Below are 57671 nucleotides of genomic sequence, written 5' to 3' on the forward strand. Positions count from 1 at the left end.
TTCATCGACATCTTCACGTTCGCGATGTCGACGCCACTGCCGTCGCTCTTCACGCGAACCTTTACGTTGTAATCCACTACCCGTTTGACCGGTACCAGGATCTTCATGAACTCGCTCCAAAGTTACGTTAACGTCAATCCGCTGACATTATAACCACACGGCAAATGACGCATTCATTGCATATTTGCGGCATTTTGTGGCGAATATTGATGACGTCCTGTCGACTTGCCACGGATGCGCGATCTCCGCCGCGATAGCGGCGCCGGAACCCGGCACGCACATGCCTATGCGCTTCTGCCCCGCCTCGAACGATCGTGCTATTTTTATGCAAATCATGACGCACAGCCAGTATCCTTATGGTGCATTTCCTCTAGAGAAATCACCCTGTCGCACGGGCGACTATGATCGAATGGCGCACCCGACAATCGCAGTGCCGTCGCACGCATGACGGCCACCCGGCCAACGCGCCAGGAGGAGACATGATCACCTATTTGGAATCGTATCTGCAAGCCAGCGACGGCCTTTCGCTCTACGTGCATCGCTGGCAGCCGGACACCGGCGGCGAACCGTTGCGGGCGGTCGTCGCCATCGTTCACGGGATGGGAGAACACGGCGGACGTTACGCGCGGCTGGCCGAACATTTTGCCGCCTATGGCATCGCCACCGTCGCTTACGATCTGCGCGGGCACGGACGCTCCGGTGGCCCGCGGGTCTTCGTCAAACGTTTCGACGAGTACCTCGACGATACGGAGATCTTCCTCACACACGTTCGCACCACATTCGGCCCAACGCCGCTTTTTCTGCTCGGTCACAGCATGGGGGGCGCTATCGCGGCGTTGTTCACCATCACGCGGGCTCCGGCAAATGTGCGCGCACTGATGCTGAGCAGCCCGGCGCTTGCGCCTGGCGAACCCGTTGCACCGTGGATGGTGACGGCCGGACGCTGGGTGTCTCGCTGGCTGCCGAAGGTCCCCGTCTTCAAGATCGATCCCACGCTGATCGCGCGCGACGAAGCGGTTGTGGCGGCGGCGAAAAAAGATCCGCTCAACGCCTATCGCGGCACACCGGCTCGCACCGCCGCAGAACTGCTCGACGCCATGGCGCGGATTCACGCCAATGCCCATGCACTGCACCTGCCGCTCTACATCTTTCATGGCACCGCCGACAGACTCACCGCGCCGTGGGCGAGCGAGCAATTTCATGGCAACGCCGGTTCGCAAGACAAGACACTCCGCCTCTATCAGGGACACTTTCATGAAACGCTCAATGACCTCGGTCGCCAGAAGGTCATCGACGAACTGACGCAGTGGCTGCTGCAACACCTGCCCGGCACGCCAGTGGCGCCGTCGGTACAATCGCCCCAACCTGCACTGGGTGCCCACGACAACGTCTGAACGACCGAGCGCCCACGCCGTCGAGGAAACGAGCACGCGGAACCCTGCACGCGAACAGGGTCTCATCACGCAATTCCCTGCTGCGCGTTACACTGAACTCGTGTGAATTGCGAGGAGCTTCCGGTATGCAAGCGCAGATGAAATACTCGCCCCAAACGGTCACCGGCGTGCATTTCTGGACGCCGACGATCTTCAGCGTCAAGACCACGCGGCCCGCCGGCCTGCAATTCACGGCAGGGCAGTTCGTGCGGGTGGGGCTTCCCGGCGACGACGGAGCGATCATCTGGCGGGCCTTTTCCCTAGTCAGCTCTCCCGCCGAAGATACATTGGAGTTCTATGCAATCACGATTCCCGAAGGGAAATTGACGCCGCGCTTGTCGCAACTCGAGGCCGGCGACGAGCTGTTCGTGGATCACACCGCCTACGGTTTCCTGACGCTCGACCGATTCACGGGCGGCGAAGACCTCTGGCTGCTCGCCACCGGCACCGGCCTCGCACCGTTCGTGTCAATCCTGCGCGACCCGGCCGTCTGGAAGCGCTTCAAGCGCATCTTCGTCGTGCATAGCGTGCGATGGGCGCGCGACCTCGCCTACTACGAAGAGTTACGGCACTTCTCGCACCCCGACGTCGATCCGTCGCTTGTCGAAAAGCTTCACTTCGCCGTGTGCGTGACGCGGGAGCAAACGCCGGATGCGCTTTACGGGCGCATCACGTCGCTGCTCGCGTCGGGAGAACTGGAGAAAGCGATGGGCGCAACGCTCGACCCGGCCACATCGCGCATCATGGTGTGCGGCAACCCGGACATGGTCAAGGAGTTGCGCACCTGGTTTACCGACAAGGGCTACGCGGTGAGCCGTACTGCCACACCGGGGCCGCTCGTGCTTGAAAAGCAGTGGTAGCGCAGGGAAAGTCCGAAACCAACGCGCAGACGTTGCCCGTCTTCAGACGGACGGCTTCGCCCAGTCGGGCACGCGCTTCTCGATGAACGCCTGCACGCCTTCAAGCGCACACTCGTCCATCATGTTGCAGGCCATCGTCTGCCCGGCCATCTGATAGGCCGCTTCGATGCCCGTCTCGGCCTGCCGGTAGAACAACCCCTTGCCGGCGGCCACCGCTGCCACAGGCTTGGCCAGAATCGAACGGCACAGCGCCGCCACTTCCGCGTCCAATCGCTCTATCGCGACGACACGGTTGACGAGACCGCGCTCGCGGGCCGTCTGCGCGTCGATGAATTCGCCCGTGAGCAACATCTCCATCGCCTGCTTGCGTGTGAGATTGCGCGAGAGCGCGACGCCCGGCGTCGCGCAAAACAGGCCGACGTTGATGCCGGAGACAGCGAAGCGCGCCGTCGACGCGGCCACGGCCAGATCGCACATGGCAACCAGTTGACACCCTGCGGCCGTTGCGATGCCGTGCACCCGCGCAATCACCGGTTGCGGCATGCGCTGCATCGTCAGCATCACGCGTGTGCATTGATTGAACAACGTGCGGTAATAGTCGAGCGACGGCTCGGCGCGCATCTCCTTGAGATCGTGCCCCGCACAAAACGCCGGGCCGGCAGCGGCGAGCACCACCACGCGCGCGGTAGCGTCGCGAGCCGTGTCGTCGAGCGCGCGTTGCAGCGCGTCGAGCATCGCTTCCGAGAGCGCATTGAAATGACGTGGTCGATTCAGCGTGAGTGTGACCACACCGGCAAGCTCGCCCTCGCCGCGCGTGACCAGGACCCAGGGTTCAGCCGCTGCGGCCGCGGATTCGGATGCCGTCATCTTCGCCTCCTGCGCCGCGTCTGAGCGCGCGGCATCGTATGTTGGTCAAGTGCGGAACGTCAAACGTCGGCGAGCACCCGCAGGTGCGCCACGACGCTGCGGCCAAGCGCCGAGAGGTTGTAGCCGCCTTCGAGGCAGCTCACGATGCGCCCCTTCGAATGTCGATCCGCCACCGCTTTGACGCGCTCGGTGATCCACATGAAGTCCGCTTCGGTCAGTCCGAGATTGCCGAGATCGTCTTCGCGGTGCGCGTCGAAGCCTGCCGAGAAGAAGATCATTTCCGGACGGAACGCTTCGAGCTGGCCCAACCATCCGTAATCGATGGCCTCGCGCGCCTGCATACCGGACGTACGGGCGGAGAGCGGGATGTTCAGCATGTTCGGGGCCGGATCGACCGCCCCGGAAAACGGATAGAACGGGTGCTGGAAAATGCCGCACATCAGCACGCGGTCGTCATTGGCAAATGCGGCTTCGGTGCCATTGCCGTGGTGCACGTCGAAGTCGACGATCGCCACGCGCGAAAGCCCGTGCACTTCCAGCGCGTGAGCGGCGGCAATCGCGACGTTGTTGAACAGACAGAAGCCCATCGCACGCGTGGGCGTCGCATGGTGGCCCGGCGGACGCACGCTGCAAAAGGCGTTCTCGAGTTCGCCACGAATGACGGCGTCGGTCGCAGCAATCGCCGCCCCCGCTGCACGGGTGGCCGCACGCCACGAATACGGATTGAGCAACGTGTCCGGGTCGATCGGAAAATAGCCCGACTCGGGAATGTTGTCTCGAATGAAGTCGATGTGAGCCCGCGTGTGCACGAGCCGCAGACTGGCCTCGTCAGCGGCGGGCGCTTCGCGGCGCTCCAGCAGACCGTCGATGCGTCCGGCGATCAGTTGGTCCTCGATGGCGCGCAGCCGCTCGGGACATTCCGGATGCCACTCTCCCATCTCGTGACGGATGCAATCGGGGTGTGTATAAAACCCGGTAGCCATTCGTTGTGTCGCCTATCGCTTCGAATCGTTATATTAGGACGGGCGGGGGATGCCCGCCGCGCCGTGGTCTCCACGTCCGGTAGCGGCCGGGCGTGGCGCCTGGCTCACGGTGCCGCACTGCACTGGCACACACGTGCCGATGGCCGGCATCCCCCTGAACACTGTCACGGACAGTGCACAGGCCTTAAGGTATCACAGGTGCACTCGGTTATACTGCCAAGCAGTCTCCCAGCAGACCCGTGTCAGCCGGTAAGCGCCGTTCTCCTGAAATTCGGGACGGCAGGAACTGGCATGAATGGTTGACGCTCTAGTCTGAACCGCGTGTCGAATCGCTTCGAATCGTTTCGATACCCGCCGGCAAGCGCATCAACGCGACTAACGCGACGACGGCCCCTACGGCCGCCTCGCATTCGGACTTCATACAGGCCTGACAGACAGCATGACATCACCGGTACGGATGTACGACTCGCTCCCGCTGGCGCTCTCGCGCCTCACTCATCGACCGGACACTGGCCGTTATTTCCCGGCGCCCCTCCGCAAGCCCTCTGACACAACGCGCGGTTGGCGACTGTCTCGCCCGGTTCGCGCGCTCGGCGTTGCGCTATGCATCGGCGCCTTTGCGCTGACGGCGACCGGCACGCACGCGCAAACGCGAGCGAAGCAGGCCGCGCAAACGGAGTTCGAAGAAGAGGTCGTGCCGCAACGCTACGCGGCAAACCCCGAGGTCGATGCATTCATCAACGACATCGTGGCACGCGACGGTTTCGATCGCGCCGAGTTGCAGCGGGTGTTCTCACGCGTGGTGTTCTCGCAGACGGCCGCACGTCTGGCCGCACCGCCCGCCACCCCCGGCCAGAAGAACTGGGTAAAGTACGAGAGGAATTTTCTCGACAACACGCGCATCAATGGCGGTGTACGCTTCTGGAACCAGAACGCCGCCACGCTCTCGCGCGCGGCAAAACAATATGGTGTGCCCGAGGAGATCATCGTCGCCATCATCGGCGTGGAGACGATCTACGGGCGCAACATGGGCAACTTCCGCACCATCGACGCGCTCACCACGCTCGCGTTCGACTATCCGCCCGCACGCAACCGTTCGGAGCGTATGGTGCTGTTTCGCAATGAGCTGGAAAATCTGCTGCTCTATGCACGCGAGCGCGGCGTCGATCCATTCAGCATCTACGGCTCGTACGCGGGCGCCATCGGTATTCCGCAGTTCATGCCGTCCTCGATTCGCAACTACGCAGTCGATTACACCGGCGACGGCAAGATCAATCTGACGACGGATGTAGCGGACGCCATCGGCAGCGTCGCCAATTTCCTCAGACAGCACGGTTGGCAGCCAGGACAGCCGATCGTCTGGAACATCGCCGCCGATCGCGGCAGTCAAGGGCTCGCGGAGGCCGGTGCCGACGGGCAGCCCGAGCCGCACTGGAAGCTCGGCGACTTCATCAAGGCCGGCATGCTGATGAACGAGCCGCGGCTCGACGTAGGGGCCTCGCGCGACACGCCGGTGCTTATCGTCGATCTGCCTACGCCGGGACAGGCCACGCAGTACCGTATGGGATTGAACAACTTCTACGTGCTCACGCGCTACAACCGCAGCTTCTTCTACGCGACGTCGGTGTACGACCTAGCCGACGCGATCAAGGCGGCGCGCGCGCCATAATACCGAGGCCGCGTGGTCGTTCGCCATGAAAAACGGGACCCTCGGGTCCCGTTTTCGTTGTGTCTCCCGCGCCGGGGAGGCGGTGCCGGGCACCGCCGCACATCACGCCGGGAACACGCCCGTCGACAGGTAGCGATCGCCGCGATCGCACACGACGAACACGATGGTCGCGTTCTCGACTTCACGCGCCAGATTCAGCGCGATGTGGCACGCACCGGCTGCCGAAATACCGCAGAAAATGCCCTCTTCCGCAGCCATCCGGCGCGCCATGATTTCCGAGTCCGCCTGCGTCACCGAGATCGTGCGGTCCACACGCGTGCGGTCGAAAATCTTGGGAAGATAGGCTTCCGGCCATTTGCGAATTCCGGGAATGCGTGAGCCTTCGGCCGGCTCGGCACCGATGATCTGCACGGCGTCGTTTTGCTCTTTCAGATACTGCGACACCCCCATGATCGTGCCTGTCGTCCCCATCGCGGAGACGAAATGCGTGATGCGTCCTTCGGTATCGCGCCAGATCTCCGGGCCGGTCGTCTCGTAGTGCGCGCGCGGATTGTCCGGGTTGGCGAACTGGTCCAAGATGGTACCGCGGCCATCTCGCTGCATCTGTTCGGCGAGATCGCGCGCGTACTCCATGCCGCCCTTGACCGGCGTCAGGATGATTTCGGCACCATACGCCCCCATGCTCTGACGACGCTCGATAGAGAGGTCTTCCGGCATGATGAGGACCATCTTGTAGCCGCGAACCGCCGCTGCCATCGCCAGCGCGATGCCGGTATTGCCAGAGGTCGCTTCGATGAGTGTGTCGCCCGGTTTGATGCGGCCGCGCAATTCCGCGTGCTTGATCATCGACAGCGCCGGACGGTCTTTCACCGACCCCGCCGGGTTGTTGCCCTCGAGCTTGCCGAGAATCACGTTGTTGCGGCGGCGGATGTCGTCGTCGGGCAAACGCACCAATTGCACCAGCGGCGTATTGCCGATGGTGTCTTCGATAGTCATATAGGCCATTACACTGAGCTTTTTCGATCGGGAATCAGATCATTCTAATCCACCGGCCATGCCCACGCTCGTGGTAAGGCTTCGGCCGGACATCATATTGCACGACGTCCGACCGCCCGGCGCACGTCAGAGCTTCGGCGCGCTGGCCGGCGACGAGGCCTTGGCCTTCTTCGATTTGGACGATTTGGCAGAAGCCGAGTCGGCGCCCGCTGCCGCCGACGGTGCCGCATCCGCCTTGGCCTCCTTGGCCTCCTTGGCCTCCTTCGACTTCTTCGACTTCTTCGGCTTGGCTGCCTTCGCCTCGGGTGCACCCGCAGCCGATGCTACCGCCGGAACCGGTGTGCCCGGCTTGGCCTGCATAGCCGTCGCACCGGGCGAGGCCGGCTTCATGGCCGAACCCGCGGCCGGCGTAGGCGTCGGGGTCCTTTGCGTGGCCGTGGGCGGCACGGGGGCCGCCGGAGCAGTGGCCGGCGCAGATTTTGCCGACGCGGCCGGCGCCGCCGGGGCCGCAGCACCGCCCTGCCCGTTGATCGTCAGGCCTTCGGATTGGAGCGTGGAGACGGACTTGGCGCCCAACCCCTTGACGCGCTTTGCTATGTCAGCCGCGTCCTTGTAGGGCCCGTGGGCGTTGCGTTCTTCGATGATGGCCTTGGATTTGACCGGTCCGATGCCCTTGAGCGTTTCAAGCTGCGTCTGGTCGGCGGTATTGATGTCGACAGCGGCCATCGCCAGGCCGCACAGGGTGAAAAAGGCAACAACCGCCAGCAAGAGTTTGCGAAGCATGGTGCGTTCCTTATGAGGTGTCTCGGGCCGATATTGTGGATACCCCCGATACCTCATTAACGCCCAAGCGCGTCTGCGGATGACATCGGCAGCAATATAAAACGAAACGGGGAGCCGTCTGGCTCCCCGTTCTGTCCGGCAATGCGTCTCTGCGCTTACTGCGCGAGCAGCCAGCGCACGTAACGCGACACCCCTTCGCCCACCGTGTAGAACGGCTGCTGATACCCGCCCGCCTGACGCAGATGGTCGATATTCGCCTGCGTGAAGCACTGGTACTTGCCGCGCAAGGCGTCCGGGAACGGGATGTACTCTACCAACCCCTGCTTGACCAGTTCGTCGAGCGTCAACGGCGCCTCGCCCGCTTCCTCGCGAAGCGTATTGATCACCGCAACGGCAATGTCGTTGAACGGCTGCGCACGGCCCGTACCAAGGTTGAAGATACCGCTGCGCTCCGGGTGATCGAAGAAGTGCAGATTCACCTTGACCACATCTTCGACCGACACGAAGTCGCGGCTTTGCGTACCGGCTGCGTAGCCGTTGTATTCGCCGAAAAGCTTCACACGGCCGTTGGTGCGGAATTCATTGAAGTTGTGGAACGCGACCGACGCCATGCGTCCCTTGTGCGCCTCACGCGCGCCATACACGTTGAAGTAACGGAAACCGGCCACCTGACTCGGCAACTTGCCACCCGCGTCGCGCATGGCACGACGCACGATCTGGTCGAACAGGAACTTCGAATAGCCGTAGACGTTCAGCGGCTTCTCGTACTCACGCGACTCCACAAACGTTTCCGACGCACCGTACGTTGCCGCCGACGACGCATAGAGAAACGGCACCGTCTGCGCCTGACAGGCTTCGAACAGCGCACGCGTGTAGCGGAAGTTGTTCTCCATCATGTAGCGGCCGTCCGTCTCCATCGTGTCGGAGCAGGCGCCTTCGTGGAAAATCGCACGAACCCGGCCGAACTCCCGGCGCTGAAAGCGCGCAACGAAATCTGCCTTGTCGAGGTAATCGCTGATCTCGCAATCGACCAGATTACGGAATTTGTCGGCGCGCGTGAGATTGTCGACCGCCACGACGTCGGTCTCGCCGCGCTCGTTGAGGGCTTTGACAATGTTCGCGCCGATGAAGCCCGCAGCGCCAGTCACGATGATGGTCATGTCAGTTCGGAAAAGAGTTCGTTGTAGTCCACCGTCGCCGTGCCCAGCTTGCCCACGACGATACTGCCCGCACGGTTGGCGAGCACCACGGCCTGCGGCAGTGGCACGCCGGCGGCGAGCGATGCCGCGAGCGTCGCGATCACGGTGTCGCCCGCGCCCGAAACGTCGTACACCTCACGCGCCTGCGCCGGTACATGCAGCGCGCCGCCTTCGGTGAAGAGCGTCATGCCTTCTTCCGAGCGTGTGAGCAGCAGCGCCTCGAGGTTCAACGACTCGCGCAGGTTCTGCGCGCGCGCCGTGAGGTCGTCTTCCGAACGCCACTCGCCCACGACCTGCTGCAATTCCGACCGGTTCGGGGTCAGAATCGTGGCACCGCGATAGCGCTCATAGTCGCTGCCCTTCGGGTCGACAAGTACCGCCTTGCCGGCCGCCCGCGCGGCTTCGATCATCGGTTGCACGTGCGTCAGACCGCCCTTCGCGTAATCCGAGAGCAACACGACGTCATAGCTGGCGAGCAGGTGACGATACTGGTCGAGCACCGCCAGCAACACTTCACGCGCTGGCTGGTTTTCGAAGTCGATGCGCAGTAGTTGCTGCTGACGCGACACGATGCGCAACTTGATCGTCGTCGCCAGATCCGCATCGCGTGTCACGAAGGCGGTCACACCGCTTGCGTCGAGCATGTCGACCACGCGCTCAGCCGGTTCATCTTCCCCAAGCACGCACAGCAGCCCTGCCTGCGCGCCTAGCGACGCAGCATTGAGCGCCACGTTCGCCGCACCGCCCAAACGCTCTTCGTTGCGCTTGACGTGCACGACCGGCACCGGTGCTTCCGGAGAAATGCGATTGACGTCGCCAAACCAGTAGCGATCGAGCATCACGTCGCCAACGATGAGCACGCGCGCGCGGCTGAAGGCCTCGCGAGGCACGGTGGGCACGCCAGGCGCCTGTACGGTGCGCGTGAGCGAAGTTGCCGTCGAAGTCATTCGTCGCTCCTGGATGCTCAGACCGGCTTACGCAGATCGCGGCCAATAGCGTGGTACTCGATGCCGAGTTCCTGCATGGCTTCCGGATCGTACAAATTACGGCCGTCGAAAATCAGCGGCAACGACAACGCCGTTTTCACCTTCGCGAAGTCGGGGCTACGGAAGGCCTTCCACTCCGTGACGATGACGAGCGCATCGGCCCCCGTCAACGTGTCGTTCTGCGTCACACAGAATTCGATTCGGGCATGCGCCGCGAGATCGTCCGCGAAGTCCAGCGCAATCACGCGACGGGCTTCTTCGAGTGCCACCGGATCGTAGGCGCGCACACGCGCGCCACGGCGCACCAGCTCCTCGATGACACGACGGCTGGGCGCTTCGCGCATGTCGTCGGTATTCGGCTTGAACGCCAGCCCCCACAGCGCGAATGTCTTGTCCGAGAGATCGTCGCCAAGGCGATTGATGATCTTCTCGATCAGCACAGCTTTCTGCGTTTCATTGACGGCTTCCACCGCGTTCAGAATCCGCAGAGGCACGCCGTAGTCCTCAGCGGTGCGCACGAGCGCCTGCACGTCTTTCGGGAAGCACGAGCCGCCGTAGCCGCAACCGGCGTAGAGGAAGTGATAGCCGATACGCGGGTCCGAGCCGATGCCCTGGCGCACGTCTTCGATATCCACACCGACGCGATCGGCCAGATTCGCCAACTCGTTCATGAACGAGATACGGGTGGCCAGCATGGCGTTCGCCGCGTACTTGGTGAACTCTGCCGAGCGCACGTCCATATACAGCGTGCGTTCGTGATTGCGGTTGAACGGGGAGTACAGGCGCTTCATCATCGCGCGCGCCTGTTGGCCGTCGGCGTCGTCGCCCACCCCGATCACGATACGGTCCGGACGCATGAAATCGTCCACGGCCGCGCCTTCCTTCAGGAATTCGGGGTTCGAGACGACGGAGAACGGCACGTCCTCACCTCGTTTGGCGAGTTCTTCGGCCACGGCGGCACGCACCTTGTCGGCCGTGCCCACCGGCACCGTCGATTTGTCGACGATCACCTTGAAGCCCTTGGCGTACCGGCCAATATTGCGCGCAGCCGCCACGACGTATTGCAAATCGGCGGAGCCGTCTTCATCCGGGGGCGTGCCCACGGCGATGAACTGCACGTCGCCGTGCGCGACCGAAGCTTCGACATCCGTCGAGAAGTGAAGCCGGCCGGCTTCGCGATTTCGCGCGATGATCTCCTTCAGGCCGGGTTCGTGAATCGGCACACCGCCGTTGTTCAGAATGTCGATCTTGCGCGGATCGACATCGAGACAGAACACGTCGTTGCCGACGTCTGCCAGACAAGCGCCCGTAACGAGGCCGACGTATCCGGAGCCGATGATGGTGACTTTCATGATTGCGCGAACGTAAAGAAATTAGGAGGCCGCGGGCACGTCGGCACGACGCGGCGTATAGGTCTCCCAGCCATTACAGCCGGGGCATTGCCAATAGAACAGCCGCGCGCGGAAGCCGCACTGATCGCAGACGTAGCGCGGCAACGACTTGGTGCGTTGCGTGACGAGCTTGCCCATGAGTTGCAGATCGGACTGCGTATCTGGGGGCGCCGTCGCGGCGTGCGCTTCGAGCAGGCGCGTCATGCCGAGTGCGCTTGGTGCGCGGTGCATCTGCTCTCGCATGAGCTTGAGCGCCGCTTCCGGCCCCTCGAGGGCCATCGTCTTCTCGTAGACGATCTCGAGCAGATCGTCCGACGGATTCTTGCCCAGGGCATCGCGCAGCACCACGAGTCCTTCCGGCGCACGGCCCAAGGCCTCGTACGCGCGCATCAAACGCTTGGCCGCCAGGCCGAGATACACCGGATTCTGTTGCTCGATCGTGCTGAGCACGGTCAATGCCCCCTGCGCATCGCCGGCGGCAAGCAGCATATCACCGCGCAGCAACGGCGCGCGCACGTTCGCGGGATTGACGTCGAGCGCGGCATCCAGCTCTTGCGTCACCGAAGCGATGTCCTTGCGTTGCAGCGCTTCCTGCGCCAGTTCGCAGTGGAACTGCGCAATCTCCTTGCGGTACGACACGGCGGGATCGAGATCACCGAGCATCTCGGCCTCGGTCAGCGCCTTACGCCACTCTTTCTCGATCTGATAAATCGTGAGCTTCGCATGTTGTGCGGCTTTGGCGTACGCGCCCGTATGCAAACGGCCGAACGCCTCTTCTGCACGGTCAAGCAGACCCGCCTTGAGGAAGTCGTGGCCCAACTCGTAGAGTGCATGCTCCTGATCGGCTTGCGGCAGATCGTCACGAGAAAGCAGGTTTTGATGCACGCGAATAGCACGCTCCGTCTCGCCACGACGGCGAAACAGGCTGCCAAGCGCAAAGTGCAGTTCGGTGGTCTCGGGGTCGAGCTTCGCGACTTCAATGAAGGCATCGATCGCCTTGTCGGGCTGCTCGTTGAGCAGGAAGTTCAGACCGCGAAAATAGGATGCCGGCAGATTGCGGCTCTCAGAGAGCAGGCTGCGCAAATCCAGGCGGGCGGCCACCCAGCCACAGCCGAAAATCACGGGGATGGCTAATAGCCACCAGACCTCGAATTCCATGAATGCGTGTTGTCGTTGAAACAGTCGATGAGGATGGCGAGAATCTTACGCCGCGCCGCGTCGCCTTAGACCGGCGGCAGCATCGGTGGTTGATCGCTTGCTTCGGTATCACGCTGCGCACGCGCAAGATCGCGTCGCGTGCGGCGCAGTTCAAGGCGTTGACGCATCAGGCTCGGTAACGTGGCGAGCACGCCGATGACGCCACCGACCACGAAAAACGCGAGCCCGATCATGATGAGCGGCGCTGTCCACGTATGTCCCAGGAACAGGTTCAACGTGACCGCGCCCGTGTTGGCAAGCGCGAGACACAGCAACACCACAAACACGATGAGACGAACGATCCAAACAATCAGCTTCATGCCGAAAGGCTCCTGCGGCAGGCTTGCCGTATGTTTTGCGACTTGAGCGACCTCGCGCGCACGGTATCGACACCGTCCGCGCACCGGGCCGACACGTGGGCGTATTGTACCGGATGTGCTCCATGAGGCGTCGTTACTGCAGCGCGCTTCACATTTGCGTCACTTGTGCGCACTCGCGTCCGCAAGACGCAAAAAAAGCGCCCGAAGGCGCTTTTTTTTGCGTAGTAGATCCCAAAGGGCCTTATTGGTCCGACGCCTTGTGATCAACCCGCTCTCGCAATTCCTTGCCCGGCTTGAAGTGCGGCACGAATTTCTCCGGCACCAACACCTTCTCGCCCGACTTCGGGTTGCGGCCGACGCGCGGTGGCCGACGGTTGAGCCCAAAACTACCGAAACCGCGGATCTCGATTCGATGACCGCGCGCAAGCGCATCAGCCATCGCGTCGAGAATTGTCTTCACCGCGAAATCGGCATCCTTGAGCACCAACTGGGGAAACCGCGCCGCCAACTGGTTGACCAATTCAGACTTGGTCATAGGCCTTGGACCTTACTGATTCTGGCTGTCCAGCTTGGCTTTGAGCAGGGCACCCAGGTTCGTGGTGCCGCTCGCTGCCGAGCTATCCGACGACAGCTTGCTCATCGCCTCTTGCTGTTCAGCCGAATCCTTGGCCTTGATCGACAGGTTGATGTTGCGCGACTTGCGATCGATGTTGACGATCATTGCATTGACGGCTTCACCTTCCTTGAGCACGTTGCGGGCATCTTCCACACGGTCGTGCGAGATTTCCGATGCGCGCAGGTAGCCTTCGACGTCATCACCCAGCGACACAACAGCACCCTTCGGATCGACAGCCTTGATGGTGCCGTCAACGATCGAGCCCTTGTCGTGGATTGCCACGAAGGTGTTGAACGGATCGCCTTCGAGCTGCTTGATACCCAGCGAGATGCGTTCCTTCTCGACATCGATGCCCAGAACCACGGCTTCGACTTCGTCGCCCTTCTTGTACTTGCGCACGGCTTCTTCGCCAGCTTCGCTCCACGACAGGTCCGACAGGTGGACCAGGCCGTCGATGCCGCCCGGCAGACCAATGAACACGCCGAAGTCGGTGATCGACTTGATTGCGCCCTTGATCTTGTCGCCCTTCTTGAAGTTGCGCGAGAAGTCATCCCACGGGTTCGGCTTGCACTGCTTCATGCCGAGGCTGATACGACGACGGTCTTCGTCGATCTCGAGCACCATGACTTCGACTTCGTCGCCCAGTTGGACAACCTTGGTCGGGGCCACGTTCTTGTTGGTCCAGTCCATTTCCGATACGTGAACCAGGCCTTCGATGCCCGATTCCACTTCGACGAACGCGCCGTAGTCGGTGATGTTGGTGACCTTGCCAAACAGGCGGGTGCCTTGCGGGTAACGGCGAGCGATGCCTTCCCACGGATCTTCGCCGAGTTGCTTAACGCCCAGCGAGACACGGCCCTTCTCTTGATCGAACTTGAGGATCTTGGCGGTGACTTCCTGGCCAACCGACAGCACTTCGCTCGGGTGACGCACACGACGCCATGCGATGTCGGTGATGTGCAGCAGGCCGTCAATACCGCCCAGGTCGACGAACGCACCGTAATCGGTGATGTTCTTGACCACGCCATTGACGATCGCGCCTTCCTTGAGCGTCTCGAGCAGCTTGGCGCGCTCTTCACCCTGGGTGGCTTCGATCACGGCACGGCGCGACAGCACAACGTTGTTGCGCTTGCGGTCGAGCTTGATAACCTTGAATTCGAGGGTCTTGCCTTCGTACGGGGTCGTGTCCTTGACCGGACGCGTATCAACCAGCGAACCCGGCAGGAATGCACGGATGCCGTTGACCATCACGGTCAAGCCGCCCTTGACCTTGCCGGTGATCGTACCGGTCACGAGGTCGCCCGACTCGAGGGCCTTCTCCAGTTGCAGCCACGAGGCCAGACGCTTGGCCTTGTCGCGCGACAGCACGGTGTCGCCGTAGCCGTTTTCCAGGGCGTCGATCGCCACGGAAACAAAGTCGCCGGCCTGAACTTCGACCTCGCCCTGATCATTCAGGAATTCTTCGATGGGGATGTACGCTTCGGACTTGAGCCCGGCGTTGACGACCACGAAGTTGTGGTCAACCCGCACGACTTCAGCGCTGATGACTTCACCAGCACGCATGTCTTGGCGGGAGAGCGACTCTTCGAAAAGCGCCGCGAAAGATTCGTTGGTCGAGGTTTGCAGGTCGGACATAAATGTGGATTACGCCGCTGACGTCCGTCTCCCGAGGGGGCTGACGATGACGAACAACGGTTGGGTTAAAGGTTACACAAAACCATGCCGGATGACTGCATGAAACATCCGGTCAGGCGCCTTGCGGGTACTGCACCTGCGCGAACCATTCGAGCACCTGAGCCACCGCCTGATCGACGTTGAGCCCCGATGTGTCGAGCACCCGCGCACCCTCTGCCGGCCTAAGCGGCGCCTCGGCGCGGGTACGATCCCGCGCATCGCGCACCTCAAGATCCAGCAAGAGACTGTCTATATTAGCAGAAAAACCTTTTTCTATCAATTGCTTATACCGCCTCTCGGCACGAGCCTGTGGCGAAGCGGTCAAAAAGACCTTCAATTCGGCTTCCGGGAAGATCACGGTCCCCATGTCACGGCCGTCCGCGACGAGGCCTGGCGGGGTCTTGAACCCCCGCTGGAGTGCCACCAACGCCTGCCGCACCGCCTTATGCACGGCGATGCTCGATGCCCGGTTACCAATGGCTTCGGCACGGATCGCGTCGGTAACGTCTTCGCCGGCCAACCAGATGCGCTGGTCCTTGAACCGCACGTCGAGCGTTTCGGCGAGCACCGACAGCGCCCCAGCGTCGTCGGGATCGATCCCGTGACGGGCGCTCGCCAGTGCCGTGAGTCGATAGAGTGCCCCACTGTCCAGATAGTGAAAGCCCAGTGCATCGGCGACACGGTGTGCCACCGTGCCTTTGCCGGACGCCGTCGGGCCATCCACCGTAATGACCGGAATCGAGTCGTCTATTACCGTTAAATCAGGCATCCCTTCGTCTCTGTCTATCCAACACATTAGAAAATAAAATCCCTCATCCAAACAATAATGATTATCATTTAGAATAAAGCGCTACCGGAAGATATGACTGCCATGCAAAGCCGCGATTATCCCTTAGCCGGTCCAGAATGGGTGCCGCCACCCGCCCCGCAAGATAATGCACCACGCCGTGCGCAGGGGTGGATGGGATTCGCCGGCGCGGGCACCCTCATCGCCGTCGGGTATATGGATCCGGGCAACTGGGCCACGGCGATCGCCGGGGGCGCCCGTTACGGATACACGCTGCTGAGCGTTGTGCTGCTCTCGAGCGTGATGGCGTTGTTGCTGCAATGGCTCGCGGCACGCGTCGGTCTGGTAACCGGCCGCGATCTCGCGCAACTCTCACGTAGCCAGTATAGCCGCCGCACTTCGTTGGCGTTATGGGGGCTTTGCGAGATTGCCATCATCGCCTGCGATCTTGCCGAGATCATCGGCAGTGCGGTGGCGCTGCAATTGCTGTTCGGCCTCTCGCTGCCCGTGGGCGTGGTGCTCGCGGGCACGCTCGCTTTTGCCATGCTCGGACTGCAAAGTTTCGGACAACGCCGGCTTGAAGGCGCTGTCGCCGCATTGATTCTGCTCACGGCGGGTTGCTTCGCAGCACAACTGGCGCTGGCGAACCCAGACTGGGGCGCCGCCGCAGCAGGCCTACGCCCACACAGCGAAGTCGTCGCTCAGGCGGGCATGCTCTGGCTGGCGACTGGTATTCTCGGCGCGACGGTCATGCCCCACAACCTGTACCTGCACTCGGCGCTGTTGCGCGTACGCGGCGAGGCGATGCCCGAGCGCACCCCAGCGACACTGCGACGCGCACTGCGCGCCACGCACTGGGACACCGTGCTGTCGCTCGGCTTTGCCTTTCTGATCAACGCGGCGCTCCTGATTCTGGCGGCCTGCGTGTTCCATGCGAGCGGAAACACGTCGGTCGAATCGCTTGGCGACGCGCACAAGTTGCTCGCACCACTGCTCGGTAACCAATGGGCGGGAGTGATGTTTGCCGTCGCGCTCCTCGCCTGCGGCCTGAATTCGACGGTGACCGCCACGCTCGCGGGCCAGGTCACGATGGAAGGCTTCCTGAATTTGCGGATGAAGCCGTGGCAACGCGCGCTGATCACGCGCGCGTTGGCGCTCCTTCCCGCGCTGCTGATCGTCGGAAACAACGGAGAAGCCCAGACAACGAACCTTCTGGTCTTCAGTCAGGTTGTGCTGAGCCTGCAACTGCCGTTTGCGGTCGTTCCGCTGGTCCGATTCGCTGGGGACGGGAAGCTGATGGGCGAATGGCGCGTGCGCGGCGCACTGCTGGCCGCCGCCTGGCTCATGGCGAGCGCCATCATCGCGCTGAACGGCATTTTGCTTTGGCAGACACTGACCGGCTGACGGCACGCGTCCAGCGTCCACCATGCCGCACCGTCCCAATTCACTGGGTAAGACGACGGCGAATCGGAAGGGCCGGCGGACTGCCGCGGCAGTTCAGCAGCCGACTGACACCATGAACTACGACGCGATGCGCGCGAACTCCGCGAAATACGTTGGGAACGTCTTGGCAACGCACTTCGGATCGTTGATCGTCACAGGAACACCGCCAAGACTCACGAGCGAGAAGCACATTGCCATACGATGATCGTCATAGGTGTCGATCACCGCATTCGGCATTAGCGAAGACGGTGGTGTGACGCGCAGATAATCCCCCCCCTCTTCCACCGTCGCCCCCACCTTGCGCAATTCGATCGCCATGGCGGTCAGACGATCCGTCTCCTTGACACGCCAGCTCGCCACATTACGCAGCGTTGTCGTACCGTCGGCGAAGAGTGCGGCAACCGCAATCGTCATCGCGGCATCGGGAATGTGATTGAAATCCATATCGACGGCACGCAGCTTGCCGCTCGGCGTATCGATACCATGCACCTCGATGGCATCGTCGTGCAGCGTGACACGTGCACCCATCGCCGCAAGTGCGTCCACAAAACGCACGTCGCCCTGAATGCTGTCGCGGCCAACACCTTCCACGCGCATCGGGCCGCCGCCGATCGCACCGGCCGCAAGGAAATAGGACGCCGATGATGCATCGCCCTCGACCCGGATTTCGCCAGGGCTCCGATACTTCGGGCCGTCGGCATCCGCCGCCGGCAGCACGAAGCGCGACCACTCGTCCTGTCGCACGTCAATGCCAAAGCGCCGGAGCAACCGCAGCGTAATGTCGATATACGGCTTGGAAATCAGTTCTCCCTCGACCTCGACAACAATCTCACCCGTTGCCGAAGGCAGCAACGGCAGTGTCAGCAGTAACGCCGTCAGGAACTGACTCGACACATCACCGCGCACACGAATCGGCGCGACGGGTGCCGCCACGTCGGCCGGCTTGATATGCAGCGGGGGATAGCCGGCGTTGCCGAGGTAATCGATCTGCGCACCGAGTTGACGCAAACCATCAACGAGATCACCGATCGGGCGCTCATGCATGCGTGCCACACCCGAGACTTCGTAGTCGCCATGGCTCAACGACAGCGCCGCCGTCAACGGACGAATGGCCGTGCCTGCATTCCCCATGAACAGCTTGGCGGCCTTCACGGGAAACACGCCACCGCAGCCTTCCACGAGGTAATCGCGCGAGTCGCCGACCTGCGTGCATTTCACGCCAAGCATCGCCAATGCGTCGAGCATCACCTGCGTGTCGTCCGATGCCAGCAGGTCGCGCACGCGGGTCGTCCCGCGAGACAATGCGGCGAGCAGCAACACACGGTTCGAGATACTTTTCGAGCCGGGCAGTCGCAGCGTGCCTTCGGCGTGGCCGTAAGGGCCAAGATCAAGCGTTTCCATTACTTTTCCTGTTGCTTGGCCCAGTCCGTTCGCGCCCGACTGGTGCGAGCGAACACGGCCTCGAGACCGGCACCATCACCGGTATCGATCAAATCACGCAGTGTGCCGAGCGTAGCCAGGTAGCCATCGAGTTCGGCAAGCAATGCTTCGCGATTGGCCATACAGATATCGCGCCACATTTCCGGATTCGATGCGGCGATACGCGTGAAGTCACGAAAGCCACCGCCCGCGAAACCGAATTTCAGCGCGGCGTCGGGAGCCTCAAGAATCTGCGCAATGAGGGCGTACGACAGCACATGCGGCAAGTGACTCACCGACGCAAAAACGCGATCATGTTGCGTCTCGGACATTTCCGAAACACGCGCGCCCGCCGCCTCCCACATCGCGCGCACTTGCGCGACGTCCTCGCGGCGATTGCCCGGTTGCGGGCAAAGAACGACGCGCCGGTCGCGATACAAATCGACTTTCGCTGCGTCGACACCCGACAACTCTGCACCGGCAATCGGATGGCCGGGCACGAAGCGCCAAACCTCGTCGCCCAACGCTTCCCTGGCAGCCGCCACGGCGTCCGTCTTGGTGCTGCCCGCATCGGTCACGATCGTATTGCCGCCAAGATGCGGACGAATTGCCGCGAGCAAGGCCGGCGTTTGCGCCACCGGTGCCGCGAGCACGACCACATCGGCCCCGGCCACAGCATCGGCCATCGACACGGCAGCGCGATCGATCACACCGAGTTCGCAAGCCCGCGCGAGCGACGCTTCGCTGCGTCCCACGCCGACGACTTCCTTCACCGTCCTCGTCGCCTTGAGCGCACGCGCGAGCGAACCACCGATCAGACCGACGCCGCAGATGACGAGTTTATTCAAACTCATGATGTATGGCCTGCCGCTCGTTATGCGCAGCGCGGGTATGACCCGAGCACTTTGCAATAGGCCGCATTCTGACGCAGGATATCGAGCGCTTTGGCGACATTGGGATCTTCGCGATGACCTTCGAAGTCGACGTAGAAATAATACTCCCACGCACCGCTCTTGGCCGGGCGCGACTCAAAGCGCGTCATCGACACGCCATTGTTCGCCAGCGGTTCGAGCAACGCCACCACCGCTCCCGCCCGATTGGGTACCGAGAGAATCAGCGAGGTCTGATCGTGACCGCTCGGCGCCGGGTCCTGCGTGCCGATCACTACGAAACGCGTGCGGTTGTGCGGATCGTCCTGCACATGTGAGAACGCGATTTGGAGCCCGTACTGAGCAGCCGCCGACTCGCCTGCGATGGCGGCAATCGTCGGATCGGCCGCCGCCATGCGCGCCGCCTCGGCATTGCTCGATACCGCCTGACGCTCCAGTTGCGGGAAATGCGCTGTCAGCCAGTGTTGGCACTGCGCGAGCGACTGGGCGTGCGAGCAAATACGCGTCACACCATCGAGCGTGCCCGATTGCGTCATCAAATTATGGTGAATCGGCAAGGCGACTTCACCACCGATCGTCAGCGGGCTCTGCAGCAACAGGTCCAGCGTGCGCGACACCACGCCCTCGGTCGAGTTCTCAACCGGCACGACACCGAAGTCTGCACTACCGGCCTCCACGGCACGGAACACCTCGTCGAGCGACGGGCACGGCAAGCCCTTCACACTCTGACCAAAGTAAGCGAAAGCCGCCTGCTCACTATAAGTCCCTGCCGGGCCGAGATAGGCGACGGTCATGACCTTCTCGAGCGCACGGCTGGCCGACATGATCTCGCGCCAGATCGACGCCAGATTGTCGCCATACAGCGGACCGTCGTTAGCCTGTTGCAGACGGGAAATCACCTGCAACTCGCGCTCGGGCCGGAACACCGGCGCACCGAAACGTTTCTTGACCTCGCCCACTTCCAGGGCAACGGCCGCACGTTGATTGAGCAGCTTCAAAAGCTGCGCGTCGATAGCATCGATCTTCTCGCGCAGAGGGCGCAACGATGCGTTCAGATCATCATCCATGGAGCGTATTGTCTTCTTACGATGGGACATGGTCAGGCAGCTCGCGGTGCGATGTCCCGAGGGACGTCGGAAGGTTCCTGTCGCACCGGCTGTTCGCCCTCGTCAGCCGTGGCTGCGCTCGAATTCGCGCAGATAGTCCACCAGCGCCTCGACACCGGCAAGCGGCATCGCGTTGTAGATCGAGGCACGCATGCCCCCCACGGACTTGTGGCCCTTGAGTTGCAGCAAACCGCGCTCGCGAGCGCCGGCCAGGAAAGTTTCGTTCAATGCATCGTCGTGCAGGAAAAACGGCACGTTCATCCGCGAACGGCAATCCTTCGCCACCGGTGTGCGGTAAAAATCACTGCTGTCCAGATAGCCGTACAGCAGGTCGGCTTTCGCCTTGTTCTGCGCGTCCACGGCAGCCAGACCACCCTGACGTTTGAGCCACTGGAACACGAGTCCGGCAATGTAGATGGCGTACGTCGGCGGCGTGTTGAACATCGAGTCGTTTTCGGCAACGATCTTCCAGTCGAATGCGCTGGGTGTGATCGGCAGCGAACGGCCGAGCAGGTCATCACGCACAATGACGAGCGTGAGGCCCGACGGACCGATATTCTTCTGCGCGCCGCCATACATCACGCCAAACTTCGACACGTCCATCGGGCGCGAAAGAACGTGCGACGACACATCCGCCACGAGCGGCACATTCGGCAAGCCAGCAGCGGCCAGATCAGGGGTCCAGAAATACTCGACGCCGTGAATGGTCTCGTTCGTGCAGATGTGCACGTACGCCGGGTCTTTCGACAACTGCCATTCGTCCATCTTCGGCAGCCGGGTAAACTTGTCGGCCTCGGTGGTCGCAGCGATGTTGACGTCGCAATACTTGCGCGCTTCCTTCTGCGACTTCTCGGACCACGAGCCCGTGACGACATAATCCGCCGTACGGCGCTCGCCCGCACGCTCCCCGCCCAGCAAGTTCATCGGGACGATGGCGTTCTCCGCCAGCCCCCCCCCTTGCATGAACAAGGTCCGGTAGTTGTCGGGCACGGCAAGCAGCTCACGCAGGTCGGCTTGCGCCTGCGCCAGAATGCTCATGAACTCGCGGCCGCGATGGCTCATCTCCATCACGCCCATGCCGGCCCCATGCCAGTCAAGCATTTCCTCGGCTGCCTGGGCGAGTACTTCGGCAGGCAGCGCCGCCGGACCGGCGGAAAAATTGAAAGCGCGCGTCATTATCGTTTTGCAGCAGTAAAAGTGAAACGCAAGCCGGCGGAGACTGGGCCCGTGCGGCTTGCGTTTCACGTCTGACGATCATTCGGCGGTGAGGCAGCGGCAGAGGTCAACTATACCGCCAGATGACCGCCGCGTGCGGCTGCCCGCCATAATTCCGGCGCAGGACGACTGCATTCCGGAAAATGCTGAGCAGAACCTGCCGATTTCGCCCATCAATGCAAAATGGCCGTTTGCGATCACTCGCAAACGGCCATTATCGGTCAATCCCGGCGAGACCGGCCGAAATTTACTTCTTGGCCGGTGCCTTCGCCGACTTGGCAGCGGCGGCAATCTCAGCGTCAGCTTGCTTCTTCGACGCGTCGATCGATTGCGGCATGTACTTCTGCATCAGGCCACCAACGACTTCCTGACCGACCTGATCCTGGACCTTGATGTACTTCTGGCCGACCGCGCTCTTGTAGAACGCCGTCAGGCCCTTGATTTCGTCGGTGGTGTAGTACTTGCCGTAGGCGCTGTACTGTGCCTGAACCGCGTCGTTCTTGAATGCGTCGGAGGTGAAAACCTTACCGGCGTTGTCCACCAGCTTCTGCACGGAGTTCTGCTCCAGAACCGGCACGATCGCCTGCTTCTGCGCGTCGCTCAACGTCTTGTTCTCGACCAACTGCTGCTGCAGCGCACCGATGGCCATTTGCTTGGCCTGCGCCTGCGCGCCTTCGCCGATGGCGGCAACGAGCTTGTTCGAGTCGATAGCGTCGAGCAGATCCTTGATCGCAGCCTTCTTGTCGGCGTCGAGCGGGGCGCTCTGCTGGGCCATTGCCATTGCCGGTGCTGCGAGCAGCAGCCACATCCACTTCTTGACGTTGCGTTGCATAGTAATAGTCACTCCAAAGTTCGTCGGCTTTCGACGACGATAAATAGATGCATCCTCGCCTGGGCACTTCACTGCATCGGGCCAGATTCTACTGACTTTTCGGGGCAATGCACCCGTAGATTACATCGAGTTACGTCAGTATTACTCCGTGACATCCGCTTCCGGCGCCTCATCGTCGCCCTGTGCTTCGCCATTCTCGGCAACCTCGGCGTCGGACTCAACGATGCGTTGCAGGCCTGAGAGCGTCGTGCCTTCATCCAGGCTGATCAGCGTCACCCCCTGCGTGGCCCGGCCCATTTCGCGAATTTCCGACACGCGCGTACGGATCAGTACCCCGCCAGTGGTGATCAGCATGATCTCGTCATCCGGCTCAACCAGCGTCGCCGCGACCACCCGGCCGTTGCGCTCGCTCGTCTGGATGGCAATCATACCCTTAGTGCCACGGCCATGGCGCGTATATTCGGTGATCGAAGTGCGCTTGCCGTAGCCGTTTTCGGTCGCCGTCAGCACCGATTGCTGCTCGTTTTCTGCGACCAGCAGCGCGATGACCGTTTGACCGTCTTCGAGCTGCATGCCGCGAACACCGCGCGCCTCACGCCCCATCGGACGCACGTCGTTTTCGTCGAAGCGCACGGCCTTGCCGCTGTCCGAGAACAACATGACGTCGTGCGCACCGTCGGTGATGGCCGCGCCGATCAGCACGTCGCCGTCGTCCAGGTTCACGGCGATGATGCCCTTCTTGAGCGGACGGCTGAAGGCCGCGAGCGGCGTCTTCTTGACCGTGCCCAGGCTCGTTGCCATAAACACGAAGCGATCTTCCGTGTACTCCTTGACCGGCAGCACGACGTTGATCTTCTCACCGTCCTGCAACGGGAACATATTGACGATCGGACGCCCGCGCGAGTTCCGCGAACCCTGCGGCACTTCATAAACCTTGATCCAGTACACCCGGCCGCGGTTCGAGAAGCAAAGGATCGTGTCATGCGTATTCGCGATGAACAGCGTGTCGATCCAGTCGTCGTCCTTCGTGGCTGCTGCCTGCTTGCCGCGTCCGCCGCGCTTCTGCGCGCGGTACTCGGACAACGGCATCGACTTGATGTAACCCGAGTGCGACAACGTCACCACCATATCCTGCGGCGTGATCAGGTCTTCCGTGTCGAGTTCGGTGGCGTTGTGTTCGATGGTCGAGCGGCGGGCATCGCCGAACTCCGCACGCACGGCCGTCAGCTCGTCGCTGATAATGGCCGTCACACGCGCCGGACGCGCCAGAATGTCAAGCAGGTCGGCGATCTGCAACATCACTTCCTTGTACTCGGAAACGATCTTGTCCTGCTCCAGGCCGGTCAGGCGTTGCAGACGCATCTGCAGAATTTCCTGCGCCTGCGTCTCCGACAGACGGTACATACCGTCTGCCTGCATGCCCACCGCCGGGTCGAGACCTTCCGGGCGGAAGGCTTCGCGCCCACCCTGAGACTCGGTCTCCGCACGCGACAGCATGTCGCGCACCACCGACGAATCCCACGCTTTCTCCATCAACGCGGCCTTCGCGATCGGCGGCGTCGGCGCCGCCTTGATGATCGCGATGAAGTCGTCGATGTTAGCGAGCGCTACCGCCAGACCCTCGAGCACATGGCCACGCTCACGAGCACGACGCAGCTCATAGACCGTGCGGCGAGTAATCACTTCGCGACGATGCGCGAGGAAATGCACCAGCATTTCGCGCAGGTTCAGCAACTTGGGCTGGCCGTCGACCAGCGCCACCATGTTCATGCCGAACGTGTCTTGCAGTTGCGTGTGCTTATAGAGATTGTTGAGAACAACCTCGGGCACCTCGCCACGCTTGAGTTCGATCACCACGCGCATGCCGCTCTTGTCGGACTCGTCGCGAATGTCGGAAATCCCTTCGAGGCGCTTCTCGTTGACCAGTTCGGCAATCCGCTCGAGCAGTGAGCGCTTATTAACCTGATACGGCAACTCGTCGACGATGATCGCCACACGTTGACCGCGATCGATATCTTCGAAGTGAGTTTTTGCTCGCATCACCACGCGGCCACGGCCGGTGCGATAGCCTTCGCGCACACCGGAGATGCCGTAGATGATGCCGGCGGTCGGGAAGTCCGGTGCCGGGATGATCTCGATGAGTTCGTCGACGGTGGCGTCCGGGTTCTGAAGCACGTGCAGACAGGCGTCGACGACTTCGTTCAGATTATGCGGCGGGATGTTCGTGGCCATGCCGACCGCGATACCCGACGAACCGTTGAGCAGCAGGTTCGGGATACGGGCCGGCAGGATGAGCGGCTCTTTTTCGCTGCCGTCGTAGTTCGGACCGAAGTCGACGGTTTCCTTGTCGATGTCCGCAAGCAACTCATGACCGATCTTGGCCATGCGCACTTCGGTGTATCGCATTGCAGCGGCATTGTCGCCGTCGACCGACCCGAAGTTGCCTTGGCCGTCGACCAACATATAGCGCAGCGAAAACGGCTGGGCCATACGAACGATCGTGTCGTATACAGAGGCGTCGCCGTGCGGGTGGTATTTACCGATGACGTCACCGACAATACGTGCCGATTTCTTGTACGCCCGGTTCCAGTCGTTGTTCAGCTCGTGCATGGCGAACAGTGCACGGCGGTGAACAGGCTTCAGGCCGTCACGCACGTCCGGCAAAGCGCGGCCGACGATCACGCTCATGGCGTAATCGAGATACGACCGCCGCATTTCTTCTTCGAGCGAAATCGGGAGAGTTTCTTTGGCGAACTGATCCATTATTCGTGTCTATCAAGCCCTAATCGCGATAGGCGGCTGCCGGCGATATGATCCTGAGATTCTAACATGCCCGTCATAGGCATCCGAAACGAGCGTGATGCAATGCACAAGACATGTCTGGCACGCCAAAATGTCAGACGACGATGGGAAATGAAACGGTTGGCGAGGGCCCTCAAAAGGTGTTGCGCTCAAACCACAACTGCGCCACGACAGGCAGCAAACTTGGGGTTTTGCTCGCGGCTGGCTGAACCGCTATGGCAAAATGCCGTGGCATAAGTTAGACATTATTCGAAGTGCATGGGCCATGCTTTCGCGCACTTGCCGATGTTATACTTCGAGCGATGTAAGACTTTGGTTCCGTCGTCTAGGCTCGCAGTAAACCTGCGGTAATCTCATTTCGAGAGGAGAAATATGAATAAATTCGCTAAGCTCGCGATCGTTGCAGCTACCGCAGTGATGGCTGCTTCGGCTATGGCCCAAAATTACGTCCAGACCGCTCCGGGTCCGATCGCGGCCTCGAAGCAAGCAGTCAATGACAACTGGGTGAACGGCAGCGGCGAGTGGGTTTGGAAGAACGGCTCGGACGAACTCTGCTGGCGCGATGCCTACTGGACCCCGGCCACGGCCAATGCCAAATGCGATGGCTCGATCATCGCCCAGGCTGCAGCTCCGGCACCGGCTCCGGTAGCGCCGGCGGCTCCGATCTCGCAGAAGGTGACCTATCAGGCCGACGCTCTGTTCGATTTCGACAAGGCCGTCCTGAAGCCGGATGGCAAGCTTAAGCTCGACGACCTGGCTAAGAAGGTTCAAGCGCTGAACCTCGAAGTCGTGGTTGCCACGGGCTACACCGACCGCATCGGTTCGGACAAGTACAACGACCGTCTGTCGCTGCGTCGTGCTCAAGCTGTGAAGGCCTACCTGGTCAGCAAGGGCGTCGAAGCCAACCGCGTGTACACCGAAGGCAAGGGCAAGCGTAATCCGGTTACGACTGGTTGCAACCAGAAGAACCGTACTCAGCTGATCAAGTGCCTGGCACCGGATCGTCGCGTGGAAGTCGAAGTCGTCGGCACGAACAAGTAATACGGTTCACCGACTACGAAAAACCCCGCCTCGGCGGGGTTTTTTTGTCCGTCGCACAAGCGAACCGGGCAGCGCCCAGCAGCCAGACGCGCCCTCAAGCCTCGCTGCCCAACTGCGGGTACTGACGCTTCACCATGAAGGACAGCAGCGCCTTGACCGGACGGTCACGCCACCACGACCCGGTCTCGAGCGGCTTGAACATCATGCGTGCGGCTGCCTCCACCGGCATGTACTGCTTCATCACGCCGCCCGACATCGCCAGAAACGCATCCCAGGTCATCGGCTCGAACGGCGGCGGTGAGCGCCAGAAATGATTGAGTGGCTCGAACGCGAACGCAATGTCCTCGTCCCGCACCAGTTCGCTGCGCGCCACCATGGTGCGCAACCGGCTGATGACGCCATGCTGCTCGATGGCGTTATATCTATCGAATGTCTTGCGGAAATAGCGATAGTGGCCGACCTCCTCGTTGCTCAGCTTGTGCATCATCTGCTTGAGTTCGTCGACCGGCATATAGGACTCCAGGCAGCGATAGATCATCGCCGTCTGCGTCTCCGTGACGCACCGTGACAGCGCCTCCAGCGCCAGCGAAGGCCGCATGTACTGCACCTCGCAACGCGGCTTGTAACGGGCGAGAAACGCATCATAAGCGTTCGCCCAGTCGAACTCGGGCCAGACACGTGCGATATAGTCCTTGGCGAGGCGCCCGTGTTCGACTTCCTCGGGCAGCCAAGTATCGCGCAGCCACGTTCTCATCTCATCGTCGTCCCCATACATCTGATTGAGGGTGGAGACGAATTCCGGGACGCTGGTCTCGATGAACGAGACCGTGGCGAGAGAATAGAAGATGAACGCATTGGTTCGGACAGACGGCTCTGCTGCCATGACACACTCTCCTATCAGCATAGGGAATCGAACATGTTTCGCTCAAGCCCGTACGTGGGACCGGGCCGAATGGGCAGACTGACGAACGCGTTGTGCACTGCAACTCGCAGCACCCACGTCATGGGCCCATGCGTCACGTGAAACGTCACACGAAGGTCACGAAGGCATAGTATAGGATTTGGTCGAATATCGCAGCGCGGCAAACAATCGATTACAAATGCGCCCGCCTTCTGGTGCGTTTGAGCGACGTTTGTCACTGTTGCATCCATTTAAACTCCGAAACGCCATGACGCAACGCTACTGGTTGATGAAATCCGAACCCGAGGAAGCGAGCATCGACGATCTCGCCAGCGCCAAGCATCAGACCCTAGCGTGGACCGGTGTGCGCAACTATCAGGCACGCAACTTCATGCGCGACAACATGCGCGTGGGTGACGGGGTACTCTTCTACCACTCGAGCTGCGCCGTGCCCGGCATCGCCGGACTCGCCACGGTTGCCTCGACGCCTTACCCCGATCCCACACAGTTTGACCCGAAGAGTCCATACTTCGATCCCAAGTCGAAGCCGGAATCCCCCCGCTGGTTGCTTGTCGACGTCAAACTCGATCGCAAGACGCGCCTCGTGCCGCTTACCGACATGCGCCAGACGCCCGAACTGGATGGCATGCTCGTGCTCGCGCGCGGCAACCGCCTCTCGATCACTCCCGTCTCCCCCGAACACTGGAAGTTCATCACCAAGCACTTACTTGAGGCATGAAGGATGCCGAAGGGAATCAGGGAACCAAAATTGGGGCGATAGCGTCTGTATAACGTTGCCGGCATACGCATAGTACGCGCCCACTTGCTTTTTCATTCGTAGCAGGGCTATGTGACGAAGGCGGTACCGGCGCTCGGTCAAACGTTCGCCGTTCAGATGCGAACCAACATTCGAAAAAGGACAACACGATGCGCAAATCTCTCGCTGCGGCTCTTCTGATTGCCACTGCCGCCAATGCGGCCTACGCCCAGTCGGGTGACGACGCGAATCGCCAGGTCTCGGGCGTGTTGGGCCTCGACGCGCATGCCACGAAGGAAGTCGAACAGGACACGGTTCACATCACGATGTCGGCTCAGGAGCAGGGCCCGGACGCTGCCACCGTGTCGCGCAACCTGACGCAAAAGGCGAACAGCGCGATGTCCATCGCCAAGGGTCAGAACGGCGTGCAGGTGCAGACCGGCAACGTCTCCCTCTACCCGACCACCAATCGCGACGGCAAGATCACGGCATGGCGCGGCCGCACCGAGTTGCAGATGACGTCGAAGGATTTCGGCGCGGCGTCGCGTCTCGCGAGCCAGATCTCGAATCAGATGCAAATGGACGGCGTGTCGTTCTCGCTCTCGCGCGAAGCGCAGGAGAAGACCCAGGCCGAACTGACCAATCAGGCCATCCAGGCGTTCCGCGATCAGGCGCAGAACGACACGAAGGCCTTCGGTTACAGCGGCTACACGATCCGTCAGGTGCAGGTCGGCTCGAATGCCCCGATGATGCCGCGCCCTTACGCGATGAAGACAATGGCCATGGCCACCAGCGCCGATGCCGCGCCGCCGATGCAGTTCGAAGGTGGCAAGACGCAAGTGACCGTGACGGTCTCGGGCACCGTGCAAATGAAGTAAGGCGCGCCTGCCGAATGGTTGCTCCTCCGGCAACCCGGCTAGCGCACCCACAAAAATGCCGCCCCGGCGAGGGCGGCATTTTTTATGCTCGGAACAACGACTGCACAGGCGCAACACATTGCCGCGTCAATGCCTGCGACAACGTGTCGCAAAGTGCCTATTTGAACCGATCGCGCAGCAGGTTCTTCTGCACCTTGCCCATCGTGTTACGCGGCAATTCCGTGACCACATGCACGCGCTTGGGCACCTTGAAGTTCGCAATGCGCTGCTTGAGCGCGTCGATGACGGTTCGCTCGTCGGGTGCCGACACACCGTCGCGCGGCACGATCACCGCCACCACGGCCTCTCCGAAGTCCGGATGCGGCACGCCGATGACGGCCGATTCGGCCACACCGTCCATTTCGTCGATGAAGCCCTCGATCTCTTTCGGATAGACGTTGTACCCGCCGGAGATGATGAGATCCTTCGAGCGGCCCACGATGTGCACGTAACCGTCCTCGTCGAACTTGCCGACGTCCCCCGTCTTGAAGAAGCCGTCGCCGGTGAATTCCTCCGCAGTCTTCTCCGGCATACGCCAGTATCCGGCAAACACGTTCGGCCCCTTGACCTGAATATGGCCGATCTCGCCTTGCACGCTCGGTTGGCCGTCATCGCCCACCACGCGAACCGTCACCTCCGGCAGCGGCACGCCGACCGTACCGGCACGACGCACGCGGGCCGCATCGCCGTGATACGGATTCGAGACCAGCATGACCGTCTCCGACATGCCGTAGCGCTCCAGAATCGTATGCCCCGTGCGCTCGCGGAAAGCGTCGAACGTCTCGCGCAATAACGGCGCCGAGCCCGAGATGAACAGTCGCATGTTGCGGCACGCGTCGTGAGTGAGTCCCGGCTCCGCCAGCAGCCGGACGTAATACGTGGGCACGCCCATGAACACTGTGGCGCGCGCCAGTTGATGCAGCACTTCACGCGCGTCGAACTTCGCCAGCCAGATCATCTTGCTGCCCGAGTACAACGCCGCGTGGCTCGCGACGAACAACCCGTGCACATGGAAAATCGGCAGCGTATGCAGCAGCACGTCGCCCCCTTCGCGCTCGCCCCAGCCCCAGAACGTATGCAGCACGCGTGTGTTGCTCGCGAGGTTGCCGTGCGAGAGCATGGCGCCCTTGCTGCGGCCCGTGGTGCCCGACGTGTAGAGAATCGCGGCGAGATCGTCGGGCGAGCGCGGCACGGTCTCGAAGGTATCGTCGAACCACGCCGCGCGCTCCAGCAGCGAGCCCGTGCGATCGTCCCCGAGCGTGTAGACGTGCTTCGCGCCATTGGTGAACGCAATCTTCGAAACCCAGCCGAAATTCGCCGGACTACACACCACGACATCCGGCTCAGCGTTTTCGACGAAATACGCGATTTCGGCTTCGCGATACGCCGTATTGAGCGGCAGATAGACGAACCCTGCGCGCAGGGTCGCGAGGTAAAGCAGCAGCGCTTCGGGAGACTTCTCGACCTGCACGGCGATACGCGCGCCGGGCGACAGATCGAGACTCGCGAGCAGGTTCGCCATCCGTGCGCTCGCGTGCTCGAGGTCGTCCCAACTGTAATAGAGCCCTTCAGGTGTCTCGATGGCACACGCCGATTTGTCGGCGGGAAAGCGTTCGGAAAAAAGTCGATAGAGGTTGGCGTCTTGCGTCATAAACAGAACCGGATTTGAAACAGTGGATACGTCGTTGCGTCAGTGAAATCGGAAATAATCGGGGGTACGCCGGCACTCAGCGCCCCTGGAAATCGGGCGGCCGCTTCTCGAGGAACGCCGCTACGCCTTCGCGGTGATCGTGCGAGTCCCAATAGGAGAAGGCCTTCTGCCATTCGGCCTCCGACAGCGGCGGCACGCTCGGCGCCAGGCGGGCGATCAGCCACTTGTTCAGTTGCGCCGCGAGTGGCGCACCGGCGGCGACACGCCGGGCGCAAGTGTAGCCCGCCGCTTCGACGTCCTCGTCTGCGACCACTCGCGTGAGCAATCCCTTCTCGCGAGCTTCCGACGCACCGAAGACTCGCCCTTCGAGCAGGATCTCAAGGGTGGTCGCACGTCCCGCCAGCGCCAGCACGCCGCGCAACTCGCCGGGCGCCATCGGAAAACCGAGCTTGTTGATCGGTATGCCGAACCGTGCGCCCTCCCCGGCAATACGCAGGTCGCAATGCGCAGCGATCTCCAGACCGCCGCCCACGCATACCCCTTCGATCAGCGCCACACTCGGATGCCGGCATCGGGCCAACGCGTCGAGCGTTGGCCCGATCACCTCGCCGTGATAGCGACGCAGCGTATCGTAACTGCCGCGCTCGACCGGAAACTCCTCGATATCGGCACCGGCCGCAAAGTTGCCCTGCGCACCGCGAATGACAATGGCGCGCACACGTGCGTCCTCGTCGAGCGCCTGCAAATGCGCGCGCAACGCGCGCCACATGGCCACCGAAATGGCGTTGAGCTTGCCGGGATTCGATAGCGTCAGGGTGACCCATCCCTCGTCAAGCGAACTGTCGTCGCGCAGGACTTCACTCACATGTATCTCCATGATGTTGATGAGCGCTTATGGCCGCCTCTGCATTCATATGGCGCTCAGAGCAAGCGCGATACGGCGCGTCCGAGCGCCGGTTCGCCATCGATGAGGCGTTGCAGATTGGCGTCGAGTTCGTCGGGCTCGTAGAGGTAATTGACCATCATGCCGCACGATTGCTTCGCGCCTTTCTTCGAAAGGTCTGCATGCCAGTTGATCCGCTCCACGCGCGCACCGTTGCCCAGGTGAAACCGCGCCACCGGATCGCGCGGCTGTCCGCGCACGGTTTCGCGCGCCAGATAGTGCGCGGCCAACCCCTCGCCCAGACTGCGCTGCAACGCTTGCACGCTCTTGCGCTCCGGCGAGGATTGCAGCCAAGTCATCATCTGCGCCCCCGAAACGCCTGAGACCAGCGATGTTTCCTGTGCCAGCGACTTCATCCGCTTCGGGCCGAGCGCCTCGGCGAGTGCCTGCGCCGACAGTTGTTTGAGCCAATCGTTGAAGCCGGGGATTGGCGAGAGTGTCGCGAAGTTGCGCAGCTTCGGGAAATCGACTTGCAGCTCGTCGATCACGCGCTTGAGCAGGAAGTTGCCGAAGCTCACGCCGCGCAGCCCCGGCTGCGTGTTCGAAATCGAATAGAAGATGGCCCAGCGCACACGGCGCAAGTCTTCCAGCGGGGCCTTCTCGTCGAGCAGCGAATGCACGTCGGCCGCCATGTCGGGGACGAAGGCCACTTCGACGAAGATCAACGGTTCGCGCGGCATGCGCGGATGGAAAAAAGCGTAACACCGCCGGTCGGAATCGAGCCGGTTGCGCAAGTCGGCCCACGACGAAATCTCGTGCACCGCCTCGTAGCGCATGAGTTTTTCAAGCAGCGACGCTGGCGAATCCCACGTAATCGGATGCAACTCCAGCAGGCCGACGTCGAACCATGTCGAGAAGAGGCTGCCGAGATCCTCTTCGAGGGCCGCGAGGCCCGGCAATGCTGCGCGATGGTGCAGCATGTCCGAGCGCCAGCGCACCAGGAACGGCAGACCGTCGGGCAACGCGTTGAAGCGTTTGAGGAACCGCACGCGCGCGCTGCCCAGTGCGCCCGCCAGTCCGCTGGCGGCGCGTTTGGCGCTGGCGCCGTCGCCGTCCTTGCCCGCGTCGGCGAGCGCATTGCCGTCGCTCGCACAGATATCGGCAACGACCGTGAGCAGTGCTAGCTGCTCTTCAGGCGACGCCGCACCGTAGCGCGCCATGAACTCGCGTGCGGCTTCGTTGGCGGCAGAGTCGGTCTGTCGCGCCGACAGGCATTGCGTCAACTGCCGGCGCAGCGCACTCTCCGCCCTGGGCGACAATTTCACCGGGGCGACCTTGCCGTCCCCTTTGTCTCCCTTGTCTCCCTTGTCATCCTTCGGCCCGCCGCCCGGCCCCCCCGTCTTGCCCGCGCCACGTCCGAACCATTGCCCAAGGCGCTCCCCCAGCGACGGCTTCGAAGACGGCACGGGAGCGCTGACGTCGGCCACACTCCCGGGGGTGCTCCGCCCAGGCGAGGCCGACGAGGCCGACGAACTCGGCGATATGGGAACGGACATGGCTGACATGATCGGCGCATCCTTCATGGCTTCCTCTCTCAGGGCTTGCTTTCAAAACAGGTACGACACATCGCCGGGCGATCGCTGCCCGCACGCCACCGCCCCTCCTCATCCCATCAGTTGGTCCGGCAGCCACAACGACAGGCCGGGCAGCAGACAGATGAGAACGACGGCCACCACCATCAACACCACGAACGGCATCACGCCCCACACGATGTCGCGCAACGCGATATCGGGCGCGGTGTTCTTGATAACGAATATGTTGAGACCCACGGGCGGATGAATCAACCCCAGTTCCATGACAATCGTCATGACCACGCCGAACCACACCAGATCGAAGCCCGCGGCCCGCAGCGGCGGCAAAATGATCGGCGCCGTCATCAGAATGATGCTGACCGGCGGCAGAAAGAAGCCGAGCACCACGACCATCAGCAAGATGGCGGCAAGCAGCACCCAGCGCGACAGATGCAGCCCCACGATCCATTGCGCGGCCGACTGGCTGATGTGCAGATAGCTCATCACGTAGGAATAGAGCAGCGACATGCCGATGATGAACATGAGCATGGTCGACTCGCGCAACGTGCCGGTGAGAATCGGGGCAAGCTGGCGCGGCTTCCACATCCGGTAGATCACCGCGATGAGCGCAAGCGCCAGCAATCCGCCAAGACCCGCCGTCTCCGACGGCGTGGCATACCCACCATAGAGCGCCGCCATCACCCCGATGAGCAGCGTCACGAACGGCAGCACGCGCGGCAGCAACGCCAGCTTCTCGCGCAGGGTGGCGGGCGGCTCGCTCGGGAACGGCGACGGCGTGCCGTCGCGTGCGAGCGCCAGTTGTGCGCGCCCGTACTCCTTGCGGTAGCGCCAGGCCGCGTAGCATGAGAACAGCCCCACCAGCAGCAGCGCGGGCACGATCCCCGCGAGGAACAAACGCCCGAGCGACTGCTCCGCCGCCACCGCGTAGAGAATCATCGTGATCGAGGGCGGCAGCAGAATGCCCAGCGTGCCGCCCGCCGCGATGATTCCGGCGGCGAAGCCCGGCGAATAACCGCGTTGGCGCATCTCCGGAATCCCGGCACTGCCGATGGCGGAACACGTTGCCGGACTCGACCCGGCCATCGCGGCGAACAGCCCGCATGCGAAAACGTTCGCAATGCCCAGCCCTCCCGGAATCCGTCGCATCCAGGCGTGCAGCGCCAGATACAGATCCTGCCCCGCGCGCGACTTGCCGATGGCGGCGCCCTTCAGAATGAACAGCGGGATCGACAGCAGCGTAATGCTGGCCATCTCCTCATAGACGTTTTGCGTGATGGTGTCGAGCGACGACGCCGGCATGAAGCCGAACATGAACGCCACTGCCACTGCCCCAAGCGCGAACGCGATGGGCATACCCGAGAACATGGCGACGAGCGTGGCGCCGCCATAGAGCAATCCGATGCCGAGTTCGCTCATGCGTGTCCTCCCGGGCGATTCGATGCGTTCGATGCGGGCGGTGTGTCACGACCCGGCGGGTTCCCCATCTCGCAAGCGCCGATGGCCACTTGCAGCAGCAATTGCACGGTAAGCAACGTCATGCCGAATGCCATCAGTCCGTAGGGAATCGACAGCGGCGGCCCCCACGTCGAACTGCTGGTCTGGCCATCAACATAGGCCTCCCAGAACAGCGTCCACGACTTCCATGCGAAGAAGCCGCAGAACGCGAGCGTGACGACGTCCACGAGCCATCGCCGCACCCGGTTCACGCGCGGCGAAAGCAGCGTCGTCACGGCTTCGATGCCGATGTGTCCGCGCAAGTGCTGCACGTGCGCGGCAGAAACGAAGGTCGCGCCGACCAGCAAGAACACGGCGGCTTCGTCTTGCCAGTCGGTGGCGAGCTTGAGCACGTGCCGCGCGAACACGCTGTAACTGAGCACCAGCGCGGCGCCGGCCAGCGCCAGCATGCACACGATCATGAGCAGACGGCTCACGCCCTGCAACAGGGCGTCGAGCCGCCGCAACACGCGAGTGCGAACCACCGCAGGCTCCGCGCTCACGATGGCCCCGCTCATGCAGGCACCTTCTCGGCGAGCGCGAGCAGTTTCGCGCAGGTGTCCGACTTGCTCGCGTAGTCCTTCCATGCGGTGCGCTTGGCAATGTCGCGCCACTTCATCACCGTCGCCTCGTCCAGGTCGTAGACCTTCGCGCCGGCCTTGGTGTAGACGCTGGCAATCTGTGCATCGTCGGCCTTCGCGGCTTCCGTGCCAAACGCCTCCAGCTCCGCGCCCACCTGCAGAATCACCTGCTGCTGATCCTTGGGCAGCTTGTCGAATATCTGCTTGGACATGAGCAACGGCTCGAGCATGAACCAGTACGACTTGTTGCGTCCCGTCGTCAGGTGCTTCGACACCTCTTCAAGACGGAACGACATCAGGCTCGTCGACGACGTCATCGCCGCATCCATCGCGCCTGTCTGCATGGCGGCATAGAGTTCGTTCGACGGCAGCGAGATAACGGCTGCGCCAGCCTCCTTGAGCATCATGTCCATTTCGCGGCTGCCGCCGCGCACCTTGAGCCCCTTGGCGTCTTCGGGGGTCACGAGCGGCTTGGTGCGGCTCGCGACACCGCCCGCCTGCCAGACCCAGCTCACGATCACGATGTTCTTCTCGGCGAGCACGTCCGTGAGTACCTTGCCGATTTCGCCATTGCGCCAGGCAGTGCCCTGCGCATAAGACGTCACGAGCCCCGGCATCAAACCGATATTGAGTTCGCGCACTTCCCCGCCGGCATAAGGCAGCGGATAAAGCGAAAGGTCGAGCGCCCCGCGGCGCAACGCCGAGAACTGTGCATTGGTCTTCATGAGCGAACTGCCCGGATAGACCTGAAACTTGAGCGCACCGTGGGTACGCTTCTCGACTTCCTGAGCGAACTTGCGGCACAGCCGGTCGCGGAAATCGCCCTCGGTGAGGGTGCCGCCGGGGAACTGATGGGAAATCTTGAGCGGACCGCTCTGCGCGAATGCGCCGCCCCAAGGGCCGGCCAGACCGCCGGTCACGAGTGCCGAAGCGGCGCCCAGCATGAGTTGCCGCCGCAGCGGGGAAAGGGTTGTCTCCATGGCGTCTCCTGTCACTTCTGTCAGTGATGAACCAGCGAAACCCGGTGTCTGACATCGCCCGGCCCGCGCGGGAAGACGCGCCCCGGGTGCACCACCGGTTCGCCGGCACTGCATGTATGGATGACTGCTTTAGTTTTAGGTGTTTCGAGTGCGCGAGTTACCGCTCTCGGGTTGAAATCGTATAGTCAATCCAGTACGGTGTATACAAAGTGATCGCATAAAAATACATCTTCCGCGTTTACCCCGATCTTCAACGGGGAGTTCACGCGGTACTTTGGCAGCGAAAGCCCTACTTCAGCCCCCGTTCGACGGGGTCGACACACGACCTAGCGAGAGCGTCATGACCGTAAAACCGAAGCGATCGGAAGCGCTGCGACAGGCGATCGAAGAAAAGATTGCCGTGGGCGAGTACGCACCCGGCATGCGGCTCGACGAGGTCGAACTCGCGAGCGCGTTCGGCGTGTCGCGCACGCCCCTGCGCGAGGCATTGATTCAACTGGCGTCGTCGGGCGTGATCGAAATACGTCCCCGGCGGGGCGCGGTGGTGGCACAAATCGATCCCCAGCGGCTATGCGAGATGTTCGAGGTCATGGCCGAACTGGAGTCGATGTGCGCACGGCTGGCCGCGCGCCGCATCACCGAAGACGAACTGGCGGCGTTGCGCGAGACACACGAGGCCAGCCGAGCGGCCGCCGAGGCGAGAGACATCGACACGTATTACGAAGTCAACGCGCGCTTCCATGCCCTGATCTATCAGGCCAGTCACAACGCCTATCTGCAGGAAACCGCGCTGCAATTGCACCACCGGTTGCGCGTCTATCGCCGTCTGCAACTTCGTGTGCGCGACCGGCCTCACCAGTCGTTCGCAGAGCACGACGCCGTGTTTCGCGCCATCGAGGCGGGCGACGCCGACGCGGCGTCGGAACGCCTTCGCGGTCACGTCACGGTGCAGGGCGAACGTTTCGCCGATCTGATGGCGTCGTTGCGAGCGCTCGAGCGCAAGGCAAGCTGAACGAACGCCCGTCCCCAAAACAAAAGGGCCGCCGGAGGAGTCTCCGGCGGCCCTTTACGTTACAGGCTGCGGCACAGCGCCGCCCGCGCGTCAGACGTGAGACGACGCCACCGGCCCGCAGCGATACGACCACACGAGCATGATCACGCCCGCCACCACCATCGGCAGCGAGAGCCATTGGCCCATCGACAGACCGAACGAGAGCAAGCCGAGGAATGCGTCGGGCTCGCGCGTGAATTCGGCGAGGAAGCGAAACGCCCCATAACCGACCAGGAACATGCCGGACACTGCGCCCACCGGACGCGCGCGTCGTGCGAAGAACCACAGCAGCAGGAACAGCGCCACGCCTTCGAGCGCCACCTCGAACAACTGCGACGGGTAACGCGGCAACCCGTGGAATTGGGCAAACACCGCCGCCATCGCCTGATCGGCCATGGCTTGCGGATGCGTCATCACCCATTGGGCATCTTCCGCCCCTGCTTGCGGGAAAAGCATCGCGAAACGCGAATCGGGCGACGTCACACGTCCCCACAACTCACCATTGATGAAATTGCCCAGACGGCCGGCAGCGAGCCCCAGCGGAATCATCGGCGCGATGAGGTCGGTGCCTTCGAGCAGCGGATGCCCCCGGCGGCGCGTGAACAGCCACATGGCGACGAGCACGCCGAGGAAGCCGCCGTGGAACGACATACCGCCTTCCCACACCTTGAAGATGTCGAGCGGATTCGCCAGGTAGAACGACAGCTTGTAGAAGATCACATAGCCCAGACGTCCGCCGAGAATCACGCCGAGCACACCGTAGAACAGCATGTCGTCGAGATCCTGCACCTTCCAGCCTTGCTTGGCGATGAAGGGCTGACGCACGCGCAGCCGTCCTATGAGGAGGAACAGAATGAAGCCGACCAGATACATCAGGCCGTACCAGCGGATGGCGAGCGGGCCGAGATGAATCGCGACCGGGTCGAATTGAGGATGAATCAGCATGTATCAGAAGAATCGATTCGTGAACAAAAGTTCCGTCGGCGCAATGGCGACGCGCGCTACGCACACAAAACCTTGCCGCCATCGTGGGACACGCCAGCCGTTGCCTTCTCATCGGAGACCGGCCCGGCATGCGTTGGGATGGGCAGCACAATACCACGAGCGCACTATGTCGCAGCAGGCGGGCGGGCACCGTCTTCGGACGATCAACTCGACAGCGTCGCCCCCGGCGGGGTGTGCGCCACGCCTCGCGCCGTCTCGAGAAAGCCTTCGAGCACCGGCGTGACTTCCGCGGTACGCCAGAGCAAGCCCGTCTCGATCAGCGTGCTTGTCTCGCGCAGCGCGCGATAGGTCACGCCGGTGCGTCGCAGGTGACATAGCGATTGCGGCACCAGCGCCACGCCCATGCCCGCCGACACCAGGCTCACAATGGTCTGCATCTGAATCGCCTCCTGCCCCACGCGCGGCGTGAGGCCAAGCGCGGCATAGCAGCCCATGATGATGTCGTAGAACGCCGGGGCCACGCGACGCGGAAAGATGACGAGCGGCTCGTCGGCAAAGTCGGCCAGACTCACCGGCTCGCCCGGCGGCGCGTCGGCAGCCACGTCATCGCGCGTGGCGGGTAGCGCCAGCATCAGCGGCTCGCGCACGATCGGCAGATAGGAGAGTTCGTTGGCGTAACGCGCGGGCACTGGCGGAATGAAGAGCCCCGCGTCGATGCGGCCGTCCATGAGCGCCTCGACCTGCACGTCGCTCGTCGCTTCGAGCAATTGCAGGCGCACGCGTGGGTAACGCTCACCGAACTCGCGCAACAGCGGCGGCAGAATGCCGTAGTCCGCCGTCGAGACGAATCCCAGCGACAGCGTTCCCACCTCGCCATGCGCCAGTCCTTGCGCAAGCGCGGGCAACGCGTCGGCGTCGGCCAGAATGCGCCGCACCTCGGGCAGCAGTTGCCGGCCGACGGCCGTCAACTCTACCGACCGGTTGGTCCGCACGAACAGCGGCGCGCCCAGCGACGCCTCCAGTGCCCGAATCTGCTGCGAAAGCGGCGGCTGCGTCATCGACAGACGCTGGGCGGCGCGTCCGAAATGACGCTCTTCGGCCACCGCGACGAAGTACCTGAATTGCCGGAGATCCATGATATGTTTTTCGACTCAATCCGAGTCAAATAATATATTTGACAAGCATTCAAGGAAAGACGAATCTTGACATCCGGCCGACACCGGCGTGCCCCGTCGCGTAGGCAGCTTAGCCCCAGACGCGCGAACTCAGTCGAAATAAAGCCTGGCGGCCCCGGTTTTCGTTCATCCCACAAGCACAGCGTTTCAGAGACGATCATGCCTCAATACCGTTCCCGCACCTCCACCCACGGCCGCAACATGGCCGGTGCCCGCGCCCTGTGGCGTGCCACCGGCATGAAAGACGACGACTTCGGCAAGCCGATCATCGCCGTAGTGAACTCCTTCACGCAGTTCGTGCCGGGTCACGTGCACCTGCGCGACCTGGGCACCGTCGTGGCCAAGGAAATCGAGGCGGCCGGCGGCGTGGCCAAGGAATTCAACACCATCGCCGTCGACGACGGCATCGCCATGGGCCACGGCGGCATGCTGTACTCGCTGCCGTCGCGCGAACTGATCGCCGACTCGGTGGAATACATGGTCAATGCGCACTGCGCCGACGCCATGGTCTGCATCTCCAACTGCGACAAGATCACCCCGGGCATGCTCATGGCCGCGATGCGCCTGAACATTCCGGTCGTATTCGTCTCGGGCGGCCCGATGGAAGCGGGCAAGGTCAAGTCGGGCGACGGACAGGTGATCGCCAAGATCGACCTGATCGACGCCATGATCAAGGCGGCCGACCCGAAGGTGAGCGATGCCGAAGTCGCGGAAGTCGAGCGCAGCGCCTGCCCGACGTGCGGCTCATGCTCAGGCATGTTCACCGCCAACTCGATGAACTGCCTGACCGAAGCCATCGGGCTCGCCCTGCCGGGCAACGGCACCATCGTCGCCACGCACGCCTGGCGCCGCGGCCTGTTCGAGCAGGCCGGCCGTCTCGTGGTCGATCTGTGCCGTCGCTACTATCAGGAAGACGACGCCTCGGTCCTGCCGCGTAACGTCGCCACCAAGGCCGCCTTCGAAAACGCCATGGCGCTCGACGTCGCCATGGGCGGCTCGACCAACACGGTGCTGCATTTGCTCGCCGCCGCGCAGGAAGCCGGTGTCGACTTCACGATGTCCGACATCGACCGCATCTCGCGCAAGGTACCGTGCCTGTGCAAGGCCGCACCGGCGACCGACAAGTACCACATCGAAGACGTGCATCGCGCGGGCGGGATTATCGGCATTCTGGGCGAACTCGCGCGCGGCGGTCTGCTCGACACCTCGTGCGGCAACGTGCACAGCGGCACGCTCGGCGAAGCCATCGCCAAGTGGGACGTGGCAGGCGGTGCAGGGGATAGGGCGCACACGTTCTACAGCGCCGCCCCCGGTGGCGTACCCACGACCATCGCGTTCAGCCAGTCGTCGACCTACCCGTCGCTCGACCTGAACCGCGAAACCGGTTGCATCCGCGACAAGGCGCACGCCTATACGAAGGACGGCGGTCTGGCTGTGCCGTACGGCAACCTCGCCGAGAAGGGCTGCATCGTGAAGACGGCCGGCGTGGACGAGTCGCAGTGGGTCTTCACCGGCCGTGCCCGCGTGTTCGAGAGCCAGGACGACGCCGTCGAAGGCATTCTGGGCGACAAGGTTCAGCCGGGCGACGTGGTCGTGATTCGCTACGAAGGCCCGAAGGGCGGCCCGGGCATGCAGGAAATGCTGTACCCGACGTCGTACCTGAAGTCGAAGGGGCTGGGCAAGACCTGCGCCCTGTTCACGGACGGCCGCTTCTCGGGTGGCTCGTCGGGTCTGGTGATTGGTCACGCTTCGCCGGAAGCGGCCGAAGGCGGCACCATTGGTCTGGTCGAAGACGGCGACGTGATCGAGATCGACATCACCCAGCGCAAGATGCACCTGGCCGTGCCGGACGAAGAACTGGCCCGCCGCCGCGCCGCCATGGAAGCCCGCGGCGACAAGGCGTGGCAGCCTGTGGATCGTCAGCGCGTCGTCTCGCAGGCCTTGCAGGCGTATGCGGCATTGGCCACCTCGGCCGACCGCGGCGCCGTGCGCGACCTGTCGCAGTTGAAACTGGGCAAGCGCGGCTGATCCTTCGATCGGCAACGACGGGTTTGCAAGGGAGCGGCGGCTCGGAAAGTGCAATGACCGGCCGCTCCCGCGCAAGATTCGCCATGAAGTGACGTAACGGTGCAGCAGCAACGACACCCGGCGGCGTGGTCGAATTTTCGCCATGCCGCCAGCATGACAGCGTGATACAACAACGTTTGTGCGCAACGCTGCGGTAGCCGGTGGCGTGGCACATCCCCACAGGAGACCGTCATGGCATTCAACCGTCGTTCGCGAAATGTCACGCAAGGCGTGGCCCGCTCGCCCAACCGCTCGATGTACTACGCGCTGGGCTACAAGGAAGAAGATTTTGACAATCCGATGATCGGTGTGGCCAACGGCCACTCGACGATCACCCCGTGCAACGCGGGGCTGCAACGCCTCACCGACGCCGCCGTCGAGGCCATCAAGACCCATCAGGCCAATCCGCAGACCTTCGGCACCCCGACCATTTCCGACGGCATGTCGATGGGCACGGAGGGCATGAAGTACTCGCTCGTCTCTCGCGAAGTCATCGCCGACTGTATCGAAACTGCCGTGCAGGGGCAGTGGATGGATGGCGTAGTTGTGATTGGCGGCTGCGACAAGAACATGCCGGGCGGGATGATTGCGCTGGCGCGCATCAACGTACCGGGCATCTACGTCTACGGCGGCACCATCAAGCCGGGCAACTGGAAGGGCAAGGATCTCACCATCGTCTCGTCGTTCGAGGCCGTGGGCGAGTTCACGGCCGGTCGCATGACCGAGGCCGATTTCAAGGGCATCGAGAAGAACGCCTGTCCGTCGACAGGCTCCTGCGGCGGCATGTACACGGCCAACACGATGAGTTCGTCGTTCGAAGCGCTGGGCATGTCGTTGCTGTATTCGTCGACGATGGCCAACCCCGATCAGGAAAAGGTCGACTCTGCCGCCGAATCGGCACGGGTGCTGATCGAAGCCGTCAAGAAAGACATCAAGCCGCGCGACATCATCACCCGCAAGTCCATCGAGAACGCCGTGGCACTCATCATGGCCACGGGCGGCTCCACCAACGCCGTGCTGCACTATCTCGCCATCGCGCACGCCGCCGATGTCGAATGGAGCATCGAGGACTTCGAGCGCATTCGTGCGCGCGTGCCGGTCATCTGCGATCTGAAGCCGTCGGGCAAGTATGTGGCGACGGATCTGCACAAGGCTGGCGGCATTCCGCAAGTGCTCAAGATCCTGCTCGACGCCGGTTTGCTGCACGGCGACTGCCTGACGATCACCGGCCGGACCCTTGCCGAAGAACTGAAGGACGTGCCGTCGGTGCCGCGCGCCGATCAACACGTGATCTTCCCGATCGACAAGGCACTCTATAAGGAAGGTCACCTCGCCATCCTCAAGGGCAATCTGGCCGAGCATGGCGCTGTCGCGAAGATCACCGGCCTGAAGAATCCGGTGATCACCGGTCCGGCGCGCGTGTTCGACGACGAGCAAAGCGCGATGGAAGCGATCCTCAGCGACAAGATCCGGGCGGGCGATATTCTCGTGCTGCGCTATCTCGGCCCGAAGGGTGGTCCGGGCATGCCGGAGATGCTCGCGCCGACCTCGGCCATCATCGGCAAGGGGCTCGGCGAGACGGTCGGCTTCGTCACCGACGGCCGGTTCTCGGGCGGAACGTGGGGCATGGTGGTCGGACACGTCGCACCGGAGGCATTCGTCGGCGGCACCATCGCCCTCGTGCACGAAGGCGACTCGATCACCATCGATGCGCACAAGCTGTTGTTGCAACTGAATGTGCCGGACGATGAACTCGCACGGCGGCGCGCGGCGTGGAAAGCACCGGCGCCGCGATACACGCGAGGGGTTCTGGCGAAGTACGCGGCGCTGGCTCAACCGGCCAACAAGGGCGGCGCTACAGGCTGATTCCGGCCGCGCCCCCGTCACGGCACACGAGGCCGTGCAGGAATTGCTGGCAGGCAGCGTCGCCTGCGTTTGCGAGAGGGGCCATAGACCCACTCGCCGGCGTCGTTCTGTCGCGCTTGGCAGCAACGACCAGGCGACCCGCAGACCAATGCTATATTGCTGCCAGACTTCCCCCACCACTCTCCGGATACGAGTCTCAAATGAAGGAATTTGCCGGCAAGTCCGCCAGTGCGACGCTCGGGGCTTGGCTAATGATTGCGGCAGGCACCGCGCTCGCGCAGACGAGCGCGCTGGCCGCCGAAACGTCGGACGCGCAGGCGATGGAGAAGCTCGCCCGCGAGCGCAATTGCATGACGTGTCATGCCACCGACCGTAGGTTGCTCGCCCCGGCCTACCGGGATATCGCCAAGCGCTACGCCGGGCGAGCCGGTGCAGCCGAGGAGATCGCGCGTTCCATTGCGGACGGCAGTCACGGCAAATGGGGAAGCATTCCGATGCCCGCGAGCCCGCAGGTCGCCCCGGACGAGGCGACCCGTCTGGCCCGCTGGATTCTCGGCATGGCGCGTTAAGCTGTCAGTCCGATGGCGTTGGCCGTGACCGTCGCGTCACGCCGCCTCCGAAGCCTTACCCTTGTGAGCGAACCTGCCTCGCGACCTCTTCGATGACCGCTTGCCGGATACGGTCCGGCAATTGCGCCTGCAAGGCGTCGGCGACCTGTTTGCCGATCAGTTGCACCAGCCATGAGGTCTGGTCGATCAGCGCGTCGTGACAGCGGCGCTCCACCATCGTTGTGATTTCATCGGCCAGTTGCAGCGTGAGCCGGGCGCTTACGCGCTCCGCAAACACCGCGACATCGGCCGGCACGCCGTGCTCGACCGCCGGGGCGACGGCACTCGCGTGCGGCGACGGTGTGGCTTCACCAGGCGCGAGCACTTCGGTCAGCGTGGGAATGCCGGGGTCGGTGCGCTCGGGCTCGTTCGTCACGGTCAGCCTCTCTGGTCGTAGTTGTTCAGGGTGTAGCCGCGATCACGGTAGAAGCGATAGCGCTCGCGGGCGCCGGACAATTCGTCCGGCGTGCCGCCCACGATCTCGACCACCCGCTCGAAACGCGCAAAGTGCGTCGGCACGCCGGCCGCCAGATTGAGCAGCACCTGATGATGCTGAGCTTCCTCGTCGGGAGCAGCCAGCACTACGGGTGTCTGCGGGGCGAGCGGGTCGCGGGTGAAGCAATGCGGCACGAATTCCAGCGGCGAAAACGTCCACAGCGCCTGATCGAATGCTCGCAGCACGTCGGGCTCGCCAACGACCACGAGCGTCTGCCCGGCCCCATACACCTTGCGCGCGAACCGGCAAGCGTATTCGAGCCGGTTCGCCACATGCGTGTGAAAGTCGACGCGGGTCACCGGGCCTCGCGATCGATCAGGAACTGCGTGAGCAACGGCACCGGACGGCCTGTCGCCCCCTTGGCCGCACCGCTCTTCCATGCCGTACCGGCGATGTCGAGGTGAGCCCAGTCATACTTCTCGGTGAAGCGCGACAGGAAGCAGGCCGCCGTCACGCTGCCCGCCGGCCGCCCGCCGATGTTCGCCACGTCGGCGAAATTCGACTTGAGCTGCTCCTGATACTCCTCCTCGACCGGCAGACGCCACGCCGTGTCGCCCGTCGTGCGGCCTGCGGCGAGCAGTTCGTCGGCAAGGGCGTCGCTCTTCGAGAAGAGACCCGAGTTCACATGGCCGAGCGCGATGATGCAGGCGCCCGTCAGTGTGGCCACGTCGATCACGGCGGCCGGCTTGAAGCGTTCCGCGTAGGTGAGCGCGTCGCACAGGATCAGGCGGCCTTCGGCGTCGGTATTCAGCACTTCGATGGTCTGGCCGGACATGCTGGTGACCACGTCGCCGGGCTTCGTCGCCTGACCGTTCGGCATATTCTCCGTAGCCGGCACAATGGCGATGACATTGAGCTTGAGGCCCATCTCGGCGACCGCGCGAATCGTCCCCAGCACGGAGCCGGCGCCGCACATGTCGTACTTCATCTCGTCCATGCCTTCGCCCGGCTTGAGCGAGATGCCGCCCGAGTCGAAGGTCACCCCCTTGCCGACCAGCACGATAGGCGCCTGCTTGGCACCGCCGCCCTCGTACTTGAGGACGATGAATCGCGGCGGCTGCACCGAGCCACGCGCCACCGACAGGAACGACCCCATCTTGAGCGCTTCGATCTGCTTCGGGCCGAGGATTTCGGACTTGAGTTTGAATTCGCGCGCGAGCTTCTGCGCTTCGCCGGCCAGATAGGTCGGGGTGCACACGTTGCCCGGCAGGTTGCCGAGGTCCTTGGTGAGCGCCATGCCGTTAGCGATGGCGGTGCCGCGCTTGGCCGCCAGTTTGACGGCCTTCTCGTCTTCCCGGGCAACCGCGAAGTAGACCTTGCTCAGCACGGTAGTGGCCGGTTCGGCCTTGCTCTTCATCTGAACGAAACGGTAGGTGGCCTCGCGCAGGGCGAGCACCGAGGCGCGCACGGCCCAGGCGATGTCCTGCTTGGCGATCTTGGCTTGCGCCAGCGTCCAGATGGCGTCGGCGGCGCGCGAAGCGAGCAACGTGCGCACGGCCGCGCGCGTGGCTTCGTTGAAACCCTTTTGCGTCAACTTGTCCTCAGGGCCCAGTCCGACGAACAGCACACGTGCCGGGCTCCATCCGGCGACCTCGTGCAGCATCAGCGTGCTGCCGAGCTTGCCGTTGAGTTCGCCGCGCTTGACCATGCGTGTCAGCAGGCCCTTGCTTGCGACATCGAGCGCCTTGGCAAGCCCCGCGAGCGGCTGCTGCTCGTACACGCCGACCACCAGACACTCCGTCTTGGCGTTGGCAAGGTCGGCCTGTCCTGCCTTGGTCGAATCGAAGGCTTTTGTGCTAAAGTCCATCGCGCTTTCCTCGGGTAAAATTCGTACGAGCCGCAATTATCCGCTTTTTTCCGCGCTCACCCAACCGCAAGAGCACCCCAATCGCCATCACATGATTTTTCAGCGTTCCCTGCAGCGCGAGCTGAACTACACCGCCGGGGCCGTCTTCATGGTGCTGATCACCGTCATGCTCACCACCATGATGATCCGCATCCTGGGCTTCGCCGCGTCGGGGAAAGCCGATCCGCGCGACGTACTCGTGCTCATCGGCTTGGCCGTAATCGGCTACCTCGCCGTCATTCTGATCGTGACGTTATTCGTCTCGATCCTGTTCGTCCTCACCCGTTGGTATCGCGACTCGGAGATGGTCGTGTGGTTTGCCTCGGGCCTGTCGATCACTAACTTCGTCAAGCCGGTGCTGCGCTTTGCCACGCCTTATCTGGCCGTGATCACGTTCTGCGCGCTGGTCGCGTGGCCGTGGGCGAATCTGCAGATCGCCACCCTTGAAGCCCGTTTTGCCCAGCGCGACGATGTCTCGATGATCTCGCCGGGCCAGTTCCGCGAAAGCGCTGCGAGCCACCGGGTGTTCTTCGTCGAGACGGTCTCGCCGGACACCACCAAGGTCCACAACGTCTTCGTCTCGGGCACCGAGAACGGGAAGGTCAATGTGGTCGTCTCGAAAGACGGCCACATCGAGACGGCCAAGGACGGCAACCGCTATATCGTGCTCGAGAAAGGCCGTCGCTACGACGGTGTACCCGGTCAGCCCGATTACCGGGTCATGGAGTTCGAGCGCTACGGCGTGAAGATCGACAACCCGACGGCGGTCGACACCGACAACACCCCGACCAAGGGGGTGCCGACCACGCGCCTGTTCCGTGAGATTCAGAATCCGATCTTCCGCGGCGAAATCGTCTGGCGCATCGGCCTGCCCCTGCTCGCGCTCTCGCTCGTGCTGCTCGCCGTGCCGCTCGCCTATCAGAACCCGCGCCACGGCCGCACGGTCAACCTGGTCATGGCCGTGCTGATCTATCTCGGGTACACCAACTTGCTTAGCCTGTCGCAGGCGTATGTGGCGCAGGAGCGCTTACCGCTGGCCCTCGGCGTCTGGTTACTGCACGCGCTGGCGCTCGGTGTCATCGTGCTGCTTTACTTGCGCCGTGTGCGATTCCGCGGGCTGTTCGGCCGCCGTCGCAACAATGGCACCGGCGGGGTGCGTGCATCGGGAGGAACTCGCTGATGCGCATTTACGAGAAATATTTCGCGCGTCAGATCTATCTCGCGTTCCTGTTCGTCTTGCTCGCGTTCGTCGGTCTGTTCGTCTTCTTCGATCTCGTGAGCGAATTGGGCGACGTCGGCCGCGGCGGTTACCGCTTCCAGCATGCCCTGGCTTACGTGCTGCTGTTCGCTCCACAGCGCATGTACGAAATCATTCCGGTCGCCTCGCTCATTGCCGCCATCTATGTCTGCGCGCAACTGGCGGGTAATTCGGAATTCACGATCTTCCGCGTCTCGGGCCTCTCAACCGGTCAGGCGCTGCGTTCCCTGCTGAAAATCGGCTTCCCGATCGTGCTCATCACCTTCGTCATCGGCGAGTATGTTGCGCCGAACGCCGAGCAGCTCGCGCAGAAGATCCGTCTGGAGGCGTTGGGCAGTTCGGTCTCGGCCGGCTTTCGCTCCGGGGTCTGGGTCAAGGACACCGTCGATCAGGACGGCTCGCGTGTCACCCGCTTCATCAATGTGGGCACGCTCAACCCGGATAACACCATCGCCAACGTTCGCATCTACGAGTTCGACGACAAGCTGCGACTCGACAGCGTACGGCTGGCGAAGCTGGGGCAGTTCGAGGCACCGAATTTCTGGAAGCTGACCGATGTGTCCGAAACGGTCATCAGCGCAACGAGCGACGCCACGGTCAGCAACGACCCGTTGCGCGCTCTGGTGCAGAGCAAGCAGGTGCATATCGAAACGGTGCAGATGCGCTCGGAACTCACGCCGCAGATTCTGTCCGTACTGATGGTCTCGCCGGACAACATGGCCATCGGCAGTCTGTACCAGTACATCGGCCACCTGAAGGAGAACCAGCAGAACACCGACCGGTACAACCTCGCGCTCTGGCAGAAGCTGCTATACCCGTTTGCCGTCTTCGTGATGATGGCGCTGGCGCTGCCGTTCGCCTACCTGCACGCGCGGGCCGGGGCCATCGGCCTGAAGGTGTTCGGCGGAATCATGCTCGGTATGAGCTTCCAGTTGCTCAACAATCTGTTCTCGCATCTGGGCCTGCTCAACACTTGGCCGGCGTGGTTCACGGCGGCGCTACCATCGTTGCTCTATCTGGTGCTCGCGATCGCCGCGTTGCGCTGGGTGGACAAGCACTGAGGTACAGGCCATGCACGGCAAGCCCGGCGTCATTCTGTTCGCTCACGGCTCTCGCGATCCGCGCTGGGTAGAGCCTTTCGAGCGGCTGCGCGACAAGCTGAGTGCGCAGCGTCCCGATGCCGACGTGCGGCTTGCCTTTCTTGAGCTGATGACGCCGAACCTTGCCGACGCGGTGGCCAACATGGCATCGCAGGGAACATCCGAGATTACGCTGGTGCCGGTGTTTCTGGGTCAGGGCGGTCATGTGAGGCGCGATCTGCCCGCGCTCGCCGACGCATGCCGCGCCGCACACCCCGGCCTCGCGTTGCACGTGAGTGCGGCCATCGGGGAAGACGACAAGGTGCTCGACGCCCTCGCCGAGTACTGCGGCAGGATGATCGACGGCCACTGAGCGCGACACGGCGGCCTGCGCTGCATCAAGGCATAAAAATACGGCGTCACAGGCCACTGTGACGCCGTATTTGCATTGACGCTCGGAAAGCGAGGTCCGAGACGATCTCGTTCAGGCGGCCATCGCCGCCTGCGCCGCCCAATCGTGCAACGAGGCGGCATCGGCATGTGCAAACGCCTCGCCGATGAGCAGAACGCTCGGCTGCGCCGCGTCGAACCACGACGCCGCCAACCCCTGCCGGACATCGTCCAGCGTAAGACGCACGCGCCGCTCGCGGGGCGTCGTTGCGGCTTCCACGATCGCTACGGGCGTCGATGCCGGCTTGCCTGCCGCGATCAATTCCGTCGCGATGCGCTGAGCGCTGTCACGTCCCATGTAATAGACGAGCGAATCGGCCGACGCCTGCGCCGCGATCTCCGCCGACTCGGGCGCGCGGCTTTGCGTTGCGAAGGCCACGCTACGGGCCACGCCTCGCAGCGTCAGTGAACGCCCAAGCGCCGCCGCACTGGCCAACGCGGCCGTGATACCGGGTACGACTTCTACGGGGATACCCGCCGCCTCCAGCGCGCGCAGTTCTTCGTCTGCGCGGCCGAACAGCATCGGATCGCCGCCCTTCAAGCGCACCACCAGCGCGTGGGTGCGGGCGTGATCGATCAACTGCTTGTTGATGAAGTGCTGAGCGCTCGAGTGCTTGCCGCAACGCTTGCCGACGGCGATCCGCTTGGCCTGTGCGCACAGCGCGAGCATCTCCGGCTCGACGAGCGCGTCGTGAAGCACCACGTCGGCCTGCGCCAGCAGTCGCGCGCCACGTACGGTAATCAGATCGGCTGCGCCGGGACCTGCCCCGACGAGATAGACCTTGCCCGATGCCTGACCGGCTTGCGAAGAAGTCGCCATCATTACGCCGCCAGTGCGCGAATCATCCCCGCAGCCACGGTGTGGTGCGTGGCCTCGTCGATCAGCACGAACGCGCCCGTGGCGGGGTTCTCGTCGTACGTATCGGCAGCCACCGGCTTTTGCAGACTCAACTGCACGCGACCGATGTCGTTCATGGCAAGCGTGGTCTTATCCGTACCGTGCAAGAGCGTGCTCACGTCGAGTACCGTGTCCACGCTGCCGATCTTCACGTACACCGTGCTGGTCGCTTGCTTGAGCAGGTACTTGCGCTGCGGCGTGAGCGCGTCTTCGTCGAACCAGCAGACGTCGGCGGACAGTTTGCGCGACGGTGCGAGCGCCGATTCGGCGGCCACGAAGGTATCGCCGCGCGACACATCGACATCCTCGGTCAGACGGATCGTCACGCACTGCCCGGCGAAGGCTTCCTCGAGCAGGCCGCGCGGCCCGACGATCTCGGCGACGCTCGCCGAGCGGCCGGCCGGCAGCACGCGCAGCGCCTGACCGACACGCACCGAACCCGACTCCACGCGTCCCATGTAGCCACGGAAGTCATCGGCGTGCGAACCATCCTGACGCGCCACCAGTTGCACCGGGAAGCGCAGTTCGCCGCCCGATTGGGCGACCGGCAGCGCTTCGAGCAGGTCGAGCAGCGGCTCGTCCTGATACCAGGGCATGCGCTCGCTCGCGTACACAATGTTGTCGCCCTTGAGCGCGGAAACCGGCACGAAGCGTACGCCTTCGAGCCCCAGAAGTTGCGCCAGTTCGAGATAGGCGGCGCGAATCGAGTCGAACGTCGTCTCGCTGTAGTCGACCAGATCCATCTTGTTGATGGCCACGATCACGTGTTGCAAGCCGAGCAGCTTGACGATGGCGCTGTGACGCTTGGTCTGGGCGAGCAACTCGGTGCGGCCGCCGACTTCGGTCACGCGCGTGGCATCGACCAGCACGATAGCGGCGTGCGCCGTCGAGGCCCCCGTAACCATATTGCGGGTGTACTGCTCGTGACCCGGCGTGTCCGCGATGATGAACTTGCGGCGTGCAGTCGTGAAGTAGCGATAGGCGACGTCGATGGTAATGCCCTGCTCCCGCTCGGCTTCGAGGCCGTCGGTGAGCAGCGAGAAGTCGATGTCTTCGCCGGCGGTGCGCTTGTGCTTGGCGCGAGCGAGCGCGCTGAGTTGATCGGTCAGCACCGATTTGCTGTCGTACAGCAGGCGGCCGATCAACGTGCTCTTGCCGTCGTCGACGCTGCCTGCCGTAATGAAACGCAGCACGCCGAGGTCTTCCTGATGCGGGGTGAGGCTCATGATCTCTTCAACTCGATTGCGTGGCCCTGAGTGCGGCGAATCTGCGCACCCGGCGGGCCGGTGTCTCTGAACGTAGGGAGAAAGGCGGTCGTTGGGCGCCTCAGAAATACCCTTGCTTCTTGCGCTGTTCCATCGCTGCCTCGGACGTCTGATCGTCCATGCGCGTGGCGCCACGCTCCGTAATGTCGGTCACGGCCGTCTCGGCGATGATCTCCACCGGGCTCCCGGCAACGCTGGCCACCGGGCAGGTGCAACTGATGTCGCCAACGGTACGGAAACGCACCGACGCCGTCTCGCTCGACTCGCCGTCCTGCTTGGGTGTGAGCGGCGTAACCGGCACGAGCAACCCGTTGCGGCGCACGATTTCGCGCTCGTGGGCGTAGTAGATCGACGGCAGGTCGAGGTTCTCGCGAGCGATGTATTGCCACACGTCCAGCTCGGTCCAGTTCGAAATCGGGAACACACGCAGGTGCTCGTCGCCATGCAGCCGTGCGTTGAACAGGTGCCACAGTTCGGGGCGCTGGGCCTTCGGGTCCCACTGACCGAATTCGTCACGGAACGAGAAGATGCGCTCTTTTGCACGGGCCTTCTCTTCGTCGCGGCGAGCGCCGCCGATCATGGCGTCGAAGCCGTGTTCGGCAATCGTTTCGAGCAGCGTCACGGCCTGGGCCGCGTTGCGCGAATCGGTCTCGCGACGCAGACGAACCGTGCCGCGGCGGATCGAGTCTTCCACGTGCCCCACGATCAGTTCGGCCCCCAGGGCCTTGGCGTGACGGTCGCGGAATTCAATCACTTCCGGATAGTTGTGGCCGGTGTCGATGTGTACCAGGGGGAACGGCAGCACCGTCTTGCGGTTCGGGCCGAGGCCGAAGGCCTTGAGCGCCAGGTGCAGCACCACGACCGAGTCCTTCCCGCCCGAGAACAGCAGCGCGGGCTTGCGGCACTCCGCCACGACCTCGCGCAGGATGTACATCGATTCGGCTTCGAGCCAGTCCAGATGATCCATTCGCGAGCCATTGGCCTGCGCGACTTCGTGCATCGCACCCATAGTGTTCCCTTCCTTGACGATTCCGAGATTTCCGAGATTCGAATTGCCACGACGTGCCGCCACTCAGGGGCGTCGCATCGTCATATGTCTTTGCCTGATCGCATGATCCAACTGACGCGCAAGCGTTTTGCCCGCGGCGCTCAGTTCGACTGCACCGAGACGGGGATCTTGTTCAGGTTGCCGGCGTGCAGGCCACATTCCTTGCTGTCGCGCGACTCCCACCACCAGCGCCCTGCCCGGCTGTCTTCGCCCGGGCGGATGGCGCGGGTACACGGCTCGCAGCCGATGCTCGGGTAGCCGCGCGCGTGCAGCGGATTGACCGGGACGTCGCGCGCTGTCAGATACGCCCATACTTGCGCTTCCGTCCAGTCGAAGAGCGGGTTGTACTTGGCGATGCCGCGGGCGTCGTCTTGTTCGGCGAATGCCAGTTCTTCGCGTGTGACCGACTGCTCACGGCGCTGGCCGGTGAGCCAGGCGCCGGCGTCGGCGAGCGCGCGGCCGAGCGGTTCGACCTTGCGAATCTGGCAGCACGCCTTGCGAAGGTCCACGCTCTCGTAGAAGGCGTTCGCGCCATGTTTGGTCACGTATTGCTCAACGGCGTCCGCTTGCGGTGCATACTGCACAACGTCGTAGCCGTAGCGCGATTTGATCCGGTCGATCATGCCCAGGGTCTCCGCATGCAAGCGGCCGGTGTTGAGCGTGAAGACCGTGATCGGCAGTTGCTGGCGCAGAATCACGTGCGTGATGAGCATGTCTTCGGCGGCCAGGCTGCTGGCAAACTTCACGTTGCGATGCGAACCCGCAATGCGTGCCAAGCGCTCTGCCAGCACCGCTTCCATTTCGTCGAGCAGCGCCATGTCCTGACGCTCGGCATCGGTCGCATTCGACGGCACGGCGGCCGGGGTGGGTTCCCAGCGGGATTCGTTTCGCATTTCGCGAACTCCTTATTGTCTGTGGGAGTGTTAGCCGACCAGTTTCACTGCCGCGAGCGTGAGCGTTGCCGCCAGGGCCCCGCGCACAATGCGCTCGGGCAAGTGACGGGTGAGCTTCGCGCCCAGCCAGATCCCGGGCAGCGAGCCGATCAACAGACTGCCGAGCAGTGCCCAGTGCACCGTATCGAGCCAGATATGGCCCAGTGCGGCAATGGCTGTCAGCGGCACCGCGTAGGCAATATCGGTACCGGCGACTTCGGCCGGTTCCAATTGCGGGTACAACATCAGGATCAGCGTCGCGCCAACGGCACCGGCGCCAATCGAGGAAATCGTCACGAGCCCGCCGATCAGCGCGCCTACCACCACGGTGGCAACTGCTTGCGGGCGGCCCGTCAACTGCCGGTTCGGGTGCGCACGCAGCGCGGACAGCAGCTTCGCGCGAAACAGCAGCGAGAGCACCGTGAGCAGGACCGAAGCGGCAATCGTCAGCTTGATGACGTGCAGCGCCGCATCGTCGATGCCCCCCAGCCGTTTCAGGAAGAGGATGGTCACCAGCGCCGCCGGCAGCGCGCCGAGCGTGAGCCGGCGCACGATGTGCCACTTCACATGCCCGTGCGAACGGTGCGCAACCGTGCCGAAGCTCTTTGTAATCGCCGCAAACGCCAAATCCGTCCCCACGGCGACCGGTGCAGCGTAGCCAAGCAAGAGCGTGAGCAATGGCGTCATGAGCGAGCCCCCGCCTACACCGGTCAGGCCGACCAGCAGGCCGACGCCAAATCCGGAAAGGGGTTCGAGCCACAGCGACATGTACGACGCTCCTGATGGGTGCTAAATGCCTGACGGGAATAACGTTATCGAAACAGTGGCACCCACTGTAATGAAAACGCTATATACTTCAAACGAATTAAAAATTGTTTGTATATTTTCTAAAGTTATACAAATGAACTTGCACCAGTTCCGTTTTGTACGCGAGGCCGTTCGTCAGAATTTCAACCTGACGGAGGCCGCCAAGGCACTATTTACCTCCCAACCGGGGGTCTCCAAGGCCATCATCGAGCTGGAAGAAGAGCTTGGTGTCGACATCTTTGCCCGGCATGGCAAGCGCATCCGTAATCTGACGGAGCCCGGGCGCATCATCTTCGAGTCCGTCGAACGAATCCTTCTAGAGGTGGAAAGCCTCAAGCGGATCGGCAAAGATTACGCTGCGCAGGATCAGGGCAGCCTGACGATTGCCACGACGCACACGCAGGCCCGATATTCGCTGCCGCATGCAGTGGCCGAATTCAAGAAGCGTTTCCCGAAGGTGCGGCTCTCGATCCTGCAGGGCAGCCCGACGCAGATTGCTGAAATGGTGTTGCACGATCAGGCCGATCTGGCCATCGCGACCGAGGCGATCGCCGGCTATAAGGATCTGGTGTCGCTGCCTTGTTATCAGTGGCAGCACGTGGCCGTGGTGCCGCCGGATCATCCGCTATTGCAATTGCCGTCCGTCGGCATCGAGGATCTGGCGAAGTACCCGCTGATTACCTATGACCCCCAGTTCGCCGGACGCGCCAAGATCGATCAGGCGTTCGCGCTGCGTCACGTACAGCCGGACATCGTGCTCGAGGCTATCGACGCGGACGTCATCAAAACATATGTGGAGCTAGGGCTGGGCGTGGGGATTCTGGCGGGGGTGGCATTCGACCCGGAGCGCGACCGCAGTCTCCGGGCCATCCATGTCGGGCATCTGTTCGGCACGAACGTGACTCGCGTCGCGCTGAAACAGGGTGCCTATCTGCGTGGATATGTCTTCACGATGGTTGAACTACTGTCGCCGATTCTGACCCGCAAGCTGGTCGAGCAGGCACTGCGCGGCGAACACGAGAGTTACGAGCTTTGAAGTCTTGACGCGCCGCAAAGCGGCCGCCCATGCTGGCGGGCCCTTTCGGCGCAGTGAACGCCATCGAATTCCGCCGCGAAATTGACGCGCGCATCTTCTCTGAGCCCTCTGAGATAGTGAGTCACCGGCGCCCCTGCTCGTTTTGCGGGGCGTTTGCCCGGGTCTCCCCGCATCACCTCGTTGAATGCCTGCTGGATCTTCTCGACCTTGACCCGCTTTTGCGGATGGTGAAGGTGGGTCGCTCTGAGGTCGTGCAGCGTCGAGCAAATGTAGGCGTATCGAAACTGCGTTTCCGGCGTGTTATCGGACGCGGAGAACGAGCGCATGTTGAGATTCTTGATCGCCTTGAACAGGTGCCGGAACGAACCCATCGTGACGCGACCTTGATGGTTTCGTGCACTCGGGCTGCAACGTGCCGCCACGGTTTCACTCAGGCTCACGAGTTGGGACGAGACAGGGACTCGGGAAAAGAACGTCATACTTGAAAAACTCCATCGAATTTCCAGGGGGATGCGCCGCCGCGAAACACCGTCTCGGGCGATGCCCGCCGACGACGTGTGCTCCACGGCGGCACGCAGGCAAAGACCGGGCCCGTGCCAGCGCGTTCCCGGCCTGACGCGGCCGCGCCCGAATCGGGAAATCCCCTGCGTGCGCGCCCCACACGGTGCTGTCGGACGCGGTGAGCCGGAGACTATTTTTCTTCGCTAGCCGAACTGAAGCTGTGCGGTATGCTTACGCGATTCGCTCAAAAGGAGACCTCATGCGCTCACCTCTTCGTGCCATCCATCTGTCGGGCGTGCTGCTTGCCATGACCCTGACCGGCGTTGCGTCGGCGGCCCGCGCCGACATCACCGTCGGCATCGATCTTTCGTCGACCGGCCCGGCGGCCGCCATCGGCATTGCCAGCAAGAACGCCATGCAGCTTTGGCCCGACCAGATTGGCGGGCAGAAGGCGCACTACCTCTTTCTCGACGACGGCTCCGACCCTGGCACGGCCGTGAAGAACGCGCGCAAGCTCATTAGCGAAAACAAGGTCGACGTGATCGTGGGCCCGAATATCACGCCGAGTGCGCTGGCCATGCTCGATCCGATTTCGGAGGCGCAGACGCCGATGATCACGTTGATCGGTTCAGCCGTGGCCGTGGAGCCGCAGGACGCCAAGCGCCGCTGGGCGTTCAAGATGGCGGCGAACGATTCCGCCATGGCCGACGTGATGACGCGCTACATGGCGAACCACGGTATCAAGACGGTGGGCTTTATTGGCTTCGCCGACGCGTATGGCGAGAGCTGGTGGAAGGAATTCTCGAAGTTTGCCGAACTGCGCAAGCTGAAGATCGTGGCCCAGGAGCGCTTCAACCGGACGGACACGAGCGTCACGGGCCAGGTCCTGAAGCTGATGTCGAGCAAGCCGGACGCCATTCTGGTTGCCGGATCAGGCACCCCGGCCGCACTGCCACAGCGCACGCTGCAGGAGCGCGGCTACACCGGGAAGATCTACCAGACACACGGCATCGCGACCTACGACTTCGTGCGCGTGGGCGGCAAGGATGTGGAAGGCACGCTGTTCCCGACGCAGCCGGGGGTTGTCGCCAAGACGTTGCCGGCTGGGCATCCGGCGCGCGCGGCGGCGTTGGCCTTCACGAAGAAGTATGAGACGAAGTACGGCACCGACACTGTCACGCAGTTCGCCGCCGACGCCTATGGCGTGTGGGATCTGCTCAACGATGCCGTGCCGCGCGCCGTAAAAGTGGCGGCCCCCGGCACACCGGCATTCCGCGCGGCGCTTCGAGACGCCCTTGAGTCCACGCACAATCTTGCGATTCCGAACGGCATCATGAATCTGAGCCCGCAGGATCACGTGGGGCTGGATCAGCGCGCCGGCGTGATGGGTCAGATCAAGAACGGCAAGTTCGTCTATGTCTCGGACTGATCGCGGCATGGCGACATACACCGTAGCGTTTATCGGGCTAGGCGCGATGGGTGGCCAGATGGTTCGTCACCTGATGGCTGCGGGACATCGGTTGCACTTGTACGCACGCCGGCCCGAGGCCGCTGCGCCTTTCGTCGAGCAAGGGGCGAAGGTGTTCGCCACGCCCGCGCAGGCGGCAGCGCAGGCCGACTTTGTCGTCACCAACGTGACGACCACGCAAGACGTGGAAGAGGTATTGCTCGGCGCGCAGGGCGTGGTGCATCAGGCGCGTGCGGGCACGATCTGCATTGATCACAGCACGATTTCGGCGGAGGCGACGCGGCGCATGGCGGCGCGTCTGGCGCGCCACGACATTCAGTTCGTGGATGCGCCCGTGTCTGGCGGGCCGACTCGCGCGGCAGACGCAACACTGTCGATCATGGTCGGGGCGTCGGGCGACGTCTTCGATAAGGTCAAGCCGTTGCTGTCGGTTCTGGGCACGACGATCACGCATGTGGGTGATGTTGGGGCGGGTCAGGTGGCAAAGGCTTGCAACCAGATCGTTCAGGTGATCAATATCCAGGGCATTGCGGAAGCGATGCTGTTCGCGGCGCGTAATGGTGTGGATCAGGACAAGGTCATCGAGGCGATTTCGGACGGGCTGGCGGGC

At 62.9% G+C, this 57671-nt stretch carries 53 protein-coding genes and 1 pseudogene (1 of these 54 running past the window's edge); 17 read left to right on the top strand and 37 right to left on the bottom strand.

Translation table 11 applies throughout. The features are described from left to right. Positions 1–107: pseudogene (locus tag PHO31112_RS24975) on the bottom strand (electron transfer flavoprotein subunit beta/FixA family protein); the annotation flags it as partial. Positions 108–479: 372 nt separating this feature from the next. On the opposite strand from PHO31112_RS24975, the gene PHO31112_RS24980 reads away from it, so the two are divergent. Both PHO31112_RS24980 and PHO31112_RS24985 read left to right on the top strand, forming a co-directional pair. Beyond that, on the top strand, positions 480–1394 hold the full coding sequence (locus PHO31112_RS24980; protein WP_246178553.1) for an alpha/beta hydrolase: 915 nt from the start codon (positions 480–482) through the stop codon (positions 1392–1394). Positions 1395–1519: 125 nt separating this feature from the next. Next, positions 1520–2293 (top strand): ferredoxin--NADP reductase, encoded by a 774-nt coding sequence (locus PHO31112_RS24985; RefSeq protein ID WP_150624136.1) that lies wholly within the window; start codon positions 1520–1522, stop codon positions 2291–2293. A gap of 42 nt (positions 2294–2335) precedes the next feature. Here the strand turns inward: PHO31112_RS24985 and PHO31112_RS24990 are convergent, their stop codons facing one another. Together PHO31112_RS24990 and PHO31112_RS24995 are read right to left on the bottom strand one after the other, a co-directional pair. Then, complete coding sequence (locus PHO31112_RS24990) at positions 2336–3160, bottom strand: enoyl-CoA hydratase (protein WP_150624138.1); 825 nt, start codon at positions 3158–3160, stop codon at positions 2336–2338. A gap of 59 nt (positions 3161–3219) precedes the next feature. Then, the gene (locus PHO31112_RS24995; RefSeq protein ID WP_150624140.1) at positions 3220–4143 is read right to left on the bottom strand and encodes a histone deacetylase family protein; all 924 of its coding nucleotides are present in this window, start codon (positions 4141–4143) and stop codon (positions 3220–3222) included. 439 nt (positions 4144–4582) lie between these two features. Between PHO31112_RS24995 and mltB the strand changes: the two genes are divergently transcribed. Next, positions 4583–5812 (top strand): lytic murein transglycosylase B, encoded by a 1230-nt coding sequence (gene mltB / locus PHO31112_RS25000; RefSeq protein WP_246178554.1) that lies wholly within the window; start codon positions 4583–4585, stop codon positions 5810–5812. Between the two features lie 102 nt (positions 5813–5914). On the opposite strand, the gene cysM is transcribed toward mltB, so the two are convergent. The 10 genes from cysM to cmk all read right to left on the bottom strand — a co-directional run bounded on the left by cysM (position 5915) and on the right by cmk (position 15743). Further along, complete coding sequence (gene cysM, locus PHO31112_RS25005; protein ID WP_150624142.1) at positions 5915–6817, bottom strand: cysteine synthase CysM; 903 nt, start codon at positions 6815–6817, stop codon at positions 5915–5917. A gap of 117 nt (positions 6818–6934) precedes the next feature. Continuing rightward, positions 6935–7591 carry a ComEA family DNA-binding protein gene (locus PHO31112_RS25010; protein ID WP_150624144.1) on the bottom strand — a complete coding sequence of 219 codons (657 nt, stop codon included), beginning with the start codon at positions 7589–7591 and terminating at the stop codon, positions 6935–6937. A gap of 155 nt (positions 7592–7746) precedes the next feature. After that, positions 7747–8751, bottom strand: coding sequence for an ADP-glyceromanno-heptose 6-epimerase (gene rfaD, locus PHO31112_RS25015; RefSeq protein WP_150624146.1), 1005 nt, complete (start codon positions 8749–8751; stop codon positions 7747–7749). After that, a complete protein-coding gene (gene rfaE1, locus PHO31112_RS25020; RefSeq protein ID WP_150624148.1) occupies positions 8748–9737 on the bottom strand; it encodes a D-glycero-beta-D-manno-heptose-7-phosphate kinase in 990 nt (329 codons plus the stop codon). Before rfaE1 ends, rfaD begins: the two co-directional genes overlap by 4 nt. 17 nt (positions 9738–9754) lie before the next feature. Continuing rightward, a complete protein-coding gene (locus tag PHO31112_RS25025; RefSeq protein WP_150624150.1) occupies positions 9755–11128 on the bottom strand; it encodes a UDP-glucose dehydrogenase family protein in 1374 nt (457 codons plus the stop codon). A gap of 21 nt (positions 11129–11149) precedes the next feature. Further along, positions 11150–12325 (bottom strand): lipopolysaccharide assembly protein LapB, encoded by a 1176-nt coding sequence (gene lapB / locus PHO31112_RS25030; protein WP_150624152.1) that lies wholly within the window; start codon positions 12323–12325, stop codon positions 11150–11152. A 65-nt stretch (positions 12326–12390) separates the two neighbouring features. Next, complete coding sequence (locus tag PHO31112_RS25035) at positions 12391–12684, bottom strand: LapA family protein (protein ID WP_010804340.1); 294 nt, start codon at positions 12682–12684, stop codon at positions 12391–12393. A gap of 241 nt (positions 12685–12925) precedes the next feature. After that, the gene (locus tag PHO31112_RS25040) at positions 12926–13219 is read right to left on the bottom strand and encodes an integration host factor subunit beta (RefSeq protein ID WP_010804341.1); all 294 of its coding nucleotides are present in this window, start codon (positions 13217–13219) and stop codon (positions 12926–12928) included. A 12-nt stretch (positions 13220–13231) separates the two neighbouring features. Beyond that, a complete protein-coding gene (gene rpsA / locus PHO31112_RS25045) occupies positions 13232–14935 on the bottom strand; it encodes a 30S ribosomal protein S1 (RefSeq protein WP_150624154.1) in 1704 nt (567 codons plus the stop codon). A gap of 112 nt (positions 14936–15047) precedes the next feature. Next, entirely contained in the window at positions 15048–15743 is a 696-nt protein-coding gene (gene cmk, locus PHO31112_RS25050) for a (d)CMP kinase (RefSeq protein WP_150624156.1), read from the bottom strand. A gap of 102 nt (positions 15744–15845) precedes the next feature. Between cmk and PHO31112_RS25055 the strand changes: the two genes are divergently transcribed. Further along, positions 15846–17165: an Nramp family divalent metal transporter gene (locus PHO31112_RS25055; protein WP_150624236.1), complete on the top strand. Its 1320-nt coding sequence runs from the start codon at positions 15846–15848 to the stop codon at positions 17163–17165. Positions 17166–17282: 117 nt separating this feature from the next. Here PHO31112_RS25055 and aroA read toward each other — a convergent pair whose 3' ends face one another. The 6 genes from aroA to gyrA form a co-directional block, all read right to left on the bottom strand. Further along, the gene (gene aroA / locus PHO31112_RS25060; protein ID WP_150624158.1) at positions 17283–18605 is read right to left on the bottom strand and encodes a 3-phosphoshikimate 1-carboxyvinyltransferase; all 1323 of its coding nucleotides are present in this window, start codon (positions 18603–18605) and stop codon (positions 17283–17285) included. Then, positions 18605–19477 (bottom strand): prephenate dehydrogenase, encoded by an 873-nt coding sequence (locus PHO31112_RS25065; RefSeq protein WP_150624160.1) that lies wholly within the window; start codon positions 19475–19477, stop codon positions 18605–18607. Before PHO31112_RS25065 ends, aroA begins: the two co-directional genes overlap by 1 nt. Before the next feature lie 20 nt (positions 19478–19497). Further along, the gene (pheA, locus tag PHO31112_RS25070; protein WP_150624161.1) at positions 19498–20580 is read right to left on the bottom strand and encodes a prephenate dehydratase; all 1083 of its coding nucleotides are present in this window, start codon (positions 20578–20580) and stop codon (positions 19498–19500) included. A gap of 102 nt (positions 20581–20682) precedes the next feature. After that, entirely contained in the window at positions 20683–21795 is a 1113-nt protein-coding gene (serC, locus tag PHO31112_RS25075) for a 3-phosphoserine/phosphohydroxythreonine transaminase (protein ID WP_150624163.1), read from the bottom strand. A 286-nt stretch (positions 21796–22081) separates the two neighbouring features. Further along, a complete protein-coding gene (locus PHO31112_RS25080) occupies positions 22082–22666 on the bottom strand; it encodes a DUF2059 domain-containing protein (protein WP_150624165.1) in 585 nt (194 codons plus the stop codon). Positions 22667–22807: 141 nt separating this feature from the next. Further along, positions 22808–25429 carry a DNA gyrase subunit A gene (gyrA, locus tag PHO31112_RS25085; protein WP_150624167.1) on the bottom strand — a complete coding sequence of 874 codons (2622 nt, stop codon included), beginning with the start codon at positions 25427–25429 and terminating at the stop codon, positions 22808–22810. 411 nt (positions 25430–25840) lie between these two features. Between gyrA and ompA the strand changes: the two genes are divergently transcribed. Beyond that, a complete protein-coding gene (ompA, locus tag PHO31112_RS25090) occupies positions 25841–26509 on the top strand; it encodes an outer membrane protein OmpA (RefSeq protein WP_150624169.1) in 669 nt (222 codons plus the stop codon). A gap of 94 nt (positions 26510–26603) precedes the next feature. On the opposite strand, the gene PHO31112_RS25095 is transcribed toward ompA, so the two are convergent. After that, positions 26604–27392: a hypothetical protein gene (locus PHO31112_RS25095; protein WP_150624171.1), complete on the bottom strand. Its 789-nt coding sequence runs from the start codon at positions 27390–27392 to the stop codon at positions 26604–26606. A 286-nt stretch (positions 27393–27678) separates the two neighbouring features. Between PHO31112_RS25095 and PHO31112_RS25100 the strand changes: the two genes are divergently transcribed. Beyond that, positions 27679–28149: an EVE domain-containing protein gene (locus PHO31112_RS25100; RefSeq protein WP_150624173.1), complete on the top strand. Its 471-nt coding sequence runs from the start codon at positions 27679–27681 to the stop codon at positions 28147–28149. A gap of 188 nt (positions 28150–28337) precedes the next feature. Further along, positions 28338–29045, top strand: a complete 708-nt coding sequence (locus PHO31112_RS25105; protein WP_150624175.1) for an SIMPL domain-containing protein — start codon at positions 28338–28340, stop codon at positions 29043–29045. Between the two features lie 157 nt (positions 29046–29202). On the opposite strand, the gene PHO31112_RS25110 is transcribed toward PHO31112_RS25105, so the two are convergent. The 6 genes from PHO31112_RS25110 to dctP form a co-directional block, all read right to left on the bottom strand. Beyond that, a complete protein-coding gene (locus PHO31112_RS25110) occupies positions 29203–30735 on the bottom strand; it encodes a malonate--CoA ligase (protein WP_150624177.1) in 1533 nt (510 codons plus the stop codon). A gap of 76 nt (positions 30736–30811) precedes the next feature. After that, positions 30812–31612 (bottom strand): enoyl-CoA hydratase/isomerase family protein, encoded by an 801-nt coding sequence (locus tag PHO31112_RS25115; RefSeq protein ID WP_150624179.1) that lies wholly within the window; start codon positions 31610–31612, stop codon positions 30812–30814. Positions 31613–31656: 44 nt separating this feature from the next. Continuing rightward, positions 31657–33183, bottom strand: coding sequence for a malonyl-CoA decarboxylase domain-containing protein (locus tag PHO31112_RS25120; RefSeq protein WP_246178556.1), 1527 nt, complete (start codon positions 33181–33183; stop codon positions 31657–31659). Positions 33184–33282: 99 nt separating this feature from the next. Further along, positions 33283–34626: a TRAP transporter large permease gene (locus PHO31112_RS25125; protein WP_010804358.1), complete on the bottom strand. Its 1344-nt coding sequence runs from the start codon at positions 34624–34626 to the stop codon at positions 33283–33285. Beyond that, positions 34623–35222: a TRAP transporter small permease gene (locus PHO31112_RS25130; RefSeq protein ID WP_150624181.1), complete on the bottom strand. Its 600-nt coding sequence runs from the start codon at positions 35220–35222 to the stop codon at positions 34623–34625. The genes PHO31112_RS25125 and PHO31112_RS25130 overlap by 4 nt, the downstream gene beginning before the upstream one ends. After that, complete coding sequence (gene dctP / locus PHO31112_RS25135; protein WP_150624183.1) at positions 35219–36265, bottom strand: TRAP transporter substrate-binding protein DctP; 1047 nt, start codon at positions 36263–36265, stop codon at positions 35219–35221. Before dctP ends, PHO31112_RS25130 begins: the two co-directional genes overlap by 4 nt. Positions 36266–36605: 340 nt before the next feature. On the opposite strand from dctP, the gene PHO31112_RS25140 reads away from it, so the two are divergent. Continuing rightward, entirely contained in the window at positions 36606–37277 is a 672-nt protein-coding gene (locus PHO31112_RS25140; RefSeq protein WP_150624185.1) for a GntR family transcriptional regulator, read from the top strand. Positions 37278–37367: 90 nt separating this feature from the next. On the opposite strand, the gene lgt is transcribed toward PHO31112_RS25140, so the two are convergent. Further along, positions 37368–38261 carry a prolipoprotein diacylglyceryl transferase gene (lgt, locus tag PHO31112_RS25145; RefSeq protein ID WP_150624187.1) on the bottom strand — a complete coding sequence of 298 codons (894 nt, stop codon included), beginning with the start codon at positions 38259–38261 and terminating at the stop codon, positions 37368–37370. 203 nt (positions 38262–38464) lie between these two features. After that, entirely contained in the window at positions 38465–39397 is a 933-nt protein-coding gene (locus PHO31112_RS25150; protein WP_150624189.1) for a LysR family transcriptional regulator, read from the bottom strand. 198 nt (positions 39398–39595) lie between these two features. Between PHO31112_RS25150 and ilvD (PHO31112_RS25155) the strand changes: the two genes are divergently transcribed. The 3 genes from ilvD (PHO31112_RS25155) to PHO31112_RS25165 all read left to right on the top strand — a co-directional run bounded on the left by ilvD (PHO31112_RS25155) (position 39596) and on the right by PHO31112_RS25165 (position 43938). After that, on the top strand, positions 39596–41464 hold the full coding sequence (gene ilvD, locus PHO31112_RS25155) for a dihydroxy-acid dehydratase (protein ID WP_150624191.1): 1869 nt from the start codon (positions 39596–39598) through the stop codon (positions 41462–41464). Between the two features lie 231 nt (positions 41465–41695). Continuing rightward, positions 41696–43369 (top strand): dihydroxy-acid dehydratase, encoded by a 1674-nt coding sequence (gene ilvD / locus PHO31112_RS25160; protein WP_150624193.1) that lies wholly within the window; start codon positions 41696–41698, stop codon positions 43367–43369. A 200-nt stretch (positions 43370–43569) separates the two neighbouring features. Continuing rightward, on the top strand, positions 43570–43938 hold the full coding sequence (locus tag PHO31112_RS25165) for a c-type cytochrome (RefSeq protein ID WP_246178557.1): 369 nt from the start codon (positions 43570–43572) through the stop codon (positions 43936–43938). Between the two features lie 55 nt (positions 43939–43993). Here the strand turns inward: PHO31112_RS25165 and PHO31112_RS25170 are convergent, their stop codons facing one another. Genes PHO31112_RS25170 through PHO31112_RS25180 form a run of 3 tightly spaced genes read right to left on the bottom strand, consistent with a single transcriptional unit; the run spans position 43994 to position 46280 of the window. Next, on the bottom strand, positions 43994–44353 hold the full coding sequence (locus PHO31112_RS25170) for a DUF2486 family protein (RefSeq protein WP_174995880.1): 360 nt from the start codon (positions 44351–44353) through the stop codon (positions 43994–43996). 2 nt (positions 44354–44355) lie between these two features. Next, a complete protein-coding gene (locus tag PHO31112_RS25175; RefSeq protein ID WP_150586950.1) occupies positions 44356–44772 on the bottom strand; it encodes a DNA polymerase III subunit chi in 417 nt (138 codons plus the stop codon). Beyond that, on the bottom strand, positions 44769–46280 hold the full coding sequence (locus PHO31112_RS25180) for a leucyl aminopeptidase (protein ID WP_150624197.1): 1512 nt from the start codon (positions 46278–46280) through the stop codon (positions 44769–44771). The genes PHO31112_RS25175 and PHO31112_RS25180 overlap by 4 nt, the downstream gene beginning before the upstream one ends. Positions 46281–46371: 91 nt before the next feature. On the opposite strand from PHO31112_RS25180, the gene lptF reads away from it, so the two are divergent. The 3 genes from lptF to PHO31112_RS25195 are packed head-to-tail and all read left to right on the top strand — an operon-like array spanning position 46372 to position 49029. Next, positions 46372–47499 carry an LPS export ABC transporter permease LptF gene (lptF, locus tag PHO31112_RS25185; RefSeq protein WP_150624199.1) on the top strand — a complete coding sequence of 376 codons (1128 nt, stop codon included), beginning with the start codon at positions 46372–46374 and terminating at the stop codon, positions 47497–47499. After that, positions 47499–48638, top strand: coding sequence for an LPS export ABC transporter permease LptG (lptG, locus tag PHO31112_RS25190; RefSeq protein ID WP_150624201.1), 1140 nt, complete (start codon positions 47499–47501; stop codon positions 48636–48638). The genes lptF and lptG overlap by 1 nt, the downstream gene beginning before the upstream one ends. Before the next feature lie 10 nt (positions 48639–48648). Beyond that, entirely contained in the window at positions 48649–49029 is a 381-nt protein-coding gene (locus PHO31112_RS25195) for a sirohydrochlorin chelatase (RefSeq protein ID WP_150624203.1), read from the top strand. Between the two features lie 111 nt (positions 49030–49140). Here PHO31112_RS25195 and cobA read toward each other — a convergent pair whose 3' ends face one another. The 5 genes from cobA to PHO31112_RS25220 all read right to left on the bottom strand — a co-directional run bounded on the left by cobA (position 49141) and on the right by PHO31112_RS25220 (position 54017). Then, complete coding sequence (gene cobA / locus PHO31112_RS25200; RefSeq protein WP_150624242.1) at positions 49141–49926, bottom strand: uroporphyrinogen-III C-methyltransferase; 786 nt, start codon at positions 49924–49926, stop codon at positions 49141–49143. A 2-nt stretch (positions 49927–49928) separates the two neighbouring features. Next, positions 49929–51230 (bottom strand): sulfate adenylyltransferase subunit 1, encoded by a 1302-nt coding sequence (locus PHO31112_RS25205; protein ID WP_150624205.1) that lies wholly within the window; start codon positions 51228–51230, stop codon positions 49929–49931. 100 nt (positions 51231–51330) lie between these two features. Beyond that, entirely contained in the window at positions 51331–52278 is a 948-nt protein-coding gene (cysD, locus tag PHO31112_RS25210; RefSeq protein WP_010804375.1) for a sulfate adenylyltransferase subunit CysD, read from the bottom strand. A 140-nt stretch (positions 52279–52418) separates the two neighbouring features. Continuing rightward, positions 52419–53135 (bottom strand): phosphoadenylyl-sulfate reductase, encoded by a 717-nt coding sequence (locus PHO31112_RS25215; protein ID WP_150624244.1) that lies wholly within the window; start codon positions 53133–53135, stop codon positions 52419–52421. A gap of 105 nt (positions 53136–53240) precedes the next feature. Continuing rightward, positions 53241–54017, bottom strand: a complete 777-nt coding sequence (locus tag PHO31112_RS25220) for a sulfite exporter TauE/SafE family protein (protein ID WP_150624207.1) — start codon at positions 54015–54017, stop codon at positions 53241–53243. Positions 54018–54150: 133 nt separating this feature from the next. On the opposite strand from PHO31112_RS25220, the gene PHO31112_RS25225 reads away from it, so the two are divergent. Then, positions 54151–55092 (top strand): CysB family HTH-type transcriptional regulator, encoded by a 942-nt coding sequence (locus PHO31112_RS25225; RefSeq protein WP_150624246.1) that lies wholly within the window; start codon positions 54151–54153, stop codon positions 55090–55092. Here the strand turns inward: PHO31112_RS25225 and PHO31112_RS25230 are convergent. Beyond that, positions 55080–55571 carry a hypothetical protein gene (locus PHO31112_RS25230; RefSeq protein WP_150624209.1) on the bottom strand — a complete coding sequence of 164 codons (492 nt, stop codon included), beginning with the start codon at positions 55569–55571 and terminating at the stop codon, positions 55080–55082. The two genes, PHO31112_RS25225 and PHO31112_RS25230, sit on opposite strands and share 13 nt — an antisense overlap. Positions 55572–55900: 329 nt before the next feature. On the opposite strand from PHO31112_RS25230, the gene PHO31112_RS25235 reads away from it, so the two are divergent. Continuing rightward, positions 55901–57022: an ABC transporter substrate-binding protein gene (locus PHO31112_RS25235; RefSeq protein ID WP_174995883.1), complete on the top strand. Its 1122-nt coding sequence runs from the start codon at positions 55901–55903 to the stop codon at positions 57020–57022. Between the two features lie 7 nt (positions 57023–57029). Then, a protein-coding gene (locus PHO31112_RS25240) for an NAD(P)-dependent oxidoreductase (RefSeq protein WP_246178558.1) crosses the window boundary here: on the top strand, positions 57030–57671 show its 5' portion. Its footprint extends 243 nt past the window's final position; 642 of the gene's 885 nt are visible here — the first part of the coding sequence; the start codon lies at positions 57030–57032; its stop codon lies off the right edge, out of view.

The organism is Pandoraea horticolens, assembly GCF_902459555.1.
Lineage (GTDB): Bacteria > Pseudomonadota > Gammaproteobacteria > Burkholderiales > Burkholderiaceae > Pandoraea > Pandoraea horticolens.

Coding starts and splice junctions, on each gene's coding strand:
- pheA (WP_150624161.1), bottom strand. CDS start 20,580: ATGGATGATGATCTGAACGCATCGTTGCGCCCTCTGCGCGAGAAGATC.
- PHO31112_RS25010 (WP_150624144.1), bottom strand. CDS start 7,591: ATGCTTCGCAAACTCTTGCTGGCGGTTGTTGCCTTTTTCACCCTGTGC.
- serC (WP_150624163.1), bottom strand. CDS start 21,795: ATGACGCGCGCTTTCAATTTTTCCGCCGGTCCGGCGGCGCTGCCTGCC.
- rfaD (WP_150624146.1), bottom strand. CDS start 8,751: ATGACCATCATCGTGACTGGCGCTGCGGGCTTCATCGGCGCGAACATT.
- PHO31112_RS25130 (WP_150624181.1), bottom strand. CDS start 35,222: ATGAGCGGGGCCATCGTGAGCGCGGAGCCTGCGGTGGTTCGCACTCGC.
- PHO31112_RS25165 (WP_246178557.1), top strand. CDS start 43,570: ATGAAGGAATTTGCCGGCAAGTCCGCCAGTGCGACGCTCGGGGCTTGG.
- PHO31112_RS25035 (WP_010804340.1), bottom strand. CDS start 12,684: ATGAAGCTGATTGTTTGGATCGTTCGTCTCATCGTGTTTGTGGTGTTG.
- rpsA (WP_150624154.1), bottom strand. CDS start 14,935: ATGTCCGACCTGCAAACCTCGACCAACGAATCTTTCGCGGCGCTTTTC.
- PHO31112_RS24980 (WP_246178553.1), top strand. CDS start 480: ATGATCACCTATTTGGAATCGTATCTGCAAGCCAGCGACGGCCTTTCG.
- PHO31112_RS25040 (WP_010804341.1), bottom strand. CDS start 13,219: ATGACCAAGTCTGAATTGGTCAACCAGTTGGCGGCGCGGTTTCCCCAG.
- gyrA (WP_150624167.1), bottom strand. CDS start 25,429: ATGGATCAGTTCGCCAAAGAAACTCTCCCGATTTCGCTCGAAGAAGAA.
- PHO31112_RS25150 (WP_150624189.1), bottom strand. CDS start 39,397: ATGGATCTCCGGCAATTCAGGTACTTCGTCGCGGTGGCCGAAGAGCGT.
- PHO31112_RS24995 (WP_150624140.1), bottom strand. CDS start 4,143: ATGGCTACCGGGTTTTATACACACCCCGATTGCATCCGTCACGAGATG.
- PHO31112_RS25120 (WP_246178556.1), bottom strand. CDS start 33,183: ATGTCAGCCATGTCCGTTCCCATATCGCCGAGTTCGTCGGCCTCGTCG.
- PHO31112_RS25105 (WP_150624175.1), top strand. CDS start 28,338: ATGCGCAAATCTCTCGCTGCGGCTCTTCTGATTGCCACTGCCGCCAAT.
- lapB (WP_150624152.1), bottom strand. CDS start 12,325: ATGGAATTCGAGGTCTGGTGGCTATTAGCCATCCCCGTGATTTTCGGC.
- ilvD (WP_150624191.1), top strand. CDS start 39,596: ATGCCTCAATACCGTTCCCGCACCTCCACCCACGGCCGCAACATGGCC.
- PHO31112_RS25230 (WP_150624209.1), bottom strand. CDS start 55,571: ATGACGTTCTTTTCCCGAGTCCCTGTCTCGTCCCAACTCGTGAGCCTG.
- dctP (WP_150624183.1), bottom strand. CDS start 36,265: ATGGAGACAACCCTTTCCCCGCTGCGGCGGCAACTCATGCTGGGCGCC.
- PHO31112_RS25215 (WP_150624244.1), bottom strand. CDS start 53,135: ATGGCGCTGCTCGACGAAATGGAAGCGGTGCTGGCAGAGCGCTTGGCA.
- PHO31112_RS25115 (WP_150624179.1), bottom strand. CDS start 31,612: ATGGAGATACATGTGAGTGAAGTCCTGCGCGACGACAGTTCGCTTGAC.
- PHO31112_RS25180 (WP_150624197.1), bottom strand. CDS start 46,280: ATGGACTTTAGCACAAAAGCCTTCGATTCGACCAAGGCAGGACAGGCC.
- cysD (WP_010804375.1), bottom strand. CDS start 52,278: ATGGGTGCGATGCACGAAGTCGCGCAGGCCAATGGCTCGCGAATGGAT.
- PHO31112_RS24990 (WP_150624138.1), bottom strand. CDS start 3,160: ATGACGGCATCCGAATCCGCGGCCGCAGCGGCTGAACCCTGGGTCCTG.
- mltB (WP_246178554.1), top strand. CDS start 4,583: ATGACATCACCGGTACGGATGTACGACTCGCTCCCGCTGGCGCTCTCG.
- ompA (WP_150624169.1), top strand. CDS start 25,841: ATGAATAAATTCGCTAAGCTCGCGATCGTTGCAGCTACCGCAGTGATG.
- PHO31112_RS25195 (WP_150624203.1), top strand. CDS start 48,649: ATGCACGGCAAGCCCGGCGTCATTCTGTTCGCTCACGGCTCTCGCGAT.
- aroA (WP_150624158.1), bottom strand. CDS start 18,605: ATGGAAACGCTTGATCTTGGCCCTTACGGCCACGCCGAAGGCACGCTG.
- PHO31112_RS25205 (WP_150624205.1), bottom strand. CDS start 51,230: ATGAGCCTCACCCCGCATCAGGAAGACCTCGGCGTGCTGCGTTTCATT.
- PHO31112_RS25080 (WP_150624165.1), bottom strand. CDS start 22,666: ATGCAACGCAACGTCAAGAAGTGGATGTGGCTGCTGCTCGCAGCACCG.
- PHO31112_RS25110 (WP_150624177.1), bottom strand. CDS start 30,735: ATGACGCAAGACGCCAACCTCTATCGACTTTTTTCCGAACGCTTTCCC.
- lptF (WP_150624199.1), top strand. CDS start 46,372: ATGATTTTTCAGCGTTCCCTGCAGCGCGAGCTGAACTACACCGCCGGG.
- PHO31112_RS24985 (WP_150624136.1), top strand. CDS start 1,520: ATGCAAGCGCAGATGAAATACTCGCCCCAAACGGTCACCGGCGTGCAT.
- ilvD (WP_150624193.1), top strand. CDS start 41,696: ATGGCATTCAACCGTCGTTCGCGAAATGTCACGCAAGGCGTGGCCCGC.
- PHO31112_RS25095 (WP_150624171.1), bottom strand. CDS start 27,392: ATGGCAGCAGAGCCGTCTGTCCGAACCAATGCGTTCATCTTCTATTCT.
- PHO31112_RS25065 (WP_150624160.1), bottom strand. CDS start 19,477: ATGAGTTTGAATAAACTCGTCATCTGCGGCGTCGGTCTGATCGGTGGT.
- cmk (WP_150624156.1), bottom strand. CDS start 15,743: ATGCCTGATTTAACGGTAATAGACGACTCGATTCCGGTCATTACGGTG.
- rfaE1 (WP_150624148.1), bottom strand. CDS start 9,737: ATGACTTCGACGGCAACTTCGCTCACGCGCACCGTACAGGCGCCTGGC.
- PHO31112_RS25025 (WP_150624150.1), bottom strand. CDS start 11,128: ATGAAAGTCACCATCATCGGCTCCGGATACGTCGGCCTCGTTACGGGC.
- PHO31112_RS25100 (WP_150624173.1), top strand. CDS start 27,679: ATGACGCAACGCTACTGGTTGATGAAATCCGAACCCGAGGAAGCGAGC.
- cobA (WP_150624242.1), bottom strand. CDS start 49,926: ATGGCGACTTCTTCGCAAGCCGGTCAGGCATCGGGCAAGGTCTATCTC.
- PHO31112_RS25140 (WP_150624185.1), top strand. CDS start 36,606: ATGACCGTAAAACCGAAGCGATCGGAAGCGCTGCGACAGGCGATCGAA.
- PHO31112_RS25225 (WP_150624246.1), top strand. CDS start 54,151: ATGAACTTGCACCAGTTCCGTTTTGTACGCGAGGCCGTTCGTCAGAAT.
- PHO31112_RS25235 (WP_174995883.1), top strand. CDS start 55,901: ATGACCCTGACCGGCGTTGCGTCGGCGGCCCGCGCCGACATCACCGTC.
- PHO31112_RS25220 (WP_150624207.1), bottom strand. CDS start 54,017: ATGTCGCTGTGGCTCGAACCCCTTTCCGGATTTGGCGTCGGCCTGCTG.
- lgt (WP_150624187.1), bottom strand. CDS start 38,261: ATGCTGATTCATCCTCAATTCGACCCGGTCGCGATTCATCTCGGCCCG.
- PHO31112_RS25125 (WP_010804358.1), bottom strand. CDS start 34,626: ATGAGCGAACTCGGCATCGGATTGCTCTATGGCGGCGCCACGCTCGTC.
- cysM (WP_150624142.1), bottom strand. CDS start 6,817: ATGGCCTATATGACTATCGAAGACACCATCGGCAATACGCCGCTGGTG.
- lptG (WP_150624201.1), top strand. CDS start 47,499: ATGCGCATTTACGAGAAATATTTCGCGCGTCAGATCTATCTCGCGTTC.
- PHO31112_RS25055 (WP_150624236.1), top strand. CDS start 15,846: ATGCAAAGCCGCGATTATCCCTTAGCCGGTCCAGAATGGGTGCCGCCA.